At 65.8% G+C, this 57,671-nt stretch carries 47 protein-coding genes (1 of these 47 running past the window's edge); 17 read left to right on the forward strand and 30 right to left on the reverse strand.

The genetic code is table 11. From position 1 onward, the window contains the following. The 6 genes from FRC96_RS04920 to FRC96_RS04945 all read right to left on the reverse strand — a co-directional run. The coding region (locus FRC96_RS04920) for a hypothetical protein (protein ID WP_230469893.1) at window positions 1–1,701 on the reverse strand (1,701 nt) is incomplete at its 3' end. 143 nt (window positions 1,702–1,844) lie between these two features. Continuing rightward, the gene (locus tag FRC96_RS04925) at window positions 1,845–2,378 is read right to left on the reverse strand and encodes a hypothetical protein (RefSeq protein ID WP_146973352.1); all 534 of its coding nucleotides are present in this window, start codon (window positions 2,376–2,378) and stop codon (window positions 1,845–1,847) included. Between the two features lie 198 nt (window positions 2,379–2,576). Further along, window positions 2,577–2,870 (reverse strand): 4Fe-4S dicluster domain-containing protein, encoded by a 294-nt coding sequence (locus tag FRC96_RS04930; RefSeq protein WP_146973353.1) that lies wholly within the window; start codon window positions 2,868–2,870, stop codon window positions 2,577–2,579. 189 nt (window positions 2,871–3,059) lie between these two features. Further along, on the reverse strand, window positions 3,060–4,532 hold the full coding sequence (locus tag FRC96_RS04935) for an MYXO-CTERM sorting domain-containing protein (protein WP_146973355.1): 1,473 nt from the start codon (window positions 4,530–4,532) through the stop codon (window positions 3,060–3,062). A gap of 67 nt (window positions 4,533–4,599) precedes the next feature. Beyond that, window positions 4,600–5,328, reverse strand: coding sequence for a uracil-DNA glycosylase family protein (locus FRC96_RS04940; RefSeq protein ID WP_146973356.1), 729 nt, complete (start codon window positions 5,326–5,328; stop codon window positions 4,600–4,602). Next, on the reverse strand, window positions 5,325–5,786 hold the full coding sequence (locus tag FRC96_RS04945) for an EVE domain-containing protein (RefSeq protein WP_146973358.1): 462 nt from the start codon (window positions 5,784–5,786) through the stop codon (window positions 5,325–5,327). Before FRC96_RS04945 ends, FRC96_RS04940 begins: the two co-directional genes overlap by 4 nt. A gap of 294 nt (window positions 5,787–6,080) precedes the next feature. On the opposite strand from FRC96_RS04945, the gene FRC96_RS04950 reads away from it, so the two are divergent. Both FRC96_RS04950 and FRC96_RS04955 read left to right on the forward strand, forming a co-directional pair. Beyond that, window positions 6,081–6,677: a response regulator gene (locus tag FRC96_RS04950; RefSeq protein WP_230469894.1), complete on the forward strand. Its 597-nt coding sequence runs from the start codon at window positions 6,081–6,083 to the stop codon at window positions 6,675–6,677. Between the two features lie 22 nt (window positions 6,678–6,699). After that, a complete protein-coding gene (locus FRC96_RS04955; protein ID WP_146973361.1) occupies window positions 6,700–7,176 on the forward strand; it encodes a GNAT family N-acetyltransferase in 477 nt (158 codons plus the stop codon). A 10-nt stretch (window positions 7,177–7,186) separates the two neighbouring features. Here FRC96_RS04955 and FRC96_RS04960 read toward each other — a convergent pair whose 3' ends face one another. Continuing rightward, entirely contained in the window at window positions 7,187–9,205 is a 2,019-nt protein-coding gene (locus FRC96_RS04960; protein WP_230469895.1) for an ATP-binding protein, read from the reverse strand. A 383-nt stretch (window positions 9,206–9,588) separates the two neighbouring features. Here FRC96_RS04960 and FRC96_RS04965 point away from each other — a divergent pair, with 383 nt between their 5' ends. Next, window positions 9,589–10,065, forward strand: coding sequence for an SRPBCC family protein (locus FRC96_RS04965; RefSeq protein ID WP_146973365.1), 477 nt, complete (start codon window positions 9,589–9,591; stop codon window positions 10,063–10,065). A 57-nt stretch (window positions 10,066–10,122) separates the two neighbouring features. Further along, window positions 10,123–10,797 carry a DNA mismatch repair endonuclease MutH gene (gene mutH, locus FRC96_RS04970; RefSeq protein WP_146973366.1) on the forward strand — a complete coding sequence of 225 codons (675 nt, stop codon included), beginning with the start codon at window positions 10,123–10,125 and terminating at the stop codon, window positions 10,795–10,797. An 11-nt stretch (window positions 10,798–10,808) separates the two neighbouring features. On the opposite strand, the gene FRC96_RS04975 is transcribed toward mutH, so the two are convergent. Next, entirely contained in the window at window positions 10,809–13,163 is a 2,355-nt protein-coding gene (locus FRC96_RS04975) for a hybrid sensor histidine kinase/response regulator (protein WP_146973368.1), read from the reverse strand. 156 nt (window positions 13,164–13,319) lie between these two features. Further along, window positions 13,320–14,153, reverse strand: coding sequence for a symmetrical bis(5'-nucleosyl)-tetraphosphatase (locus FRC96_RS04980; protein ID WP_146973369.1), 834 nt, complete (start codon window positions 14,151–14,153; stop codon window positions 13,320–13,322). A 211-nt stretch (window positions 14,154–14,364) separates the two neighbouring features. Between FRC96_RS04980 and FRC96_RS04985 the strand changes: the two genes are divergently transcribed. The 4 genes from FRC96_RS04985 to FRC96_RS05000 all read left to right on the forward strand — a co-directional run bounded on the left by FRC96_RS04985 (window position 14,365) and on the right by FRC96_RS05000 (window position 19,255). Continuing rightward, window positions 14,365–15,729 carry a cystathionine beta-synthase gene (locus FRC96_RS04985; protein ID WP_146973371.1) on the forward strand — a complete coding sequence of 455 codons (1,365 nt, stop codon included), beginning with the start codon at window positions 14,365–14,367 and terminating at the stop codon, window positions 15,727–15,729. 40 nt (window positions 15,730–15,769) lie between these two features. Continuing rightward, window positions 15,770–16,702: a hypothetical protein gene (locus tag FRC96_RS04990; protein WP_146973373.1), complete on the forward strand. Its 933-nt coding sequence runs from the start codon at window positions 15,770–15,772 to the stop codon at window positions 16,700–16,702. Further along, on the forward strand, window positions 16,702–17,373 hold the full coding sequence (locus tag FRC96_RS04995) for a hypothetical protein (RefSeq protein ID WP_146973374.1): 672 nt from the start codon (window positions 16,702–16,704) through the stop codon (window positions 17,371–17,373). Before FRC96_RS04990 ends, FRC96_RS04995 begins: the two co-directional genes overlap by 1 nt. 154 nt (window positions 17,374–17,527) lie before the next feature. Continuing rightward, on the forward strand, window positions 17,528–19,255 hold the full coding sequence (locus FRC96_RS05000) for a sensor histidine kinase (protein WP_146973376.1): 1,728 nt from the start codon (window positions 17,528–17,530) through the stop codon (window positions 19,253–19,255). 27 nt (window positions 19,256–19,282) lie between these two features. Here FRC96_RS05000 and FRC96_RS05005 read toward each other — a convergent pair whose 3' ends face one another. The 3 genes from FRC96_RS05005 to FRC96_RS05015 form a co-directional block, all read right to left on the reverse strand. After that, window positions 19,283–20,185, reverse strand: coding sequence for a hypothetical protein (locus FRC96_RS05005; RefSeq protein WP_146973378.1), 903 nt, complete (start codon window positions 20,183–20,185; stop codon window positions 19,283–19,285). Window positions 20,186–20,430: 245 nt separating this feature from the next. Beyond that, on the reverse strand, window positions 20,431–21,786 hold the full coding sequence (locus FRC96_RS05010) for a serpin family protein (RefSeq protein ID WP_146973380.1): 1,356 nt from the start codon (window positions 21,784–21,786) through the stop codon (window positions 20,431–20,433). Between the two features lie 194 nt (window positions 21,787–21,980). Next, a complete protein-coding gene (locus tag FRC96_RS05015) occupies window positions 21,981–24,365 on the reverse strand; it encodes a hypothetical protein (RefSeq protein WP_146973381.1) in 2,385 nt (794 codons plus the stop codon). Window positions 24,366–25,009: 644 nt separating this feature from the next. On the opposite strand from FRC96_RS05015, the gene dbpA reads away from it, so the two are divergent. Continuing rightward, on the forward strand, window positions 25,010–26,422 hold the full coding sequence (gene dbpA, locus FRC96_RS05020) for an ATP-dependent RNA helicase DbpA (protein ID WP_146973383.1): 1,413 nt from the start codon (window positions 25,010–25,012) through the stop codon (window positions 26,420–26,422). A 10-nt stretch (window positions 26,423–26,432) separates the two neighbouring features. Here the strand turns inward: dbpA and FRC96_RS05025 are convergent, their stop codons facing one another. The 8 genes from FRC96_RS05025 to FRC96_RS05060 form a co-directional block, all read right to left on the reverse strand. Beyond that, a complete protein-coding gene (locus FRC96_RS05025; RefSeq protein ID WP_146973384.1) occupies window positions 26,433–26,642 on the reverse strand; it encodes a TIGR02450 family Trp-rich protein in 210 nt (69 codons plus the stop codon). Window positions 26,643–26,928: 286 nt separating this feature from the next. Then, a complete protein-coding gene (locus FRC96_RS05030) occupies window positions 26,929–27,486 on the reverse strand; it encodes a 3-hydroxyacyl-ACP dehydratase FabZ family protein (protein ID WP_230469896.1) in 558 nt (185 codons plus the stop codon). Window positions 27,487–27,583: 97 nt separating this feature from the next. Then, window positions 27,584–28,858, reverse strand: a complete 1,275-nt coding sequence (locus FRC96_RS05035; RefSeq protein WP_146973388.1) for an aminotransferase class I/II-fold pyridoxal phosphate-dependent enzyme — start codon at window positions 28,856–28,858, stop codon at window positions 27,584–27,586. A gap of 99 nt (window positions 28,859–28,957) precedes the next feature. Beyond that, window positions 28,958–29,200: a phosphopantetheine-binding protein gene (locus FRC96_RS05040; RefSeq protein WP_146973390.1), complete on the reverse strand. Its 243-nt coding sequence runs from the start codon at window positions 29,198–29,200 to the stop codon at window positions 28,958–28,960. Between the two features lie 73 nt (window positions 29,201–29,273). Beyond that, on the reverse strand, window positions 29,274–30,083 hold the full coding sequence (locus FRC96_RS05045) for an SDR family oxidoreductase (protein WP_230469897.1): 810 nt from the start codon (window positions 30,081–30,083) through the stop codon (window positions 29,274–29,276). Window positions 30,084–30,219: 136 nt separating this feature from the next. Then, complete coding sequence (gene fabG, locus FRC96_RS05050) at window positions 30,220–30,972, reverse strand: 3-oxoacyl-ACP reductase FabG (RefSeq protein WP_146973393.1); 753 nt, start codon at window positions 30,970–30,972, stop codon at window positions 30,220–30,222. 3 nt (window positions 30,973–30,975) lie between these two features. Then, entirely contained in the window at window positions 30,976–34,464 is a 3,489-nt protein-coding gene (locus FRC96_RS05055) for a beta-ketoacyl synthase N-terminal-like domain-containing protein (RefSeq protein ID WP_146973395.1), read from the reverse strand. 190 nt (window positions 34,465–34,654) lie between these two features. Then, on the reverse strand, window positions 34,655–35,377 hold the full coding sequence (locus tag FRC96_RS05060; protein WP_146973397.1) for a TrmH family RNA methyltransferase: 723 nt from the start codon (window positions 35,375–35,377) through the stop codon (window positions 34,655–34,657). A 383-nt stretch (window positions 35,378–35,760) separates the two neighbouring features. Between FRC96_RS05060 and rplU the strand changes: the two genes are divergently transcribed. The 6 genes from rplU (at window position 35,761) to FRC96_RS05090 (ending at window position 39,186) form a co-directional block, all read left to right on the forward strand. Then, entirely contained in the window at window positions 35,761–36,081 is a 321-nt protein-coding gene (gene rplU / locus FRC96_RS05065; protein ID WP_115607989.1) for a 50S ribosomal protein L21, read from the forward strand. A gap of 59 nt (window positions 36,082–36,140) precedes the next feature. Further along, window positions 36,141–36,413 (forward strand): 50S ribosomal protein L27, encoded by a 273-nt coding sequence (gene rpmA / locus FRC96_RS05070; RefSeq protein ID WP_115607987.1) that lies wholly within the window; start codon window positions 36,141–36,143, stop codon window positions 36,411–36,413. Window positions 36,414–36,524: 111 nt separating this feature from the next. Next, entirely contained in the window at window positions 36,525–37,574 is a 1,050-nt protein-coding gene (gene obgE / locus FRC96_RS05075) for a GTPase ObgE (protein WP_146973399.1), read from the forward strand. Continuing rightward, window positions 37,571–37,774: a hypothetical protein gene (locus tag FRC96_RS05080; RefSeq protein ID WP_146973400.1), complete on the forward strand. Its 204-nt coding sequence runs from the start codon at window positions 37,571–37,573 to the stop codon at window positions 37,772–37,774. Before obgE ends, FRC96_RS05080 begins: the two co-directional genes overlap by 4 nt. A 108-nt stretch (window positions 37,775–37,882) precedes the next feature. Continuing rightward, window positions 37,883–38,416 carry a c-type cytochrome domain-containing protein gene (locus FRC96_RS05085; RefSeq protein ID WP_146973402.1) on the forward strand — a complete coding sequence of 178 codons (534 nt, stop codon included), beginning with the start codon at window positions 37,883–37,885 and terminating at the stop codon, window positions 38,414–38,416. Window positions 38,417–38,478: 62 nt separating this feature from the next. Then, complete coding sequence (locus tag FRC96_RS05090; protein WP_146973404.1) at window positions 38,479–39,186, forward strand: hypothetical protein; 708 nt, start codon at window positions 38,479–38,481, stop codon at window positions 39,184–39,186. 6 nt (window positions 39,187–39,192) lie between these two features. Here FRC96_RS05090 and FRC96_RS05095 read toward each other — a convergent pair whose 3' ends face one another. From FRC96_RS05095 to FRC96_RS05115, 5 genes are all read right to left on the reverse strand, one after another. Beyond that, window positions 39,193–41,454 carry a WD40/YVTN/BNR-like repeat-containing protein gene (locus FRC96_RS05095; protein WP_146973405.1) on the reverse strand — a complete coding sequence of 754 codons (2,262 nt, stop codon included), beginning with the start codon at window positions 41,452–41,454 and terminating at the stop codon, window positions 39,193–39,195. A 56-nt stretch (window positions 41,455–41,510) separates the two neighbouring features. Continuing rightward, the gene (locus tag FRC96_RS05100; RefSeq protein WP_146973407.1) at window positions 41,511–43,070 is read right to left on the reverse strand and encodes an OmpA family protein; all 1,560 of its coding nucleotides are present in this window, start codon (window positions 43,068–43,070) and stop codon (window positions 41,511–41,513) included. Window positions 43,071–43,136: 66 nt separating this feature from the next. Beyond that, window positions 43,137–47,534 carry a hypothetical protein gene (locus tag FRC96_RS05105; protein WP_146973409.1) on the reverse strand — a complete coding sequence of 1,466 codons (4,398 nt, stop codon included), beginning with the start codon at window positions 47,532–47,534 and terminating at the stop codon, window positions 43,137–43,139. Window positions 47,535–47,551: 17 nt separating this feature from the next. Next, window positions 47,552–47,992 carry a hypothetical protein gene (locus tag FRC96_RS05110; protein ID WP_146973411.1) on the reverse strand — a complete coding sequence of 147 codons (441 nt, stop codon included), beginning with the start codon at window positions 47,990–47,992 and terminating at the stop codon, window positions 47,552–47,554. Between the two features lie 224 nt (window positions 47,993–48,216). Further along, on the reverse strand, window positions 48,217–48,657 hold the full coding sequence (locus tag FRC96_RS05115) for a single-stranded DNA-binding protein (RefSeq protein ID WP_146973413.1): 441 nt from the start codon (window positions 48,655–48,657) through the stop codon (window positions 48,217–48,219). 312 nt (window positions 48,658–48,969) lie between these two features. Here FRC96_RS05115 and FRC96_RS05120 point away from each other — a divergent pair, with 312 nt between their 5' ends. Continuing rightward, on the forward strand, window positions 48,970–51,897 hold the full coding sequence (locus FRC96_RS05120; RefSeq protein ID WP_146973415.1) for a tetratricopeptide repeat protein: 2,928 nt from the start codon (window positions 48,970–48,972) through the stop codon (window positions 51,895–51,897). Further along, window positions 51,894–52,550, forward strand: coding sequence for a hypothetical protein (locus FRC96_RS05125; RefSeq protein ID WP_146973417.1), 657 nt, complete (start codon window positions 51,894–51,896; stop codon window positions 52,548–52,550). The genes FRC96_RS05120 and FRC96_RS05125 overlap by 4 nt, the downstream gene beginning before the upstream one ends. Before the next feature lie 43 nt (window positions 52,551–52,593). On the opposite strand, the gene FRC96_RS05130 is transcribed toward FRC96_RS05125, so the two are convergent. The 5 genes from FRC96_RS05130 to FRC96_RS05150 form a co-directional block, all read right to left on the reverse strand. Further along, entirely contained in the window at window positions 52,594–53,538 is a 945-nt protein-coding gene (locus FRC96_RS05130) for an alpha/beta fold hydrolase (RefSeq protein ID WP_230469898.1), read from the reverse strand. A 182-nt stretch (window positions 53,539–53,720) separates the two neighbouring features. Beyond that, window positions 53,721–55,085 (reverse strand): hydroxymethylglutaryl-CoA reductase, degradative, encoded by a 1,365-nt coding sequence (locus FRC96_RS05135; RefSeq protein ID WP_146973421.1) that lies wholly within the window; start codon window positions 55,083–55,085, stop codon window positions 53,721–53,723. Between the two features lie 174 nt (window positions 55,086–55,259). Continuing rightward, window positions 55,260–55,586: a Rieske (2Fe-2S) protein gene (locus FRC96_RS05140; RefSeq protein WP_146973422.1), complete on the reverse strand. Its 327-nt coding sequence runs from the start codon at window positions 55,584–55,586 to the stop codon at window positions 55,260–55,262. Between the two features lie 167 nt (window positions 55,587–55,753). Then, window positions 55,754–57,451: a SpoIID/LytB domain-containing protein gene (locus FRC96_RS05145; protein WP_146973424.1), complete on the reverse strand. Its 1,698-nt coding sequence runs from the start codon at window positions 57,449–57,451 to the stop codon at window positions 55,754–55,756. 168 nt (window positions 57,452–57,619) lie between these two features. Then, window positions 57,620–57,671, reverse strand: partial view of an MYXO-CTERM sorting domain-containing protein gene (locus FRC96_RS05150; RefSeq protein WP_146973426.1) — the 3' portion only. 4,073 nt of this gene lie beyond the right edge of the window; the window shows 52 of its 4,125 coding nt (coding positions 4,074–4,125); its start codon lies beyond the right edge, outside the window; its stop codon occupies window positions 57,620–57,622.

The following is a 57,671-nucleotide window of genomic DNA, read 5'->3' on the forward strand; positions in this document are numbered from 1 at the left end:
CCGCGCCGCCCAGCGCCTCTCGGCGCGGTGGCGCGCCCCCAGGCTGGGCATCGCCTGTCGCGCACACTGCCGGGCGCGCCGCGCCGCCAGCTCTTCGTTGCCCAGGCATAACGCCTCACACCCCGCGCGCCGCACAAACCACGCCGGCGCGCGTAGCAGCGCCCCCAGCCAGGCCTCATCCAGCAGGTAGGCCGGCAGGGCCTCCACCAGCAGGTGACGCGCCAGGGGGTTGCTCTTAAGCAGCATCCCCGCCCGCCAGGGCCTCTCGGAGCTCAGCCCGACAAGCATCGGCACGACCCGCTCGCCAAAGCGACGCGGCTCCGAGAGCAGGGCGCGGTAGTACTGCGTCAGCGTCGCCGTCACCTCCGCCACCTCCGCCACCCCGAAGCGCGGCACCTCCATGATGAGCGCGCTCGCCATCTGATCGATCAGCTGCTCATCCCCTGCCTCCAGGGCACGATCCATCAATCGCGGGTACCCCTGCACCGCGCTCGGCATCACCCGGCGCGCGAACACGCCGCGCACAAGCTGCGGGTAGCGCGCGTAGAGCGCCACCGCACTCACATCGCCCAGACGCGTCACCTCAGCCTCATCGCCCACTCGCCCCAGCAGCCAGAGACGGCGTCGACGCTCGCGATCCGGCAGGTCATCGGCATGGAGCAACCCCATCACCTCCCGCTCATAAAAGCGCTGTGGAGCCCACGTCTTGAGCACCCGAGCCCACAACCCCCACCAGCGCCGCGCGGCCACCTCCCTGAGAACCTCCCGCAGAAGCGCCCCCCCTCCCGGCGCCTCAAACGCCTCGCCAAGATGCCGGCGCACATAGGGCAACACCTCGCCACCACGCGCGCGCAAGAGCGTCAGAACCACCACCCCCTTCTCCTCGAAACTTCCCCGGGGATGATGCTCCTCCAGCCAGCTGATGAGCTCGGCCGGGTCGTGTACATGCTCGATGATCGCCTCGACATCGCGCCGCCACTGGCCCGGCGGCACCTGAAGCCGGTAGAGCTCTCGGGCAAAGGGCCAGTCGCCGCGCCGCCGCGCCGCGCTCCGCAACCCCTCCCAGATGCGCCGGCGGTAGACCGGCACCCGGGAGAGCTTCATCGCAATGTAGTCCCGCGCCGCCTCCGGATCGCAGCGGTAGAGCGTGAGCGCCTGAAGCTCACGCAGCTCAAAGGGCTGATCGTAGCGCTCCAACACCCGGCGGCGCGCCGCGCTGCCGCCGCGCACCTGCTCAACCTGCGCACAGAGATCCTCGCGCCAGCGCCCCACATCTCTGGGTCCGGCAGGCTGCCCCTCGGTCAAACGCCAGCGGTAGAGGCGCCGGAACACCTCGGCATCCTCCAGACTCTCGGCCAGCTGCAACCAGCGCTCCAGCTCCTCCTGATAGGGCCCCGACCAGGGCGCCACCCGCCAGGCGCCTCGCCCCGGGTCGTAACCCGCGCTGCGAAAACGCCGCAGAATAAACCCCCGATAGAGCGCGCGATGACGGCGGTACAGCGCCGGCCCCCACAGCCCGGTCAGGAGCGCAAACGCCGGCTGACGCGCGGCCAGCTCCTCCAACACCCCCAGGAGCGCGGCGTCATCAAGCGACTCCGCCTCAAGCAGCTTCGCCACCACCCGGGCCAACTTCCCCGCGTCCAGGCGCGTGCCATCCAGCGCCGACGCTCCCGCTGCCTCCTTCGACTCCCTGGCCATCATCGCTCTGACCTCCGCACAATCCGCATCGGCAACGCACACGGCCCGAAGCCCCCCGGGGCGCCTCCCACAAAAAAGCGGGGCGGCCCTTTTAGGCCGCCCCGCTCTCGCTGGCGTCGTGCTAACTCTCGCCAGGATCGCCCGGCTTACTGGTCGGCCAGGTATCGCTCCAGACCGCGGTTTGCCTGGGTGAGGTTCGGCGTGATCAGCCGAACCACAAAGCTCTCAACCGCGCTCCCGATCGCGCCGGCCCCCAGCCGCGGCACCCCGGGGATCTTTTTCGCATCGACGGTCAGCTCACCGTCGATCACAACCTCGGTGCGGCCCTCGCCCTTCTGCACATAGCTGGTGGTCCCCTTGCAGGTGACCGCCTCACTCAAAAAGCCGACCTCCATGACCCAGTCCACCTTAAAGCTGTCCATGTGCCAGGTGGCGTAATCAGTCCACTCGAGCATCTCCGGCTTAATAAACTTCTGCGCCAGTTTCGGCACCTCATCGGCGTTGGCTTTCCAGAAGTTAACCACCTTGAGCGTGCTGGCGTCGATCTCCTGACGATCGCGCACCTCGATCTTCTGAATATCCGGAAGATAGGGCACCAGCTCCACCATATGATCGCGGAAGGTCTCGTAGACTTTGTCCCGGTCGTAGGCGACCTCATCAACAATATGAATCTTCGACATCAGCTCATCTCCCGAAGCACCAGCCCGCGCGAGCAGGCGGCGCTTTCACGTGTTGGCCTATCAGCACCGTCGGGCGTCGCGCGCGCTACCTCAAATGTCAGCAGGGGCGCATCCCGACAAAAAAACCCGTCACCTCGCCACGGTCACGCATTGTGGCCAGGGGCGAAGCGGCGGGCTCTCACCTATCGGACTCAGGACTTAGCCCTGAAAGAACTCGGCGTTCTTCTCGGCGAACTCCGCCCACTTCGAGGGGAGCTCATCTTCTTCAAAGATCGCCTCCACCGGACACTCCGGCTCACAGGCCCCGCAGTCAATGCAGATGTCCGGATCGATATAGAGCTGGATCTTGGCCAGCTGAGCTTCCTCACCGGCCGCCTTAAGCTCCTGAATCTCTTCGACCGGCATCGGCCCGTGGATGCAATCCACCGGGCAGACCTCCACACACGAGGTGTCGCAGTAGCCGACGCAAGGTTCGGCGATAATAAACGCCATAAGTGTACTCCTTATACAGCCATGATGATGGTAGGGCGACGCCGTCATGCGCCGACATCGTGCCTATGATGACCACTCTCAACTGAAGGTCAACCCCATTTTACGCGCGAATCCTGCGTCCGGACGCGGCATATCGACTCCCACGCCCGGCCTGCCGGGGCTGGCGGCCCCTCACGCGGGCCGAACGGCTCAGGCCGCCCGCACACGCCGACGCACCCGCGCCAGCAGCACGCCCACTCCGAGGACAACGAGCGCGCCGAAGTTGCCTCCGGCGCCGGCGCTTGAGCAGCCGCAGCCCTCGTCGCCGCTCTCCCCTTCGTCGCCGCGCGGGCTCTCGCCATCGCCGGGGTCGGGCGAGCCGCTGCCCAGATCGGTGCAGCGCTCGGTGGCATCAGGGGTCGACTCCCCGTCGCATTCCCCGCTCCACCAGCCGCCCACGCAACGCTCCACACCCGCCTGGCAGGCATCGCCCTGGCGCGTCGCCTCCCGCCCCGAATAACACACCCGTTCATCGCCTTCGCTGCAGTTCTGCGCCGACGGAAGGCACGTCATCAAGGGCCGCTCGGCGCTCCACACCGGGCAGGCCTCGGAGTTGGCCAACACCTGCCCATTCGCACCGATCTCGGCGCCCAGCGAGCCGTAGCTCGGGTAGGTGTGCCCCACCCCGAACGCATCCACCGCCGCGAACACATAGCGGTGGCACCCGGGCTCAAGCGCCACATCCAGGCGCGCCTGGCCGCCGACAAAGGGGTTCTCTTCGCTGCGGTTAGCCCAGTCCGCCGCGCTCGGCGCGTCCATCGCCTCGCAGCCCTCCTCGAAGACGACCGTCGCCTGCGTCGGCGGCCCGTTCGGCTCCACATAGAGCATTGAGAAGCTCACCTGCCCCTCCGGCGTGTTTCCAAACGCCGAGTCCGCGCCCTCCCCGAAGACCAGGTGCACGCCGTCGGGGATCACCGGCAGCGCCCGCGCCGACTGACCACCCACCCAGCCCACATAGTTCTGCAGCCCGCGGCGCACCACCGCCGTACCCATCACCTGATGGGTCCCCGAGAGCATCTGCGGGTTGGCGTTGACCACACCCAGCGCCACCGTCTCCAGCTCTGCCGCCGGCGAGGGCTCGGCGCTCTCCGAGACCACACCGAGCTCATCGGTGGGCACACCGCCGGCCAGGGTGAACGTGCTCCAGCGTTCCTGTGGCGAGGTCGTGCCCGCGCCCGCATCACAGGCCACCACCTCACTCACGCAGCTGAGCTCCCCGTCGACCATACCGAGCTCGCAGCAGCTGCGCCCGCGCTCCTCCTCATCCTCCGGATCGCACGCGCAGGAGCTCTCGAGCACGTGCTCCCCCTGCCAGCGCGCCATCTCCACAAAGTAGGGGTCCACCACCGCCGGAAGCTCCGGAAGCGGCCCCGTAATCCCGGCCGCCTCCGGCTGGCGACGCGCCAGGTTCCACACATGCGCCATCGCCCGCTCGGCGTAGTCGGGCATCGCCTCACTGCCCTCCCCGCTCCAGTAATACGCCGGAGTCGACTCCCCCAGCGTCTGCTGGCGAGCCTCGGCGGCGGGCTCCTCGGCCGACCCACACCCGGCGGCCAGCAGCATCAGCCCCGCACTCCACATCGCCTTCGCTGCGACCGTCCCACCGCGCATCAGCATCGTCATCATCTCTGCCTGTCTGAAGTTCGCCACGTCGCCATCGCACCCGCTGCGCGGCGATGTTCGACTCGTATCAGGGCGCGTCAAGCGGCACGCCCAGCGCCTCGAGCTGCGCCTGAGCCTGGGCAGCCCACCCCCGATTGGCCGCAGGGCTGGCCGGGCTCGGGTGCAGCACTCGCCCGATCGTTCCTTGAAAACCACTCTTCTTGAGCGCGCGCTGCACACTCTTCTCGGCAAACGCGCCCACCCCGATGACCCACTGCGGCTCAAAATACGCCACGAGCTCGCGCAACGCCCGGTCGCAGGGCGGCAAGACCTGCGCCTTCTCGCCCTTCCGAAGTTGAGGCGGGGTGCGGTTTTTACCGTCTTCGTCGAGGATCAAAAGCGGGCAATAATTATGCACAAAAAAGGTCTCAAAGAAGCGCTCCGCCGTACCGAAGTGCTCCTGCGCCCAGCCCCAGAGACGCGAGCCGCTGACCTCACTGCGCGAGCACGCAAACCCGTCGACCGGCCGCTTCGGATGAAGCTCATCGGGCTGGCCCACCGGCGCCTCCACCCCCATCCAGTCCCGCACCATCTCGATGGTGCCAAACGGCACCCCGTTCTGCGCCATGCCCCAGGGCCCCGGGTTCATCCCCACCAGCATCACCGGCCGCGGGCGCTTCTGCCCGTAGCGCTCCAGGTAGAGCTTATGCGACTCCCAGGCGTACTCCAGCGGCTGGTAGGCGTGGCTGATCGGCGGCTCAAACGCCACCCCTTTAAGTTCTTCTACCAGGCGCTCACTGATCGCGATCGGATTCATAGGGCCTCCCCGGCCATCGTCAAAATAAGTTCCGCGTGCGCCTGCTCCACCGGCATCACCGAGAGACGCGAGCGCTTGACCAACATCATCTCCTCAAGCGCCTCGGTGGCCTTGATCTGCTCCAGACTCACCGTCTTCGAGAAGTGGCGCACATAGCCCAGATCCACAAGCCACCACCGCGGCTTGCTCTCGGTGGCTCTGGGATCAAAATAGTCGCTGGCAGGATCGAACTGCGTCGGGTCCGGGTAGGGCTCGCTGACCACCTCCGCCAGCCCCACGACCGCGGGAGGACGCTCCCGGGAGTGGTAAAATAACACCGCATCGCCCACGCCCATCTCATCGCGCATGAAGTTGCGCGCCTGATAGTTTCGCACCCCGTCCCAGGGTGATGTTTTCAGACGTTTTAAGTCGTCGAGTGAAAAGACATCCGGTTCACTTTTAACCAGCCAGTAGCGCATACACTCTCCACGGGTTTGCCCCTCGCCCGACACCTGCTCTGCCCCCGGGCTATAACACGGCCCGAGGCACGCTTCCACCGCATCATGGCGCGCTCAATTGACATCGTAGCTGCTCCCCCACTACACTTCGGGCGCTGGTCTGAGGGGCTGCCTTCGTCGCGATCCTTGACCACACCGCAATGGCTCCGGCGCAAAGCCGTCCCCTGCCCTCACGCCCATTGCTTGATCTCGTCAACCCCGTCTCATCATACCTCGCTTTGTCGAGGCCCCGCCCCTGGACCTAAGGAGGGCGTCTTGCGCACCATTAAGATTCTTATCATCGACGATGATAAAGACATCTGTGAATACATGCACCTCTTGCTCAGCCAGAGCGGCTACCACGTCGAAACCGAGACCAGCCCCTCGCGGGCGCTGGAGCTCTTGCGCGACGAGCAGTTTCACGTGGTCGTGCTCGACATCATGATGCCCGAGCTCAACGGCATGGAGGTGCTTGAGGAGATCCGCAAGTTCGACAGCGACATCGCCATCATCATCTTCACCGGCTACCCCTCGGTCGACACCGCCGTCACGTCGATGAAGTACAACGTGAGCGACTACATCAAAAAACCCTTTGATGTGGATGAGTTCAACCAGACCCTCGAGAACATCCTGCGCGATAAGGGCCTGCTCATCGACCCGGAGGAGCAGCTTCTTGTGACCATCGGCCAGAACATCCGCGCAGCCAGAAAAGATCGCAGCCTGACCTTAAAGCAGATGTCGCGCCGCACCGGCCTCTCAGTGAGCCTGCTCTCGCAGATCGAGCGCGCCGAATCGAGCGCCTCGGTCTCCAGCCTCTTTAAGCTGGCGCGCGCGCTGGACTGCTCCCTGACCGAGTTTTTCGGAAACTACTAACCCCCGCAGCGTCGAGCCTCCCGTGGCCTCTACCCCCGAGACGTTGCGCCTGGACACCGCCCCCACCGCCGCCATCCTGCCTCTGCGCACCCGGGTGCTCCGGCCGCACTTTCCCGCAGACCAGCTCGCGCATTTTGAGGGCGATGACCTCCCGCACACCCATCACTTCGCCGCCTGGGCCGGCGATGAGGTCGTCGCGGTGCTCTCCCTCTTTTTAATCCCGATGCCGGACACCACGCAGGACGCCTGGCAACTCCGGGGCATGGCCGTAGCTCCCGAGGTGCAGAGCCAGGGAGTGGGCACACGACTCCTGGAGCACGCCCTGATCCGACAGGCACTCGTCGATCCGACCATCACCCTGGTCTGGTGCAACGCACGCGAGCGCGCGGTGCCCTTCTATGAGCGCCACGGCTTTACGATCGTCTCCCCTATCTTTGAGATCGAGGGCGTCGGCCCCCACTACCGCATGGCCCGCGCCATGCCGGCACTCTTAGCCTGACACGGTGCCCTCAGCGCGCCAGAACCGCGCTCAACGCCTCGCGCAACGCCGCAAGATCAAAGGGTTTATACAGCACCACATTGTTGCTGGCTGCCACGAGCTGGCGGGCCTCCTCGCTGTAGAGCCCACCCGTCATAAAGACCACCCGCGGGGCCAGCTCGGGGCGGTTTTGCTCAAGCTCACGGTAGAAGGCCGCGCCGCTGATCACGGGCAGATGCAGATCACAGAAGATCGCATCGAAGTCCCCACCGCCCAGCACCGCGCGGGCTTGCTCCACACTCTCCACGCTGACCACCTCGGCCTGATCGCGCAGAAGACGCGCAAACATCTTGCCCAGCCGCACTTCGTCGTCGATCACCAGCACGCGACGTAACCTCGTCTCCTGCGCTCTCCCGGCATCTGCACCATCGGAAGGTGCGGCGAGTGCCGGCAACGAAACGCGCACCAGCGTCCCTTCTCCCTCCTCGCTGCTCAACTCCAGCTTGCCCCCGAAATGCTCGACCAGCCGCTGGGAGGTCGACAAGCCCAGGCCCGTCCCCTCATCCGGCCCCTTGGTGGTAAAGAAGGGGTCAAAGACCCGCGAGAGGTTCTCGCGGGAGATGCCCACGCCGTTATCCTCGATCTCAACGACGACCTGATCGCCCTCATCGAAGGTGCGCACGCTCACCCGCCCTGCCCCGTTGACGTGCTCCCTCTGGGCGACGGCATGCACCGCGTTGAGCAGGATGTTGAGCAGCACCTGGGTGAGCCCGGAGCGGGTCGCCATCACCTCGCGGCTGCTCCCCCGCTGCAGCTCCATATGCCCTTTGCCGCGCAGGTGAATCCGAACCATGCGCAACGCCAGGTTGAGGCTTTCATCAACCGCAAGCGGCTCGGCCGGCTGGCTCTGCTGCGGGTCGCGCGCCAGCACGCGCAACTCCCGCACGATGTCGCGCATGCGCAGCGCCCCTTCATGGGCGTCGTTGATCGCCGAGAGCGCCTCCGCGGCGTCATCCCGCGCCAGGCTCACCTGCCCACCCTCGCCCTGAAGCCGCGGCGCGAGCATGCCCTGTACAAACTCCATGCTGGCCAGGATGTAGGCCAGCGGGTTGTTGATCTCGTGGCCCACCCCGGCGGCCATCGTGCCCACGGCCGCCAGGCGCTCGAGCTTCTCCATCTCCAGCTGGCTGGTGCGCGCCTCGGTGATGTCCTGAAGGGTGCCGATGATGCGTCCGCTCTCGGCGCTGCGCGCCGCGTAGACCACAACCCAGCGAAGATCGCAGTGCGTCTCATCCCCGCGATCCACCTGCAAAATTCCCAGACGGGCGCAGGGCTCCTCCCGGAGCTGCGTGTCAAAGATCCGCGTCAGCTCCCCACGCGCGCTCTCCACGAAACGGTCGCAGAAGACCTGCACATCCAGCACGCCGTGCTCCACCCCGAGCTGCTCGGCGCCGCGCGCATCCATACGAATCGAACCCTCGCCGGGCGTCCACTCCCACAACCCCAGGTTGGATGCCTGCAGGGCAAGATCGAGGCGCTCTTGCCTCGCGATCAACCGCTCCTTAAGCGTCTTCTCCCGCTCGACCTGCTCCTCAAGCTCTCGCCGCGCCCTGCGCAGCTCCAGCTCATCGACCACCACCCGGGCAAGGTCGCGAAGTGCAACACGCTGCTCCTGACTGAGCTCAGCGTGCGGCTCGCTATCGAACACGCAGATCGTGCCCAGCCGGTGCCCATCCGGGGTCACCAGGGGCGCGCCGGCGTAGTAGCGGATCTTCGGGCCGCCGAGCACGTTGGGGAAGTCTTCAAAGCGCGCACCCTCGCGGGCGTCGGGCACCTCCATCAACTCGGTGCCGCAGATGGCGAACTTGCAGAACGACTCCTCCAGACTGGTCTCCACAACGTCGACGCCGAGACGCGCCTTAAACCACTGCCGCGCTTCGTCTACCAACGTGATGGTCGATGAGGGGGCATCGCAGATCTGGGCGGCGAGACGCACCAGACGCTCGAAGGCTTCTTCTGGCTCGGTGTCGAGCACTCTGTAGCGTCGCAACGCCTCCAGTCGTGCCCCTCCCCTGGCATATGCGTCTGCTTCCTTATGTCCCACATCAACCCCTTCAACCGCTACGGTGCCCCCCGCGAACCTCCTTAAAGCTTAACGTCAAACAACCTGTCAACCTCGCAATCTCGCACCGGGCGCGTTCCCTGCGAGACATCGACCGGGAGGTGTCTATCTTCGGCCCGAAACGCACTGTAAGGCCTTCACCGCAGGTACCTTCGCCCGCTTCAGGTCGTGCAGACATCACCGATCAACCGGGCCAACGCGCTGTGCAGGTAGTTACCTTCCGGCAAGTCTAACCCCGGCGGCCCGGATGTGAATAGCGCGCCGGCGATCTTTCGCGCAGATCTTTCGTTTGTCCGTACACGGAGTACCCCATGCTCTCCTTCGACCGCAGCATCGACACTCGACTCAGCCCGGAGGTCCTCTGGGAGCTTCTGGTCGAAGCCTTTGAAGATCCCGCCCACAGCCGCATCTGGCCCATCGACCTCGACGAGGTCTCCCCCATCACGCTGCGCCCCGGCGCCACGCTGGAGGCCACCTACAAGCTCGGCCCGCTGCACACCCACCAGCGCTACGTCATCGGCGAGGTGGTCGAAGGCCAGAGCTTGAGCTACAGCGCGCTGGGCTCCCACCCCTTGAAAGGGGGCGCCACCGTCAGCGTGCTCGAGAGCCTGCAGGGAAGCCAACTTCGCTGGGTCGGGAACTACACTCCGCGCCTTCACCCCCTGGCGCCGGGGGCGCTGCTCTTCGTCAAACTCTACTTTCTCAACGCCTTCTTCTCGAGCCTGGAGCATAAGATCCGCCTGCAGGAGGCGATGCTCGATGAGGCCCCGCGCGCGCACCGGGGCTAAGACACATTCCAGCGGCGCCGCTTGCCCACGCCCGCCCCCCGGCAGTAGGCTCGCCGCATGAGACGTACGCCCGCAAGCCCCATAGAACTTATCGAGCGCGCCCGCAGCCTGGCCGGCCTCACCCTGGCCGAGCTGGCCGGCGAGCTCCACATCGAGGTGCCCGCCACCCTGCGCCGCCACAAAGGCTGGGTCGGGCGCCTGCTCGAAGACGCCCTGGGCGCCGACGCCTCCACCGCCCAGGCGCCCGACTTCGCCGCCCTGGGCATCGAGCTCAAAACCCTGCCGGTCGACGCCTCCGGAAAGCCTCGCGAGTCCACCTTCGTGACCTGCGTGGAGCTCGCCCACCCCGACGACATCCGCTGGGAGACCAGCCACGTGCGTCAAAAACTCGCCAGTGTGCTCTTTATCCCCGTGCTCAGCGAGAAAGGCATACCCCCGGGCGATCGCCTCGTGGGTCAACCGCTGCTCTGGCAACCCACGCCGGCCGAAGAGGCCCTGCTGCGGGCCGACTGGGAGGGGCATATGCGCACCATCCGCCAGGGCTATGCCCACGCCATCACCGCCCGCGATGGCGAGGTGCTGCAGATCCGCCCCAAAGGCGCCCGCGCATCCAGCCGTGTCTGGGGCGTCGGCCCCAGCGGCGACCTCGAACTGATTCAACCGCGAGCCTATTACCTGCGCACCGGATTCACCGCCCGCATCATCGCTCGCAGCTTCGCGCTCAGCACCTGAACCTCCAGGCCTCAGAGCGCCGGCGCATCCACCAGCCCTGCCATGCGCCTCACCAACGCCCGCAGCTCTCGCGGGCCAAAAGGCTTCAGCAGCAGACGATCGGGGCGCTCATCGACAAAGCGCTGGGCTTCATCGGTATAAATCCCCCCGCTGATAAAGCCCATCCGCCCGGCCTGATCCGGGTAGAGGCTGGCGATCCTGGCATAGAGCTCCATCCCGTTCATCCGCGGCATCATCAAGTCGCTGATGATCGCGTCGTAGCGCTCCCCGTCGAGCAATCGCTCCAGCGCCTCCTCGGCGCTGGTGGCCAGAAACACGTCGAAGTCCTGCTTGAGCAGGCGCGCCACAACTTCCACGATCGCCAGCTCATCGTCGATCACCAGCACCGAGGGCCTCCGCGTCGTCGCCGCCACGTCGTCCTCCGGCTGACTGACAAGGTTCGCCGGCAGCACGATCGTCACCCGGGTGCCCACACCCTCCTCGCTCTCCAGGGTCAGCCCACCGCCCATCGCCTCCACAATGGCGTGGCTGGAGTAGAGCCCAAGGCCGCTCCCCTCCCCGACTTCGTGCGTCGTAAAGAAGGGTTCCATCGCCCTGCGACACACCTCCTCACTCATGCCGTAACCGCGATCGCGAACCTCCACACGCGCCTTCGCCGCGACCGGATCGTAGCCAAGCTCCACCTCGATCACCTGCCGTTCGCTCGGCAACCCCTCCACAGCCTCGGCGCTGTTGATCAGCACATTCACCAGCGACTGCACCAGCCCGCCGGCCGCCCCGCTCACCCAGATCGTCTCCTCGGCATGGCTGCGAACGCGCACCTCCACCTCGAAGTCCTGGCGCACCACCCGCACCGCCGTCTCCACCATCGCCCGCAGATCCACCGAGCCCGGCTCGCCCTCCCCCGAAGTCGCCACCCCGCGCAACCTCTCGACGATCGAGCCGATACGCTGCGCGCCCTCCCGCGCCGCGCTGAGCATCTCCTGCACCACCTCCGCGTCGGCCATATTTTTCGAGGGACGAAGCAGCACATCGAGATTGCTCGTAATGACGGTGAGCGGATTGTTGATCTCATGGGCCAACCCGCTGGAGAGCGTCCCCAGTGAAGCCAGGCGGTCGGCCATCGCCAGTCGCTCTTCCATCAGCTGACGCTCGGTCATGTCCGAGATCACCCCAAACCAGCGAATCCCCCCTTCTACGCGCTCGGCCGCCGTGGCGTGACCCGACATCCAGCGCACCCTCCCCTCATCATCGATCATCCGAAACTGCCCCCGCCATACATCGCCCGGCCGGGCCACCTCACCGTCCTGAACTTTCGCCAGATCCTCGGGGACGATCCGGCCCAACGCATCCTCTCCCCGCACACCCGGCTCCCGCAGCGCCTGAAATCCCGGCAACATCCCGACATTGAGGTAGGGCAGACGAAAGTTACCTTTAGCATCTTCCTCAAGTTGGAAGAGAATCGCCGGCATATGCTCGTTGATCTGCGCCAGCACCTGATCGCGCTCGCTGATCTGCTCGGCCAGGCTGCGCACATGGGTCACGTCACTGGCCAGCCCCACCACATAGCGCCGCCCGTCGGTGCCCTCAATACGCACACGCGTCACCTGAAACCACCGCGAGACGCCATCGGCCCGCACCCACTCTTCTTCCCTCGCGAGCGACTTGCCGCTCTTGAGCACCTGCTCGAAGCCCTGCTGCTGAAAATGATGATCCCCCGGACCGATCACCACCTCCGTCACACCGGAGCCGATCAGCTCGTGCTCCGGGAGCCCGATAAACTCGCAGATGTAGCGGTTGCAAAAGACCAGCTGCGCGCTCGCATCGCGGATGAAGACCGCGTGCGGCAGCACATCAATGGTCGCCCGCACAAGCTCCAGCGCGTGATCGATCTCGGTGCGCACCCCCAGCCGCTTGGCCAGCGCGCGCAACCGCAACTTCAGGCGCTCCGTGGCATCGTGAAGCCGCCACGAGAAGACATCATCGGCGCCGGCCTCATACACCGAACGCCAGAAGTGCTCGGCGAGCACCTCCTGGCTGGCCCCGTACAGCCAGATCCGCGTGGGAAGACCACCCAGCATCTCGCGCAGGCGCTTGACCGCGTCAGCGGCCAGCTCGGCATCATCAGCTCGAACCAGCACCACATCGGGGACTCGCCCCGAAGCGATCACCGCCAGCAACCCCTCCACACTCTCGAAGGTGCGGTGGCGTAACCAGTGCTCCTCCCCCTCCCCGACGCGGCTCTCCACCACCTTGAACTGCAGAAAGAGCTCGGCCACGTTGAGAAAGAAGTTGGGCTGGGTCAGCGCAAAACTCTTCGAGCTCAGCGGACGACGCTTCCATTCACGCTGATGTGCAGAACTCATGACGGTGTCTCAAAACTCGGGAAGATTCCGAAGTTCGGTCGCGCACGACGTCGCACGCCGACGATCGTGGAGGCCAACAACTTCTCGGGGGGCGGCATTCTGGGAGAGACACCGTCGATGAGTCAAATCCTCATTGAGGAGCCCCGGCCGACGCCATCAAAGATCCAACCCGCCGCGCATCACCTGAAAGAGATGCCCGTCGTCCAGGCGCACCGCGCTGAGCGCGCGCCCCCATACGCACCCCGTATCAAGCGCAAGAAGGCGAGTCGTCTTCATATAACCCAGCGCCGACCAATGCCCGCAGATCACGCGCACCCCGCCCGGCTCCGGCCCGTCGATCGCCCAGCGCGCCGGCTCGGCGTCAAACCAGGCATGCCGGGGCGCCTCAATGCTCTCGTAGGTCGACTTATAGTCAAACTCCAGCGAGCCGTCGGCCTCCAGCACCCGCATACGCGTCATGATGTTGATCGCCACACGCAGACGCGCCTCCACCTCGAGATCATCCCGCCACTGGCGCGGCGCATTGCCGTACATCGCCTCAAACACCTGGCGGAAGTCCTCGCCGCGCAGCGCCGCCTCCACCTCCCGGGCCACCGCCTCGGCCTGCGTCGCGGTCCACTGCGGCCACAACCCGGCGTGCACCACCAGATTGTCGCCGTGACGCACGATCATCGGCCGGTGGCGCAGCCAGTCGAGCAGCTCGCCGGCGTCCGGCGCGCTGAGCACATCCCCAAACGTATCCTTCTCTCGGGCGTCTCGCCCGCCCAGCCCCACCGCCAGCATATGCAGGTCGTGGTTTCCCAGCACCACCTCGGCCGCATCCCCCAGCCCCCGTACAAAACGCATCACCCCGAGCGAGTCCGGCCCACCGTTGACCAGATCGCCCACAAAGATCGCCCGGTCGCGCCCCGCATCAAAGGCCGCCCGCGCCAGCACCTGCTCCAGCTCACGAAGACATCCGTGCACATCTCCCACCACGATCGTGGCCATCACCGCACTCCCGTCCTGAATCCTCTGCGCACTCGGCCGGCGGAATCATCGCCCGCTTCGGCCTGTTCTTTAGCCCGCGATCCGACGCTTCGCCACCGGCCATCCCAACGCGTCTGCCAACTTCCCTTGTCCGCCCGGCGGCGGTGGTGCTACCACTTGGGGCGTCTTTTACGCCCAATTTTCGCACCGGCCACCTCCACGGGAGAACGCTATGAAAGCCGCAAATCACATCCTGGAAGTCATCGGTAACACGCCGCTGGTCAAGAGCCACACCATCGCCAGCCATGTCAAGGCAGACATCTTCCTGAAGCTGGAGTACCTCAACCCGGGCTCCAGCGTAAAAGATCGCCCCGCCCTGCAGATCATCGAAGACGCCGAAGCCTCCGGCGCGCTGCGCCCCGGCGGCACCATCGTCGAGGCCACCAGCGGCAACACGGGCATGGGCCTGGCGATGGCCGCCGCCATCAAGGGTTATAAGTGCATCTTCGTGATGCCCGACAAGATGAGCGACGAGAAGATCAAAACGCTGCGCGCCTTCGGCGCTCGCGTTGTGGTCTGCCCCACCGCGGTCGAGCCCGATGACCCCCGCTCCTACTACTCGGTGGCCATCCGCCTGGCCCAGGAGACCCCCAACGCCTTCCACGCCAACCAGTACCACAACCCGTCGAACCCCCGGGCCCACTACATCAAGACCGGCCCCGAGATCTGGGAGCAGACCGAGGGCAAGATCGACGTGTTTGTGGCCACGATGGGCACCGGCGGCACCATCAGCGGCACCGCCAAATACCTCAAAGAGCAAAACCCCAACATCCAGGTCGTCGGCGTCGACCCCATCGGCTCGATCTACTACGACTACTTCAAGACCGGCAAAATGACCGAGGCCAACTCGTATCTGGTCGAGGGCTTTGGCGAAGACATCATCCCCTCGACGATGGACTTCGACTTCGTCGATGAGGTCGTGCGCGTCAGCGACAAAGAGTGCTTCATCACCACCCGTCGCCTGGTGCGCGAGGAAGGCGTCTTCGCCGGCGGCTCCTCCGGGGGCTGCCTGGCCGGCGCGGTCAAATACGCCGAGCGCATCGACCGCCACGCCAACATCGTCACCATTATGTGCGACACCGCCGGGCGCTACCTCACCAAGATCTTCGACGACGAGTGGATGCGCGAGAACGGCTTCCTCGACGAAGACCGTGGCGTGGGCACCGTCGCCGACATGCTCAAGGGCCAGGAGCAGACCGTCTACACCACCGAGAAGGGCGCCAGCGTGGCCGAGGTCGTCGGTCTGATGAAGACTCACGGCATCAGCCAGCTCCCGGTCATCGAGGGCGATCGCATCGTGGGCATCGTCAATGAATCCGACGTGCTCAATCACCTCCTGAGCGAAGGCGGCAAGGGCGACGACCTCGTCGACGGCCTCATCGAATCGCACTTCGCGATCGTCGAGCCCTCCAACCGCGTCAGCCTCATCGGCCAGTTCTTCCGCCAGAACAAGGTCGTGCTGGTGCTCGATGGTAAAAAACTCGTCGGCATCATCACCAAGATTGATTTTATCGACTACGTCAGCCGTCAGATCTGACGGTGACGCGTTGGTTTGTTTTTCACTCAGGGACTCCACCATGAACGCTCGCATATCTTCCGGTCTTAAAGGCGCAGCGCTCGCGCTGGTCGCGCTCCTCGGCACCTCCGCGCTTCTGGCCGGCCCGATGGCCTCAAGCGCCGAGGCTCAGCGCGTTCAACGCAGCTCTGACCGCACCGTGCGCCTGACGCTTGTGGTGGAGTCCCCCGAGATCGAAGCCGAGCCCGACCAGAACCAGCGCACCCGCGCCCGCCGGCTGCTCGCCGAAGAAGCCGCCGAGCGCATCATCACCCGCCTCAAGGCCATCGGCGTCAAAGATCCACGCGCGATCGTCACCCCCCAGAACCGCATCCAGGTCGTCGCCCCCGGCGCCCTCTCTGCCCAGGTGGTGCGCGGCGCGCTGCTCGCCCCCGGCAAACTCGAGATTCGCCCCGTCAACGAACGCAGCCCCCACTGGACCGAGCTCGCCGGGCAGCTGCCCGCCGGCGTCGAGATCCGCCAGAACCCCGGCCAGGTCAGCCCCGACCGCGTGCACCTCTGGAGCGCCGACTTCGCCACACTGCATCGCTTTACCCGCCGCCTGGCCCTGGGTGAGACGCGCGTCGAGGTCTTTCCGACCCGCGACGGCTGGCGCACCCTCGACCTGGGAGAGGTCCTGGCCACCGAGGACGACCTGGCCTCCAGCGATCTTCGCTCCAGCCCGGCCGGCATCCCCTTTGTGCAGATCGAGCTTGATGCTGGCAGCGCCGAGAAGATCCGCAGCGCCACCGCCTCCAGCACCACCCCGATGCTGGCGGTGATGATCGATGGCGAGGTCGTCAGCCTGATTCGCCGCGCCGGCAGCCAGGCCCTCGAGATCCCCTGCCCCGACCACCTGCGCTCGCATCAGTCCCGACAGGCCTGGGCCGCCCAGGTCGCAGGTCGCCTGGCCACCCCCATCCCCCTGACCATCGCCGAACTCACGGAGCCCTGATGTCGTCTCGATTCTTGCCCGAAGCCATCCGCGGGGTCTGGTTCTACGTACCCGAAGACTTTGACCTGGAGCGCGGCCACGAGCGCACCCGTCAGCAGCTCGCGTTTCGCATCGACGGCAGCTTCACCCGCTACCAGATTAAAAACGACTCGCGCCGCGCCATTGAGACCGGCGATTACACCTACGATGGCAACTTTTTGATCCTGCGCGGGCGTAACACCGACACCTTCCGCGTACGCCAGAAGGGCCACTGGCGCTGGGACCTTGAGGGCAAGAAGAAAGAGCAGCGCCTGCTGCGTGCGCTCATTGATCTGGATGCTCCCGAAGAGCTCAGCACCTCGGCCGCCCGCGACATCCGCATCCTCCCGCTGCGCGTGCAGATCAAGGGCCGCTACAAAGGCGATGACACCATCTTCGAGGCCATCTACCACCCCGCCGAAGGCGACGCGCGCCTGGTCGCGACCTTCTTCGTCGAAGAGCACCCCGGCCAGAAGCGCTGGGTGGGCATTACACCGCTCGTCCAGGGCATTGAGCCCGCCACCTGGGAGCGCATCATCGAAGACAGCTTCCTGGATCTCTTCCTGGGCAAGCCCGACGACGTCGGCGTGGTCACCCTGCGCCTGCTCGACAGCGGGGAGTCGCGGGTCTTCAATTACAAGGTCAACGACTGACTCAGACGCTCCCTCCTGAGCGTCGCCCCCCGTTGCGTTGGTCGCCTCATAGGGGTATACAGAGGCCTCCTATCGCATCTTGACGTGGAGTTCGGCCCGTTCACCCTCATGCACTGAACGTGAGCGCGGTCGAGACCGCTGTACGGGGGCTCTTATGGCCGGTTTGGTCGACTATTTTGTACCTGCGCATTTTCCCGCTGAGGGCCTGCAACGACGTCAGGCGCGCATCGCCGTTCAGTCGGTCTTCGCGCTGCTGGGCTGGGGTCCGGTCGCCTGCACGCTCTACTACGTCGGCGGCTCGCCAGCGGCGATGTGGGCGGTGGCCGCAGCCACTGTGACCTCCGCGCTCACCCCGTTTTTGCTGAAGTGGACCGGCAGCCTCAACATCGCCGGCAACTTTTTGATCTTTACCCTCTACGCCCTCTTCACCGGGCTGAGCACCCTTTTTGGGGGCCTGCACGCCCCGCCGGTCAACTGGCTCCTGCTGATGCCGGTCTACTCGCTGCTCTTTTTTAACGCCCGCACCGCCATCGTCTGGATGGTCGTGGCGTTCTTGACCTGGGGCGGCTTCATCGGCGCCGAGCTCTTCGGGCACACCTTCCCCTACCAGCTCGACCCTCGCCTGGACCTGGCCCACCGCGCTGTGGGCGTGCTCGGGCTGAGCTCGATGGTCTTTGCCGTCATCCTCCTCAAAGACCACCTTCAGGGCTGGCTTGTCGACACCGTGCGGGCTACGGCCGCCGAGACCCGGGCGGTGCTTGAGACGGCCCCCGACGGCATCCTCACCCTCGACCTGGAGGGGCGCGTACTCAACGCCAACAACGCCGCGGCCCGCATCCTGGGCCGAGACCGCGAAGCCTTGCTGGGAAAACCCATCGACGAGCTGGTCATCTCGCTCGATGCCGCCCGCGCTCTGGAGAGCGCCGCCGGCGCCTTCGGCCTCACCGAAGAGCACAGCGCGCTGAGCGCCGATGATCGCGTCTTCCCGGCCGAGATCGCCTTCGGCGCCCTCGAGGGCAGCGCCCGCGACGGGGTGGTGCTCGTGATGCGCGACATCACCGAGCGCAAAGAGGCCGACCTTCAGCTGCGTCAGGCCCGCGACGAGGCCATTGAGGCCAGCCTCGCCAAGAGCACCTTCCTGGCCAACATGAGCCACGAGCTGCGCACCCCGCTCAACGCGGTGATCGGCTACTCCGAGATGCTCATGGAAGAGATCCAGCTGATGAGCCGGGAGCCCGACGATGCCCCCCAGCAGCGCGTGGAGGGCTTTCTGCCCGACCTGCGCCGCATCCGCACCGCCGGCAAGCACCTGCTCATGATCATCAGCGACATCCTCGACCTCTCCAAGATCGAGGCCGGCAAGATGACCACCCACGTCGAGCCCTTTGAGACCCGCACGCTGCTCGACGAGATCTGCGACACCGTGCGTCCCCTGGCCGAAAAAAACGCCAACCGATTGCTCCTCGACATCGATGGCGAGCTCGGGCAGATGCGCTCCGACGCCACCAAAGTCCGACAGGTGCTCTTCAACCTCTTGAGCAACGCCTGCAAGTTCACCCACGAGGGCCAGATCAGCCTGCACGCGCGCCGCTGCGTGGCGAGCGATCAGATGCGCTTTGAGGTCCGCGACACCGGCATCGGCATGAGCCCCGAGCAGCTCGAGCGGGTCTTCGACGCCTTCACCCAGGCCGACACCTCCACCACCCGCCAGTTCGGCGGCACGGGACTGGGCCTGACGATCACCCGCCATTTCTGTGATCTTCTCGGCGGTGACATCCAGGTCAGCTCCGCCCCCGGCGAGGGCACCCGGGTCTCAGTGCGCATGGCGACGTCGCTGGAGAGCACACCGAGCGACGCCCCCTCCGAGACCCTCCCTGCCTGACGCGCCCCCCGGATTTAGCCGGGACTCTCAGCGCCCGGCATCCCGGTGCACCCGGCCAAAAAACTCGCGACATGGCGTGGGCATCGCCTCCTGCGCATCAAACCAGCAGGAGAGATGCACCGAGCGCTCCCCACGCTCCACGTGCGCCGAGTAGAGCCAGTACGACGCGCTCTGCGTCACCCCGTTCCACCCCACCGCGTGGCAGGTCGTCGGCTGCCCCAAAAGCGTGCAGGCATGCTCGGTGTGCGGGTTATGGATGCCTCCCTTCCCGTTATGACGCGTCATCGCCTCAATCGCCTCGCGCTGTGCGCTGGCCGTTGTGGACGTGTCTCCCTGACTCCAATTGAGCTCCCCGCCATCGCAGACCACCCGCGTGGTAGAGGCCACATCACAGTCCGGACTCAGCCTCAGCGCTTGACCTCCCACGCTCAACGCGCCGCCCGCACCGCCCCCCTCGCGACGAGGAGCATCGACCCCCTCAGCGCGCAGCCGACCCAGAATCGCCTCACAACGCCTCGCCACGAACGACGACGCCTCCATCACACAGCTCGCCCTCACCCTTCCGTGGGTGGGCGTTTCTATCATCGCCGAGAGGCCACGGTGACGCACCTCGCCATCAGGATCGATCATCGGGTAACCCAGCAGACTGGTTTTATCCGCACGCACCACAAAAGCGATCGCGTCTTGAGCTTGCCCGCCGATCTGCGCGCGGACATCCTCCCCGCTCACCCCGCCGCCGATCTCCGCCCGAATGCGATCCGACACGTAGGCAAACTGGCGGGCCGCCGACCCGCTCAGCGCCGGCCCGCTCTGGACCATCACCCGGGCCTCACCACAGCTCAGGTCCATCCATCCCGATGCCTCACCGACCACCTGGCACCACTCCGGGGGCTGCGCCTGCGAGGTCTGCGGAACCAACGCCATCAGCATCAACGCTCCCCACACTCCGACCCGCTGCCGTGCTCGCATCACCTTCGACGATTCTGCCACAGACCACCTCCCGATACGCGCGTACCGCCCGGTCGCGCTCACATATCATCCACGCTCCAGCGGCGCCGCTCCCTCCCCCACGCAAACAAAAACCCGCTGTGCTCCGGTCAGACGCCGGAGCACAGCGGGCTATTCACACACCCGGCTCCCCCTTGTGAGGAGCCAACTTCACCTGACGCGAGCGCTCAGCTCGGATCGAGCATCCGCCCCATGAAGAGGATCGTCTCGGTGCCGTGGTCATAGACCGCGTAGTAGAAGGGGCGATCAAAACGCACGCTCGGCGGATCGACGGGCACCGAGGTCTCGGTGTCCATCACCACCGCCGTGGCCGCAGCCGCCTCGGTGCCCTCCTCATCGACGCTCACAAAGCTCTTATGCAGGATCTCCGAGATGTAGAGCGACTGCCCCGTGACGCAGGGCTCGGAGCCGGTGATGCCACCAAAGTCCGCCGCGCAGAAGTCGAAGGCATCCTCCATTCCCAGCGATTTAAACGTATCGACCAGGGCGTAGTCGCCCTCGCTCTCAAAGCGCGGCAGGAAGACTTCGCCATCGGTCGCACCGCGCACTTCCGCCGCGATCGCATCAAAGTCCTCGCGGGTCATCGCCTGCTCCCACGCCCCGAAGTCGGCCTCGGCGTCGGCGGGCATCCACAGAATCATCGACGCCTCATCGCCCACATAGGGAAGCGAGGCAGCCACCGTGCTCTCATCCTCATAAAAGCCGAACTCAGCCTCCTGACGCATCATCGGCACGTTGACCTGGCTTGCGTCGAGCAGCGTGAAGGGCGCCTCTTCGGTCAGATCTTCGTCAAACGCGTTCAACCAGCTGCCGTAAAAGTAGATCGCGTTGACCAGCACCAGGCGAGTGTCGGAGCTGAGAACGCCCTCGGGCAGAAGGTCTTTGATGCGCTCGTTGGTCTGATCTTCGACCCACTGGTTGATCTCCAGACGGATGGCCTCTGCAGCACTCATAAAGTCCACGAGACGCATCTCGGCGCCGTAGTGAAGCGCGAGCAGATCGAGGAAGTCCGACTCAAACGAAAAGCCCTGCTGGCCCCAGGTCTGGTTGATCACGTTGAGCACCAGGGGCTCCCCGCCGGTCTCCTCAGAGGGCACATACTCCGAGCGGCTGGCCAGCTCCTGATCGAGCAGATTGAACGCCGGGTGAAGCTCCTCATCCGGGAGCGTAAAGCGCAGCGCCTCGGCCATTTCGGTCTTCGTGTTGGCCTCGGCCCCGCCGTAGGTCATCGCCAGCGCCAGCGAGATGGAGTGTGGCGAGACAAAGATGTTCTCACCGGGCTCCCCATCTTCGCGCAGCTGAGCGAAGAGGTTGAACGCGAAGTCGCGGTTGTCGGCAGCGAGCTGTTCTTGAACCGGTGCCTCAACCTCCGGGGCGATGATACGGTTGAGCTCACTGCGCGCCACATCGCCCGGCCCCTGCGGGTCGGGCTCGGTGTTGGGCTGTTCATCGACTTGCGAGCAGGCCGCAAGGCTCATCACCAGCGCGGCGCTCAGGAGGTGTCGGGGGAGATGTCGAAGCATACGTAGTCCTCATCGTTAGGGCGCATCAGGCGCGTCATCGTGTATCAGCCCTTACGTTTGCAACGCCCGTACCACAACGCAAAAAGCGCCCCGAAGGGCGCCTCTCGAAGCAATTTAAGCGAATTTTAACCCCTCTACGATCAAAAACCTTAAACCTGCGCAAAGACGGTTTCAAAATTCTGAGACGTTCTTCCTCAGAACGTCATGTTTTTACGAGAATCCATCACCACCTCCCGCACCTCCTCGCCGACCTGCACGCGGTGGGGGGTGTGCAAGATCGTCTGATGGTCGCGCACCTGCCCCACCGCCCCGCCGGCGCCCTCCTCCCACTCCGCCGGACGAATCGTCATCTGCATCAAGGGCACCTCCAGCCGCCCTGCTTCATCAAGGCTCCCCTCAAAGACACGCTCCCCGCCGACATCGTCGATCTGCACTGTGGCGCCGGCCTCCCCTTCCACGATCAGCGTGTAGGCCACGCTGTAATAGCTGCGCTTGCTGGTGCGACGCCACCACACATCATCGACGGCCGCGCCCCCTTCAAAGATCGGGTCGATGAGCAGATGGTCGTAGCTCTCATACCCCCCGTCGAAGATGAAGGTCGCAAAGTCGGGGTGGTCGCCTACCTTCTCAAAACGCGGGTTGATGAAGGTGTGGCGGTTGCCCCGGCCGTAGGAGTCGCCAAAACGCACCAGCGCCACATTCGAGCGCAGGTGGTTGTCGACGTAATACGTCGGCTCATGGTCGGGCCGGGTATCGTGCACCCCCTGGGTGACGACGGGGGCGGCGTCGAGCGTGACCTCGTCCACCGCGCGAATGTCGATGAGGTTCCCCTCGCAGTGGGTCTCGGTGATCGTGGCGTCGCTAAAGAGCTCGGTGCCCCGCATGATGCCGCCGCTCCGTGCGCGCCCCACGATCAGGTTGTCGCGGTAAGCCAGGTTATGGCGCACCTGACCGCCGCCTCCGTAGTTGGTGATGCGAAAGCCGTTGAGCGAGTCCATATCGCCCCAGCTCTCGAAGTAGCGCCGACTCTCGGTGCTCACGCCCTCCATCTGCACCAGGTTCCGGGCCACCTCCAGATCCAGATGCGCCCAGCTCACGGCGATAGAGTGGTAGCCGCTCATGAAGATCTTGTTTCGCAGCACCTCCCCGGCCACCGTATCAGGCGCCGAGTGCGGCTGAATGGCAAAGGAGTTCGTCGACCAGCTGTCGACGTAGATCTCGTTGTCCGTAATGGCGTTGGCCTGGCGAAGCCCGTTCTGCCGGGTGCGAAGCACCAGGTTGCGGTGGAGCCGGTAGGCGTTGGGCCGGGCGTGGTTCTGGCTGGTGTCCGTGATCTGCACCGGGCGCCCGCCGCCGGAGCCATGCCGGTTGGTGATCACGTAGCCCCGATCTTTAAAGCGGTTGTGGTGAACCTCCACCTCCCCCTCGGGGTAGCGAAGATGCACGGCGTGAATCTGTGCGGCCTGGTAGGTGATCTCCAGCCCGGCGAGTTCCACATCGCTCACCCCGGAGAGGTAGACGGCATGAAGCCCCCCGCTGGACGAGGCGCCGGAGTTACCCACACCGCCCTCGATGATGCGCCCGTTGAACACACGCAGCCCGCTGACCTCGTTGCTGCGCGCCCACACGCCGCTGGCCGCCTGCTCGGCATGCCCGGCGTCGGTGGAAGGGATGCTCCCCTCACCATAGGTGATGGTATGCCCGCCCAGATCGAGGGTGATGTCGCTGGCCACGATCTGCACCACCGCGCTCTGCGTACCACTCAAATCTTCGGTGAGCAGGTAGGTCGCGCCGCTCTGATCAAGGCGGTAGGGCGGGCCCTCAAGCGTGCCGGGAAGCTCGATAAGATCTTCGGCCGGCGCCGGATCCGACGTCTGAAGTTCATGCACCACCGAGGCGATCGTTTCGCCGGTGACGTCGCGTCCCACCCAGCGGTAGTAGATCGTGGTGTCGGTCGGCAGCTCCCGAAGATGGTGGATCTGCAAAAAGGTGGGGCGCTCGGACGCCTCGCTTTGCGCGTTTAATGCCTCTGGCGAGGTGCCCCACTCCACCCAGCCGATGACCGGGCGCGTGGTCTCAAAGGCGACGGTCGCCGACGAGCGCGAGGCATAATGCCAGGCACCGCTCGCCAGAAAGTCCACCGTCTGACCGGTATGCACTTCGAGCAGCGGCTGGTTGAACGGCCCGAAATGCGTGAGCGCGAACTCGTTAAAGACCTCATAAAACGCGTCCGGATCGAAGCCATCGGCCAGGGTGTCTTTATCGAGCGCCTGATAGGCCTGGCGCGCCGCATCGCGCCGGGCGTCATCGATCGCCAGCGGCGCCTCCGACCACACCTCGGCCACAAGCCCACCGGGGCGCTGCGGATCGTTGCCGCTCGCGTCAACGTCTCCCCCATCACCGCCGGCGTCATTTCCACCGCCATCCGACACACCGCCATCCGGCGCTCCTGAGACATCCTCTTCGACGCCGACATCGCCCTGGCCTCGGCGCGCGTCATCGGTGCTCTCGCTTCCACACCCGCTCACCAGAGACACCAGCACCACCACCCTCACCGCACATCGTTTCCACGCACGCATACATCCTCCTCCACGTCGTCCGACATCCCCGTTCACAAGGTCTTGAACAGCCCTCATCCTAGAGACGAAAAAACTCCCCGCCAAGGAATCGATTGCAACACTTCGTGTCGTGATGAGCCGCAGTCTGCAAAGACTTCCACCGACCCACGGTCACACACCCCACTCGTTCAAAGGTTCTTGAACATGTTGTGAAGGATGAAGACAAAACACATGCAAAGAGAAGATATCGCCAACACCTCATGCCACGATCACCCGCATGCCACAAAGACTTCCACCGACCCACGGTCACTTTGCTCGCGGTCACTTTGCTCGACGTTCACGGGTACTTGAACTCATCCATCGTCTGACGAATTTTCACGCAATCAGCATGATACTCACACCCCTGATTGCCGCGATCAACCGCTCTACACAACGACTTTGCCCATCCCACTTCCCCCAACACTCGCCCCGTAGTCCCCTCTTTTTGCCCCTCGTGTAACAAACTGTTTGCGACCTTCTCCTCAACCCATCCACACCACCTTCCACCAACCCGAAAACGACACGTCTGAGCGCGCACGCACCCCGCTGCGTTTGACCCCGCTCGCCAAAACCTTCATGGTGCGCCCAGGTTAGCCCTCTTTTCTCTTCCACCCCGGACCCATCCTTTGAGCACCTCCCGCTCGACCTCTTCCGCCGCGCCCGACATTGCGCCCTTCTCCAGCCTCTCCATCGAAAAGCACTGGTTGGAGATCCTCGATCAGCTCGGCTACCAGCAGATGACCGCGATTCAGGCGGCCACCCTGCCGCTGACTCTGCGCGCTCAGGACGTCGTGGGTCTGGGGAGCACGGGCACCGGCAAGACCGCGGCCTTCGGGCTGGCGCTCCTGCACCGCGTCACCCCCGCCCAACCTCTGCCGCAGGCTCTGGTGCTCTGTCCCACGCGCGAACTGGCGAGCCAGGTCACCGACGAGCTGCGCCGCCTGGCCCGCGCGCTGCCCAACACCCAGATCCTCACCGTGACCGGCGGCGCCCCCTTCTCCCGTCAGCGCGTCGCGCTGGAGCACGGCGTCGACGTGGTCGTGGCCACCCCGGGCCGACTTCTCGACCATATGGACCGCCAGACCATCGACCTCTCGCGCGTCAAAACGCTCGTCTTCGATGAGGCCGACCGCCTCCTCGACATGGGCTTTCTCGACGATGTGGCGACCATCGCCGAAGCCTGCCCGTCAAAGCGCCAGACGCTCTTGTTTTCGGCGACCTTTCCACAGGCCATCCGTGAGCTCAGCGAGCGCTTTCAGCATCAGGCCCGGCAGATCTCGGTGGTCGGTCAGGCCGATGCTCCCGACATCGATCACGTCGTCGTAGAGCTCGGCACCACCGAGCGCCTCGACGCCCTGGAGGCCGTGCTGGAGAACTTCGTCCCGGCCTCCTCGGTGATCTTCTGCAACCAGCGCGACACCTGTGAGGCGGTCGTGGAACGCCTGCAGCAGGCCGGCTACAGCGCCGAAACCCTGCACGGGGGCATGGAGCAGCGCGACCGCGAGACCACGCTCTTGCGCCTGAGCAACGGCAGCCTGCGCCACCTCGTCGCCACCAACGTGGCCGCGCGAGGGCTGGACATCGACGCCCTCGACGCCGTCATCAACTATGAGCTCCCCCGCGAGTCTGAAGCCTTTGTGCACCGCGTCGGCCGCACCGGTCGCGCCGGCGAACAAGGCCTGGCCATCACGCTCGTGGGCCCCGAAGACAGCCGAAAACTCCCCCACTTCAAAGACCACCTTGCCGGCGCGCGCACCATCGCAGCCTCCTCGCCCTCCCCCTCCACTCCACCGCCGCCTGCAGCCGACATGATGACCGTGGCCATCAAAGGCGGACGCAAAGACAAGCTGCGCCCGGGCGACATCGTCGGCGCTCTGACTCGCGACTTCGGGTTTGAGGCCGACGCCATCGGCGACATTCACATCCAGAACCACATCGCCTTTGTCGCCCTGCGACGCGACATCGCCCGCGAGGCGCTGCAAATGATTCAGGACGGCCAGATCAAAGGGCGGCGCTTTCGCGCCTTTATGCAGCGCTAAAACGCATCGCCTACCCCCACCCGGGCAACCACGTCTCCCGATCCCGAAGGTCGCGCCAGGGCATCCTCACCTCCTCGCCAGTGAGCACGCCGCGCAGCACCACGTCGCCCGTGCGCCGATCATATCGCACCACCTCCCAGTGCTTGCCTCGATCTTCGGGATTCACGCGACTCCAGTGGCTCCCCAACAACTTCGACGGGTTATGCGGCGCAAGGGGCATCGGCGTCCTCTTCGAGTGCAACAGGGGTTGGTGTGGCCAACGGCCTCTCCATCATCGTCACGGCCGAGGGCCCAACAACCTCCGAGTTGGCTGAATCCTCCCCCGAGTCTGGCGCGACTACCCGTTATGTAACAAACTGTTTGAAGCGCCAATCACCCGCTCCCCACAACGACTTCCGCCGTCCCCCGGTCGGACCCAATGCGACCCACGGTCACCTCAGATCGCGACGTCTCCGATCGACGATCGCCCCGCCCGCCCCCTCCGAAGCCCCCCCCTCATTAAAACATTAAAATACGGTGACTTCGCCGGCCATCACTCCCACCACCTCGCCGCCGACCAGCGCCTGGGCCACGCATTCGCCGAGCATCGTGTCGAAGCGCGCAGCCTGAACGAGCAAGTCCACCCTGTCGCCCGGCCGCACCTCTCGCACAAAATGCGCGCCGAGAATCTTTGTGGCGCGCACCTGCAGCTCGGCGGCCTCCTCGGCCAACTCCTCACGCAGGAGTAAGGTGTAGAGACACAACCCCACCTGCCCCATCATCTCGATGAGCAACACCCCGGGCAGCACCGGATGTTTTGGGAAATGCCCCTGTAAGCCCACATGATCGTCGCCAATCAGACGCCGCCCGAGCACAACGCGCCGCTCGAGATCGACGCCCACCAGCTCGTCGACCAACAGCATCGGGCCGCGTTGCGGCAAAAGCTCTTCCACCAGCGCGCGGCCCTCAAGCTCCCCCCCCACTCCGAGAGGCCACCCTGCCGGGTCCACAAGCGGGCGGCGACGCAGACGCCTCAAGGTCTTGGAGATCCCCGCATCGCTCAGATCGATCGTCGCATCGCTCATCATCGATTCTCTCTCAACCCCTGAAGCGCCAGCCTCCGGGAACACCTCGCCAGCGCCCCGTGCACCGGGGGCCAAACTGAGTGACCTCACCGAACCCTTACGCCGCGCCCACAAGCCCCAGGGGTCGCGCGATCACGTCTTCGATGATGTTAGAGGCCTCATCGATATCCGCCGCGCTCAGCTGCGCGGAGACCGAGATGCGGAAGCGGCGGCTATGCGCCTCCACCGCCGGAAAGTCGATCGGCTGCAGGTAGAGCCCTCGCTCCTGAGCCGCCATCGCAAGCTCAATGAGCTGCTCCCCCGACGAGCCCACGATGATCGGGATCACCTGCGAGGTGGACTCGCCAATATCAAGCCCCATCGCGATCAAATTGGAGCGGAAGTGGCGCACGTTGGCCCAGAGCTTCTCACGCAGGGTGTTGTCGCGCGTGGCCACCTCCAGGCTCTTGCGCATCGCGGCCACGATCGCCGGCGGCAGCGCGCACGAGAACTGGAACGACGCCGCGTAGCACTTGAGATAACGCATGATCGAGGCTTCCCCGCACACGAAGCCGCCCACTCCGCCGAAGGCTTTGCTCAGAGTGCCAAAATGCACCCCGATGCGATCTTCGACGCCAAAATGCTCACCCAGCCCGCGCCCGGTCTCACCGTAGACCAGCGAGGAGTGGGCCTCGTCCAGATAAAGCGGCACATCGTGGGCGTCGCACACATCGAGCAACGCCGGCAGGTTGGCCACGTCGCCGTCCATCGAATAGACGCCCTCGACCACCACCATGCGGCGCTTGCCGGCGTGGCGCGCCAGCGTCTCATCGAGCGAGGCGGCGTCGTTATGCGCAAAGCTCACCATCTTCGCCCCCGAGAGCGTCGCGCCGTCGACCACGCTGCGGTGGCATTTGCTGTCGACCACCAGCACGTCGCCCTTCTGCAACAACCCCTGGATCGCGCCCAGGTTCCCGCCGTAACCGCTCGAGAAGAGCATGCAGGCGTCCTGACCTTTGAACGCAGCGAGCTCCTGAGCCAGGAGCACATGCTGATCAAAGGTGCCCGAGAGCATCGCCGCGCCGGAGGCGCCCACGCCGTAATGCATCAACGCCTGGGCGGCGGCCTGCACCACCTCCGGATGCGTCGAGAGCCCCAGGTAATTGTAGGACGTCAGGTTGATCACCGGCCGACGCTTACCCAGATGCCCGCCGCTGAGCTCCGTACGGGGTTTGGGGGAGTTGTGCAGCGGCTGCTCAAAGAAGCTCATGGCCGTGGCGACGCGCGGATCTTGAATCCAGGCATTAAAATCCTCGGGAGGATTCAGCACCCCATCGCTGTCGTTGTAGGTAAAATCGGCCAGGCTAAACTTCAATACGTCTTCAGGCTTCATACGAGCTCCCGCCGCACCCTCAAAGGGCGCGCGACTTTGCGCGCCTAAGAGGGCGCCACTTCAAAAAAACGCCTCGGTCCTCCGAGCGCGATCGTTCACTTACTCCACGTGCTCCAGAAACTTCGCCGCCAGCGCGTCGATCGTCTGCACGTCGGCCAGCTCCGAGCGGGGCACGCGAATCTTCAGCTCGCGCATCGTCGCGCTGACCACCTCGATCATGTCCAGGCTGTTGGCGCCGTAGTCGCGCATCGAGCTGTCCGCCGACACGGTATCAATGTCGATGTCGTCCAGGTTATCTTTCAGGTGCTTTTTGATGATCTCGATGATCTCTTCTTTCGTCATGACTGCTCCTTTATATGCTCGTCAAACCGTCTTTAAAATCAACACGTTAGGCGCGAACGTCGTGAAACAACTTTCAGCCCTGCGCGCCCTTCCAGCGCTCAAATCGGCGCATCAGGTTATCTTCAAAGGCCATGCCGCGGTCGAGCGTGATGACCTGACTCTGCATCGCGTCAAAAAGTCCGCTGCACATCGCCAGCACCGCCTTCCCGCACTCTTCGGGGCTGAGCAAGTCCTCCCGTGCAATCCCCTCCCCGCGCAGAAACTCCCAGAAGGACTCGCCGAACATCGCCTCAAAGCTCTCGGTGGCGACCATGCCGAAACGCAGCACGTTGACCTTTGTTCCGTACTCCCCCAGATGCGAGCCCATATAGCGCGCAAAGACCTCCAGCACACTCTTGGAGGCGGCCACAAAATCATACGCCGGATACGAGCGGTCGGCCCCGTCGCTGGAGATGGCCAACACGTGTCCAGGGTAGCGCCCAAAGCGCTCGAAGATCGCCTGCACGTGGCTCACCAGCGGCCAGGTGCTGTAGTCGAGGCTCTTGTAAAAAGAGCGCTTTTTGTAGTCGCTCAAGCTCGGGGTGCGCGCGGCAAAGGCCACGTTGCTGATGAAGATGTCGACCCCCTCGTGCTCTGCGGCGATGGCGTCCATCAGCGCCGCGATGTCCTCATCGTTGGCCACATCGGCGGCCACCAGCATGGGGCGAGGCGCGCCAAGAGCGTCGAACTTCGCCAGAAGCTCGGACTCGTCGGCCGAGCCCCAGCGGTAGGTCAGCACGCAGCGTACGCCTGCCTGTCCCAACGCCAGCGCACTCCCGAGGCCGATGCCACGGGTGCCGCCGGTGATCAGGGCGACCTTCTCTTTCAACTCAATCGGGTACATCCAGACTGCTCCCTCGACGCCCGCAGGCGTCGTTTGCTGCCTCATAAAACACGTTCAACGAAGTACGATGCCAACCCACAGTGACGCTAAACGCGTTCAGCCATTCGGCACGCCACCGCTTCGGCGGCATCTGGCCTCAAGGCGCGACGTCCAGCCCGCCGCTGACATGCAGCACCGCGCCGTTGATAAAGCCCGCTTCGCGCCGACTCAAAAACCACACCGCTTCCGCCACCTCGGCCGGTGAGCCGGTACGACCCACGGGGCAATGCTGCTGCCAGTGTTCGCCGACGCGCGCGTCCAGATCCTCGGTCATCTCCGTCTCCAGCAGGCCCGGCACCACCACGTTGGCGGTGATGCCCCGCGGCCCGTACTCCTTCGCGAGACTTTTGGTCAGCGCCACAAGCCCTGCCTTACTCGCTGCGTAGTTGGCCTGCCCGCTGGCGCCCTCCTGCGCCACCGAGGAGATGGTGACGATGCGACCGTAGCGCTGCCCCATAAAGTGCATCAGGGCGGCGCGCGCCACATAAAAGCTGCCGCTTAAGTTGGTGTCGATGACCTCGGTCCAGGCCTCATCACTCATCATGGCGGCGGCCTGGTTGCGCATCACCCCGGCGTTGTTCACCACCACGTCGAGCCCGTCGAGGGCGTCGATGATGTCGTAGAGCGCGTCTTCGACCTCCCCGCTGACCCGCACATCGAGCTTACGAATGACGATAGGGCCGGCGCCCTCAATGGCCTCCAGCTCGGCGCGCGCGGCCTCGGCGGCCTCCTCGTTGCTGCGGTAGGTCAGCGCCAGCGACCACCCCTCGGCGGCCAGCCGACGCGCAATCGCCAGCCCCAGCCCGCGGGTTCCGCCGGTGATCAGCGCCCGTTGCGACGTCTCACTCATCGCTCACTCCTCATCCTTAAGATCGGCCAGCCGGTCCAACATCTGGTCGGCGTTAGGCCAGAAACGACGGCGCTCATACGCGCTCAACGCCGGCTGCGCAACATCGGCACGTGCCGCCGAGACCGGCGCCTCCTCCAGCACCACGTGTACGTTGGTGCCGCCGAAGCCAAATCCACTTAAGCCCGAAAGACGGGTCTGCTCCTCAGCCAACTCCCACTGGCGAGCCTCAGTCACGACCTCCAGCGTGCTGCCTTCGAGCTCGCAGGCCGGGTTCGCGCGCTCAAAGTTCAGGTGCGGGGCGATCGTCTTCTGCGAGAGCATCAGCGCGCTCTTCATAAGACCCGCCATCCCGGCGGCGGCCTCAAGGTGGCCGACGTTGGTCTTGACCGAGCCCAGCGCGATCGTTGGCGCCTGAGTCGAACGCCCGGCCCCGAAGACCGTCTGCAGGCTCCGGGCCTCAATCGCATCGCCGAGCTCGGTGCCGGTGCCGTGCGCCTCCACATAACCCGCACGCTGCGGATCGACGCCGGCGTCCTGCCAGGCCTCACGGATCACCGCCTGCTGGGCGTGGCCGTTGGGCGCGGTCAGACCGTTGGTCTGGCCGTCCTGATTGACCGCCACCCCGCGCACCACCGCCCAGATCGCGTCGCCGGCCGCCAGCGCATCCTCCAGGCGCTTGAGCACCACAACCCCACAGCCTTCGCCGCGCACATAGCCGTTGGCCCCGGCGTCAAAGGTCTTGCAAAGCCCGTCTGGTGAGAGCATCCCGGCCTGCGAGAAGGCCACCGACACCTGCGGATCAAAGATCGCGTTGACCCCGCCCACCACCGCCTGATCGCAGCGGCCGGCGCGCAGGTTGAGCACCGCTTGATCCAGGGCTACCAGGCTCGACGAACACGCGGTGTCCACCGTCTGGCTCGGTCCCCGCAAGTCCCAGGCGTAGGAGAGACGGTTGGCCGTGATGCTGGCCGAGAGCCCCGTACCGGCCCGCACCGCCGCGCCCTGATAGAGGCGCGCAAAGTCGCTGCCGCTCTGCCCGATAAAGACCCCGGTGCGACTTCCCGCCAGCGCCTCGCCATCAAATCCAGCATCTTCCAGCGCGTGCCAGGCCACCTCCATCACCAGGCGCTGCTGCGGGTCCATCGCCCGCGCCTCCCGCGGCGAGATGCCGAAGAAGGAGGCGTCAAACGCCTCGATGCCTTCGACAAAACCCGCCCGCGGCGTGACCATCACGTCGAAGCCGCGCGCGGTGGGCTCCAGATAATCGTCTTTCTTCCAGCGCCAGGCGGGAACTTCGCTGATACCGCTCTTGCCCTCACTGAGAAGTTGCCAGAACGCCTCCACGCCCTCGGCGCCGGGGAAGCGACACGCCATCCCCACGATGGCCACCGCGCCCTCCTGCGGCGTGGCAGCGGCGCGACGCGCAGGCTGCGAGGTCGGTGTGGCGGCAGGAGTGGCGCTCGCGTCCGCGCGCAACATCTCCACGTGCCGCGCAAGCTGCGCAATCGTCGGAAAGTCATAAAGTGTGGTCGCCGCAAGGCTCACCCCGAACGCCTCTTCGAGCTCTCCGACAAGCCCCACCGCCTCGGCCGAGCCCAGGCCGTAGTTGGCAAATGGCGAGCGCAGGCTCACAGCCACCTCCGAGACACCGGCCTCTTCGGCGACTCGCCGGCGAAGCCAGCGCGAAACCTCACCGACCGCACGCGAAACCCTGGAATCACCAATCTTTTCAAGACCTTGCACACCGACAAGCTCAGGAGCAGCGTCGTCACGATCTGCCGCTGTGGCGGTCGAACTCACGCCTTCGGAGGTGCGGGCCGACGCCACCACCTCCAGCTCTCCGGCCTCATAGGCGTTGCGCGTGGCGCGCCGCTGAATCTTGCCGCTGGAGGTCTTCTCGATGCTGCGCGCCTTGATCAGCACCACATCAAAGGGGTTGACCTCATGGGTGGCCACAAGCGCCGCGCGCACCGCCTCAATGAGCTCCGGTGCGCGCTCAGCGGCGTCTTTATCGACCTCATGCACCACCACCAGGCGCTCTTCACCCTCGACCGTCCACGCAAAGGCCGCGCCACAGCCGGGGCGAAGCGCCGCGTCCACTCCCTCGACGGTCGCCTCCAGGTCCTGGGGGTAATGATTTGCGCCGCGGATCACGATCAGATCTTTGAGACGCCCCGTCACCACAAGCTCTTCGCCTACCAGCGCACCCAGATCGCCGGTGCGCAGGAAGGTCTGATCGCTGCCGTCGAGCCGCGCGCCAAAGATCTCCCGGTTCACCTCCGGGCGCTCCCAGTATCCCCGGGCCACGCTGCCGCCCGCCAGCCAGATCTCGCCAACCTCGCCATCGCCACAGACCTTAAGGGTATCGGGATCGACGATGCGCACCTCGAAGTCGCCCACCGGCTGGCCGCAGCTCGGCCACATCGCCCCCTCAACCTCCAGCGCCACCGGCTCGACCATCCGCTCCGGCGTCGAGACCAGAAGCCCCACCTCGGCCAACCCGTACGATGGGGAGAACGCCCCGGGCCGAAAGCCCGCAGGCGCAAAGTATTCGGCAAAGCGCGCCTGGGTGGCCATCCGCACAGGCTCCGCCCCGTTGCACGCAACCTCCCAGCTCGACAGATCCAGCCGGTCGCGCACATCCTCGGGCACGCGACGCGCGCAGAGGTCAAACGCGAAGTTCGGCGCCGCCGAGAGCGTCCCCTTATAGGTCGAAAACGCCTCCAGCCAGCGCTGCGGCTTCTTCAAAAAGTCCAGCGGCGACATCAGCACGCTGGAGCAGCCGTTGAACACCGGCAGCAGCACCCCGCCAATCAGCCCCATATCATGGTAAAGCGGAAGCCAGCTGACGATCACGTCGTCGGGTTGAGCGCGGTAGCCCAGCTCGATCAACGCTTCATTCTTCAAGAGCGTCCGATGATCAAGCATCACCCCTTTGGGGTTGCCGGTGGAGCCGGAGGTGTACTGCAAGAAGGCCAGCGACTCCCCATCGATCTGCGGCTCTTGCCAGGCGTTGAGCGCGGCCTCATCGGCCTCGATCACGTCGGTGGCGATCCAGCTCAGCGAGCCCAGCCCCGGCGACTGCATCGCCAGGAAGTCGGCCATCTGCGCGATCATCTCCGTAGTCAGCGCCACGGTGGCGCGGGCGTCATCGACGATCGCCTGCAGGCGCGGCAGCGTGCGCTGCAAGCGCGAGGGATCCGGCGGATAGGCCGGCACCGCGATCACCCCGGCATAAAGGCAGCCAAAAAACGAGGCGATATAATCGAGCGAGGGCGGATAAAGGATCAGCGCTCGCTCCCCGGGCTCGGTGGTCTCTTGAAGTCGCGCGGCGATGGCGCGGGCGCGGCGGTCCAGCTCCCCAAAGGTCAGCCGCGCGCCCTCCTTCTCCCCGTCGTCCAGAAAGATATACGCCGTCGCGTCGCCTTCGTTTGCCGCGCGCCAGCGCAACATCTCGACCAGCGTCTTCTTGTCGTCTCGACTCACCACCATCTACTCCTCAACACCCTGCATCCACGCAACCCCGCACTCGCCCCCGTTGGGGGGACGCCCTCGGGCAAGCGCCCCCCTTTAGCGAAAGAGTCCCCCTGCTTTCAAGGAAAGAAAAAGACCGACCGACCGGTCGGAAAGCCTTATAATCCCTTCACTTACACGATCACGCGACGGGATTCAGGCGCTGGACTCAGGCGCCGGCGGCCAGCAGGCGCTTCACCAGACGGTCCCCCTGATTGACCGCTCGCAGGTAATACACGGCCTTGAGGATGCGCTGCTCCTCTTCGCTTAAGTCCCCCACCCTCCCCAACTTCTCCTGACGCTGGCGCATCGCCTCATACATCGACAGCGCCCCGGCCACCGAGATGTTGAAGCTCTGCACAAAGCCGCGCATCGGGATGATGCAGCGGTAGTCCGCCGCCTGCGCGACCTCCTCGCAGACCCCGTCACGCTCGTTTCCAAGAACAATCGCCGTCGGCCGCGTAAAATCGATCGTCTCCAGCGGCACCGCCGCCTCCAGATGCGTGGCCACCACCTGGTAGCCCTGCCCCTGGAGCGCGCTCACACACGCCCCCGGATCGGTCCAGGTCGTCATATCTACCCACTTATCGGCCCCCTGGGTCACCCGCGCCGAGACCTTCTTGACCGGCTGGGTGTCGATCATATGCGCGCTCATCGCTCCCAGCCCCTCGGCGGTGCGCAGCACCGCGGCGATGTTGCCCGTATCAAAGATGCCGTCGAGCACCGGCACGATCGACTTGCAGCGCGATGCCACCACCTCATCGATGCGATCGCGGCGGCGCTCGGAGATATGCCCCTCCAAGAGCGCCACCACCTCGGCGGCGCTCATGGTGAGTTCCTCCTCCATCCCCAACAAACGCCCCACCTCGATCGGATCCGAATACGCAAACACTGCTCGCCTCGCCGCTTTAACCTTGCCGCCTTCTCATTGCACGTGAGTGGGGCCCAACGCCCGCCGGCGGCACCTTAGATCAGGGTGTGCCCCCTGCCAAACCTCGGCACCGCGATCGCCCGAGGCGGCTTTTCGGCCCGGATCGTGGTGTGGACTTGACGCGCCCTGTGCGCATGTGTATGCCTTGCAGTCCCTCTGCGTCCCCATTTTTTGATGGGCTCGCACATCGGCGCGCCTGACCAACCTTATCGCTTCACCAGGTGCTCCACGCTGTAACGACGAAGAGAATGCCATCAGGAGCCGCCCGTCTATCGCGCATGAATGCCCATGAGTGGACTTCAGCGGGCCTCCATTGAAAAAAATACACCATGCAGGAGCGAATCATGCACGCTGTGATCCGTACGGGCGGTAAGCAGTACCGCGTCAAGCCGGGCGACGAATTCAACATCGAAAAGATCGCCGACGCCGAAAAGGGCGGCACGATCACCTTTGACGAAGTTCTGGCCGTGGGCGAAGGCGACGATATCACCATCGGCGCCCCCCTGGTTGAAGGCGCCTCGGTGGTGGCTTCGGTGGTCGTCGGCGAAGGCCGCGCCCGCAAAGTCATCATCTTCAAGAAGAAGCGTCGTAAAGGCTACCGCGTCAAGCGCGGGCATCGTCAGCCTTTCACTCGCATCAAGATCAAAGAAGTCAACGCCGGCTGAGGTTGCCTCTTAAGGCGCCCCTAATCCCCCGGCCCTTCAAGGCTTAAAAGGAGTTCGTCATGGCTCATAAAAAAGGTCAAGGTAGTTCGCGTAACGGTCGCGACTCCAACGCGCAACGGCGCGGCGTTAAGAAGTTCGGTGGTGAGCAGGTCATCGCCGGCAACATCATCGTGCGCCAGCTGGGCACGAAGTTCCACCCGGGGCGCAACGTCGCGCTGGGCCGCGACTACACCCTCTTCGCCACCGCCGACGGCGTGGTGAAGTTCGAGACCCGCGCCGGCAAGCGCAAGTTCGTCTCGGTCTACCCGATCGATGAAGCCGCTGCCGAATAAGGCCGGCTCCATCTCGGAAGCTCTTTGAAGCGCCCCCGACCGCCTGGCATCGCCGGGATGCCGGGGGCGTTTTGATTTTAGCACTCTGGCAACTCTTGCACGGGAAGACGCATGTTCGTCGATGAAGCAAAGGTCGAAGTCCGCGCCGGACGCGGGGGCGACGGCGCCCTGGCGTTCCGCCGCGAAAAGTTTGTTCCGCGTGGCGGCCCCGCCGGCGGCGACGGCGGCCGCGGGGGCTCGGTGATCGTGCGCGCCACGCATAACGCCAACACCCTGGCCGACTACCGCCACCGCCGCACCGTGCGCGCCGAAGACGGCCGCCCCGGCGGCGGCGATAACAAGACCGGCCGCAATGGCGAGGACGCCTGGATCGAAGTCCCCGTCGGCACGCTCATCCACGACGCGAAGACCGGCGAGCTCCTGGCCGACCTGATGGAGGACGGCGAGGAGTTTGTGGTGGCAAAAGGGGGCGACGGGGGCCAGGGCAACGCCCGCTTTGCCACCAGCACCAACCGCGCCCCGCGCCGCCACACCCCGGGTTTTGCCGGAGAAGAGCGCCTGCTGCGTCTGGAGCTCAAGCTGATCGCCGACATCGGGCTTGTGGGCTTTCCCTCGGTGGGCAAGTCCACGATCATCTCGGTGATCTCGTCGGCCCGCCCCAAGATCGCCGATTACCCCTTCACCACCATCGTGCCCAACCTGGGCGTGGTGAAGTGGAAGAACCTGCGCGAGTTCGTCGTCGCCGACATCCCCGGGCTTATCGAGGGCGCGCACAGCGGCCAGGGCCTGGGCATCCAGTTTTTGCGCCACGTCGAGCGCACCAACCTCCTGGTGCACGTCCTGGAGGTCACCCCGCAGCTCGAAGATCAGCCCGACGGGCGCGATCCCATCGGCGACTACGAAGTGATCGTGGGCGAGCTTAAGAAGTTCAACCCGGAGCTTCTGGAGCGCCCGCAAATGGTCGTGCTCAACAAGATCGATCTTCCCTACGTGGCTGAGCGCGAGGAGGAGCTTCGCGCCCACTTTGAAGACGAGCTCGGGCTCCCCTTCATCGCCATCTCGGCGGCGGCGGCCATCAACCTCGACGAGCTCAAAGATCGCCTGGGTGAGGCCATCGCCCAGGGCGACTTTGGCGAAGAGCTGGAGCACTGGGAACGATGACCACCGCGCACATCTTCTACATCCCGGTGATGATCGCCGTCGGCATGCTGGCGGGCTTCTTTCTGGGGCGGCGCTCCGCCGAGCTTGAGGCGCAGGAGCGACGCAAACGCCTCAAGCGCCGAAAGGCGATGGAGGCGCGCCGCAAAGGAGCTGCCTCAAGCGCCGAGGCACCCTCGCAAACGCCCGCCGAGGACGCCTGAAGAAAGATGCCTCGCGCCGATCGCGGGCTTGAAGTATCGTATGCGGGTTCCACCATTAGCGAACCCGTTTAGCGACGCTCTCGCAGCCCAACCTTCGGAGCCCAAGGCATGATCGCAACGCTTCTTCGCACGCCGGTGCCCGCGCGCACCCTCTCGCTGCTCCTGATCGCCCTCTTCTCGCTCGCCCTCACCGGCTGTCTGCCCGACCCGGTCGACGACGAGAACGACACCGACATCGAAGAGGACACCGGCGGTGAGCCCGATGTCGAAGAAGACACCGAGCCCGATACCGATCCGGCCGATAACTTCGATCCGCAGTTTGTGGAGATCGCCGAGATCGTGCGCACGACCTGCGCCGTGGCTACCTGCCACGGCTCAAGCCCCGGCGACACCGAGCTGCTCTTTGGCGCCAGCGAGTCCAACTTAAGCTACGAGCGTATCGCCGAGGTCTTTGCCGAGTATGAGGCGACGACCGGCGACATGTTGATCGTGCCGGGAGACGCCGAGGCCAGCTACCTGCACACGGTGGTCACCAGCGACGACATCGACATCGTGATGCCCTCGCCGCCCCTGCCTCCGTTGACCGAGGAGCAGGTCACGCTGATCACCGACTGGATCAATGACGGAGCCAACTACCAATGATCGGATCGGGGGCGAAGGCCGGGCGTAGAGCGTTGGTGGGGATGGCGTGTGGGTGGGGCGTTATGATGCTCAGCGCTCAGGCGTTAGCCGGGCCGCCTGATGTTCAGGGAACCTCGGTGGGTGTGGGGCTGGCCGTTGGCCAGCGCGCTATGGCGCTGAGCGTGCCCGGCCTCGACCACCGCGTCGGCGCCTGGCCCGGCGCTTCGCTCGATCTTCGCCAGGTCCTCTTTCAACCCGAGAGCCTCCCCGCAACCCTGGAGCTTCGGCTCCAGGGGAGCTTCTTCCGCGGCACCTCCGCCGGGAACTCCTTCGACGCCCCCGACGGTCTTGTCAGCCAGCGCTACACCGCCCGGGGCCTCATCGGGCTCACCCGCCCGATGGGTAGCGTGGAGCTCACCCTGAGCTCCGGCTTCGGCGTCGACGCCACCATGGTCACCCCGAACGCCGACTACACCGGCCAGCAATACATGCACGTGCCGGTGCAGATCGCGCTGCGGCGCCCTTTCGGCGAGTCGATCTTCGCCGGCGTCGAACTCACGGCGATGCCGGTGGTGGCCTACAACCAGTCCTCCTCCTTCCCGGACCACAACGCCTTCGGCGCCCGCGCGCACGTCAGCGCCGGCTGGCGTCCCTCCCCCGATGGTTTTTTTGTGGAGCTGGGCTACGCCTACCAGCGCTTCTTAACCTACCTGCCTCTAAGCACCGGAGAGCGCGCCACCTCGGTCGACGTCGCTCAGAACCTGGGTGTGACGGTGGGCTGGGCTCGCTGAACCCTTTCAGCGGTAACGCCGTGTCTTCAAAAACGCAAAACTCAGCGACGTCAGGATGATGACCAGGGTCACCGTCACCAGCACCCCCATGCTCTCCGGCAGGCTGGTACGGCGCCTGGGGACCTCACCGGCAAACACCCGCCCGGCCTCATTCAACGCCATCCCTCGCTGACGCACCTGAAGGTCCAACGCCCGATCGGCCCGCAGCCCGGCGTTGCCCGGCCAGACCAGCGGATGGCGCACAATCGCGGCCCCGGGCTCCTCGGGCCGTCGCACCCGAATCAGCTCACTGGCGTGCGGAAGATCGCTGATGAGCAGCATCTCCTCCCCATCAAACCCCAGCCCGGTGATCTCGCCACCGGACCAGGGGCCGCTGACCGTCACCCAACTCTGCGCCTGGTCACGACTCAACGCCACACGGCCGCCGTGGACCATCACCAGGGTCGTCGTCTCCCGCCAGGGGATCTGGGCCAGCCTCAAGGGCGCCTCCGCCTCATTCTCCATAAAGGAGTAGAGCGACTGCCAGGTCTCCCCACCATCGCCCGAGCGCCAGAGCTGCGTGGGTCGGTTGGGGTTGAGCGGGCGCGAGACCATGTAGGTGCGACCGTCGCGATCCAGCACCACAGCGCTGACCACCGAGCCCTCCAGCGCGCTTCGGAACGCCTCGCCCAGCCGGGCCCGACGCCAGGACTCCCCGCCGTCGTTGGAGAGCAGCGGGCCGTGCTGGTGCGACCACGCATGAAGTTGTTGCCCGCCCGGGCGCGCGGCCAGCGCCACAATGGCCGCCGCCGGAAGCTCCACCCCGTCCAGGTGCACCGGCCGAAAGATCACATCATCGGCGCGTCCCAGAGGCGCGGCTTCGGAGCTGCGCACCTGCCCGTTGAGATCGTGCACCAGCACGCTGCCGCCGAGCGTCCCGCTGATAAGCTGGTCGCTGCGCGGGTTGACCATCACCGCGCTGGTCGCCCGGTCGTGAACCTGCTGCCAGCGCTCCTCGCCAGCGCTTACCAGCCGGCGAAACAAACCGGCGTCGGTCCCCACCAGCATCTGCCCACGCGCGTCAAACCCCACCGCGTACGTGCGCGCGCCGTTGAGCCCTTCGTTGATCGGATCCCAGCTCTTGCCACCATCCTCGCTGCGCAGCACCCCCTGGCCCCGGGTGGCCGCCCAGATCACATCCTCACTGGCGCCGGCGCTCAGGTGGGTGATGCCGCGTCCGTCCGGATCGCGTTCCCGGGTCTCCTCCCAGGTCACGCCGGCGTCTTCACTGCGCCAGATGGTGCCGCGATCACCGGCGATCAGGAGCACATAGCCCGCTGCGGCGTCTTCGTCGGGTCGAAGGAGCATCGCGCTGTTGCCCTGGGGCTCCAGCGAGTGCCGCACGACTTCGACCGGCTCCCACAACTCCCCGACGCTGCTGTTACGGTACAGTCGGGCGCGGTCCAGCAGATAGATCTCCTGCTGATCGGGGCTGCTCACCAGCGCCCGGTCAATCGCCGCCACACTGCTGGTGAGCATCCAGGCATCAGCACCCGCTTCGCGTCGGTAGATCAGCAAACGGTCGCGCAGCACTGTTAGCAGCTCGTAGGGTCGATCTTCGGTCGCCGGCAGGTAGTTGCGTAACGTCGCCGGCAAGAGCTCCACTCGCCCCTCTTCCCCTTCAAAATCAACACCGCCCAGGCTGATGCGCTGCCAGCCCCGGGCGCTGACCTCGCCATCGGACTCCGGCGACCAGCGCCACAGCCCACGCCCATCGGTCAGGTAGACCTGACCATCATCTGGCGAGAGCAGCCGAAGAAGGGGCGCGGTATCGGCGCGCATAACCCGAAGCGTCTCATTGAGAGCCTCCGGCACCGGCGCGTTGAGCCAACTTCTCCCCAGATCCCTGCTGTAAAGTAGACGCGTGGGCTGATTGGCTGCGGGCACCGCCACCAGCCACACCAACCCGCCCGATGAGGCCACATAATCGGAGGCCTGGTATTGCCCGCGCCGCATCCCCGCCCAGACCCCGTCAAAGAGGTCGAGCCCCGCACTGTTAACACGCCGGGGCCAGCGCCCCTCAAAACGGCTCCACCCCGGATCGTCGAGGCCGCGGACAAAGAGCGCATCATCACCCACCGCCGCGATCGTCGCCTCATCACCTTCGCCCACGCGCACCACCGCCGCCACCGCGCCCCCGGGTGGCACCCCGACCTCACTGAGCCCCACCCGGGTCTGCTCGGTGGTACACGCCGGCGCCATCAGCGCCAGCGCGACCGCGCTCAACATCCACGCGAGCCCCCACCCGGGGCGCCCACGCGACTTACGCTCCGAACCGCCGACGGTCATTCGTCTCCCATCTCCAGGATATTGAACTCCACGCGTCGGTTCAGCGCGCGCCCTTCGGCGGTGCCGTTGTCGGCCACCGGCCGCGCCTGGCCGTAGCCCACCGCTTCCAGCCGATCTGCAGCCACACCACGCTCCACCAGGTAGGCTTTGACCGAGTCGGCGCGATCCTGACTCAACGCCAGGTTGCGATCGGCGCGCCCCACGCTGTCGGTGTGGCCCTCGACCCGCACGAGCTCGATGGCGGGGATGCGCACCATCAAATCGGCCACGTCATCGAGGATGCCAAAGCTCTCCTGTGCGATGTTGGCGCTGCCCGTCTCAAAGTTGACCTGCTCGGTGATGATGATCGCGCCCTGGCGCACCATCGCGCGCTCCGGGTTGATACGCGGCGGCTCGGGCTCGGGCACAGGCGGCGGCACCGGGCGCTTACGCTCAATCACCGGCTCGTCGAGCAACGCCGTTTGCTCCTCCAGATCGGGCTCCGGCTCAAGTTCCGGGCAGTCTTCACGCTCCAACCTCAGGCGGCGACCACGCTGATCGAGGTATTGCGGATCGCAGGGGTCGATCTCCGCGCGGAAGTTGGGGCTGGCGTAATCCACGCCCCACCAGCCGCCGGTGACCCACTGCCCACCGATGCCAAAGAAGACACGCCAGTCCGGCGAGCCGATGCCTTCGCTGAGCCCCGCGCCCAGACCGCCGGTGGCCGTCCACCCCTCGGCGACACGGTAGCGAAGTGCCCCCATGATCTCGGCCGGCACTTCCCCGGGCGCGATGCCACGCAGAGGCTCCTCTTTGCTGGCCACGCCCACCGCCCCGCTGATCTCCGCCAGCACGTCGAGTCGGTCCGTCAAAAAAGGCGCATGCGCCGCAAGGCCCCACAGGATCTCATTGCCAATCACGTTCTGCCGAATGATGCGCTGGCCGGGGCGATAACGAAACCCCAGGTTGGCGCCCAGCCGAACGCTGTCGAAGACCACGTAATCCGCCGCCACGAGAGCTTCGGCTCCCACACCGCCGTCGCCGGCCAACGCGTCGTCGTTGCCCACCGGGATCGAGAGGCCACCGATCACCGCCAGGCCCACCTGCGACTCATCCAGCCCCAGCACCTGATACTTCGCCGTGAGCCGCCAGTCGTTGAGCGCGCTGCGCGTGAGGTTGTCGGTGCTCGAGGCGCCGGGCGGAAGCAGCGGCTGCAGCTCTTCGCTACGCTGGAGCACCGTCCAGGGCAGTAAAAGTCCGACCTCGGCGCGATCCCACAGACCCACACTCCCCATGATGTCGAGCTGGGTCTGGTAAGCCAGCGTGCGCTGCTCCGGCGAGTCGATCGCGGCGATCTGCACCGGATCATCGGCGTAGTTAAAGAACCCGCCCACCTGCCATTGCAAATGGGGCGCGACGGCGCTGCCAAACACGCTCAGGTAGTCTCCCACGCCCGGCGCAGGCCGAAAGCGCTGCACCTGAAGCTCAGGCAACTCCGTGACCTCCTGGGCCCCGACCGGCGCCGCAGCGCCCATCGCCCCCACCAAAAGCATCCACCCTACCCAGCGCTTGTTCATGCGCGAACCTCCCACATTGACACACATCGAAGAGAAAACGCCACGCTACCACGAGTCTGCTCAGATCTACACATCATCGCCACCGGCCTGCAGGGCCTTGAGCGCACGCCGAACCTCATCGAGGTTCTCCGGCACAGGGTCGCGCCCTTCGACCAGCGCGACCGCCTCGGCGTAGAGCGCCCGGGCGGTGGCATCATCTTGAAGATGGTGCTGATGCAGCCCGGCGGCCTCCACCAGCGCCTCAAAACGTTGGCCGGCGTCGAGCAGCATCACCGCGTAAGCCTCGAGATCGGCGGCCAGATCGGCCCACTGCTCCGCGGCGCGGTTCAGCGCGATGCGCCGCTCGAGCGCCTCCACATGCTCGGGCCACAACCCGAACGCCAGGCCCCAGAGGCGGCGCGCGGCCTCGGGACGCTCGATATGCGTCTCGACGATATGCGCCGCATCCGCCACGATCTGACTGGCGGGCACGCGCAGCGCCACCGCCACCTCGTCGGCTTTCAGCCGCATCATCTCCTTGATGCTCAAGCCCTGAGGCTTGCCAAGCAAGAGCCCCAGCTCGCGGGCCAGGCTCTCCACATAGCCCTTCCAGTCGTCCAGCGCGGCCTGACAGGATTTGACACCCTCCAGCGCCATCGCGTCACCAGGCGCGGCCTTGAGCACGCGCTCATAATGGGTGCGGGCGTCTTTGGGGTTGTCGAGCTTATGCAGGAGAAGTTCGGCGAGCTCCCGCTCGGTCTCCACGGCGTCAATGCCGCCGCCGGCGACCTGCACGACGACCTCAAGGTGGCGCGCCGCCTGGGTCCACGACTGGGCGTCGAGCGCCATATCGGCCAGCAGGCGATGCGCGGCCTCATGGCGCGGATCGCCCTCCAGGACCTGATGCAGCCACACGCTGGCGGCCTCGGCGTCGGCGCGCTCATCCCAGATCAGCTGAGCGATAAGCAGCCGGTAGGTCGTGGCCATCTCGCTCGACTCGGCAGCCTCCAGGCGCGTCTCCAGCAGGCGCAGGCGCGCGCCGACGTCGCCCTCCTCTTCGTAGATGGCCTCCAGCGCGTTGACCACGCCCACCGACTTGCCCAGGCCTTGCGGGTCGGCATCCCGCACCGCCTCGAGATGACGTCGCGCCCCCACCGGATCTTCGAGTTCATAGTAGAGCAGCTCGCCAAGCTCCCGCTGCAGGCCCAGCCGACGCGCGCTCCCCAACAGCTCGCCACCATCGGCCTGCGTCAGCTCCAGCACGATCTCCAGTGCGCCGGCGACCCGCGACGGGTCATCGCTGAGACGCGCCTCCTCCAGCTCATTGAGCGCGAGCTGCGCCGGATGCACATGCGGCGAGGTCGTCGGGGCCAGATCCGGCGCGGTCTTCCGCAGATCGTCGGAGGGGAACATCTCCGAGGGGGCCTCCGGCGCGGGCGCCTCCTCCCCCCGGGCGGCTTGCGACGCCGGCGCTCCGTCCGATCGCGGCTGCGCCGGCGGCGGCACGACCACCTTGCGGGTATCGCCCTCACCCGACGCCTCCCGGCGCACGCCCTTGAGCACCTTGCCCAGCGCGCTCCCGTCGTCGACCTGATCGGCCCTGGGGAGCTTCGCCGGACGCTTGAGCATCGACTCAAAGCGCTGGCGAAAACGCCCAACCTCATCCTCACCGCGCGCCGCGGGCCCTGGCGTAGGCGCCGCAGCTTCTGGCGAGGGCGCGGCGCGCTCGGGCGCTTCAGTCGACCTCTCGGGTTCATTGAGCGCTCCGGCCCCCAAGACCTCCTCAAAGCCCGGTCCGGTGAGGCTGTCGAGCATCGCGTCGAGTCGACGATCAACGCCCTCGGAGACCGCGCCGTCCTCGTCGTCGCTTTGGAGCGCGCGCGCGCGCTCCCGGGCCTCGGCCGCCGCGGCGCGATCACCACGCTCCTCAGCCAGCATCGCGATGCGCAGCAAGATCTCTCGCCGCGCCCCCTGGGCGGTCTCAATCTCGGCCAGGCGAATGAGCACATTCTCCAGCAACCGCCCGACCTTCTGCGCGCCGATCGGCGCCGGCGCTTCGCTGCCCTCGGCGTCGACCAGCGCCGCCAGCGCTTCGGCCGCCCCCTGAAGGCTGACGCGCTCGGCCGGCATCAGCTGCACCGCCTGCAGATATGCCCTGGCGGCGGCGTCCCACTGCTCGGCCATGGCGCAGGCCTGGCCCAGAGCCACACCCAACTCCCAGCGGGTCTGGCGCTCGGTGGCCTGCGACAAGAGCTCATCGAGCGCCTCACGCAGCGTCTCGTAGCGCCGATGGCGCGTAAGCAGCTCAATAAGGGTCGCCCGGAGCTCGGGATCCTCGGGTTGAAGCGCCAGGGCCGCCCGGAGCTGCTCCTGGGCATCTTCCACAAGCCCCAGCGAGCTGTAGAGCTGCGCGAGCTCTTCCAAAAGCGTCACCGACTGCTCCGCGCTCCCCGCCCCGGCGATCAGCTGCCGGTAGAGCGCAATGAGCTCTTCGGGCTGCCCGGCCTGACGCAAATAGTCGATCATCCAGTGACGCGCGCCTTCATCCTGCGCGTCGATCTCCAGCACCCGCCGCATATGGCTGGCGGCCGCCTCCAGGCGCCGCCGACGCTCATAAATCTCACCCAGGCGTCGATGCGTTCCCAGCAGCGCCCGCGCGCGCTCCGCCTCATCGTCGGTGCCCCGCGCCAGCTCATACGCCCGCTCGCGCATCGGCAAAAGCTCGGTCAGGTAATCGGTGGCCTCCTCGTCGCGCTCCAGCACCTCACACATCGCGCCGGCCCACTCCAGTTGCTCGGCGCGCTCCTGCGGAAGATCCCCGTCGGCGCTGGCCGAAAGACTCAACGCGCGCCGCATGCTCAAGAGCGCCTGGCTGGCGTCCTCCAGCTCCTCAAACCAGATCTGCCCCACCCGCTGGTAGAGCCGGCTGGCGCGCGCGTGCTCCCCATCGGCCTGCGCCGCCCGCGCCGCCGACCCAAAGGCCTTGAGCGCCCGCAGCGGCTCCCCTCCCAGCACGTAGCTCTCGCCAAGGGTGTGCAGCGCGTCGAGCTCGGTGGGATCCAGGCGCAACACCCGCTCCAGATACATGCGCGACTCGGCCAGGTCCCCCTGCCGATCCATCAGATGCCGCGCCAACTTCAGGTAGGTCGCCTTCAACGTCTGGCGATCGCTGTAGACGCCGGTCAAGCGCTTGAGCGCCTCCTCCAGTCCGGCGCGCTCACCGGTGCGCTCATACACCTGACTCAAGAGCTCCAGCGCCGGGCGGTTGCGCGGATCCAGGCGCAGCACCTCCCGCAGACGCTGCGCGCAGCGCTCCGGCTCATCGGCCGCCAGGCGACGGGCGATCGCGAGCTCGCAGAGCACCCAGTCGCGCGTGTCCTGCCGCTGACGCAACACCTTCGAGAGCGCCTCATAGGCCTCCATCACCCGCGCATCATCTCGGCCCGCAGCAATCGCCAGCGAAGGCGCCACCAGCGCTGCCGCCAGATTCTGGTCATCCTCCTGAACCAGCTCGCGACGCAGCGACTCCGCCTCGGCCAGGTGCGCCGGTGTCGGATCGGCCACCAGGCAATCGAGCTGACGGGTCACAAGTTCGGGATGCAGCCCGTACAGATCCCGATAACTCCCCAGGAGCGCGATGGCCTGGCGCACCTGCCCGTCAAAGAGCGCCTGATCGGCATGCGAGAAGAGCTCCTTGGCCTCATACGACGCCAACGCCCGCGCCCCCTCCCCGCTGGCGACAAGCCCTCCCTTCCCGCGCGACCCCACCGGCGCGTCCTCCGAGACCGCCCGCACCGTCAGCACGCCCGGCCGAATCCGTGCGCTCTCCAGCACCACCCCGGAGAGGTTGGGCAACTTCCACCCTACCCTGGGAAACACGTGCAAAAACAACAACTTAAGCGGCCTGAAAATCACAATATCGCCCGCCAGCCCCACCCTGAAGCTCTTCCCTCGCCCTGGCGCGCGCAACCCCGGCGCGTTGAGCAGGCTCGAGATCAACTCGTAGGCCACCAGGCGCGCCGGATAGGGCAGCGCCCCGTAGGCCCGGTAGTCGTAGAGCGAGAGGTGCACCTCATCGGCCCGCGCCGGCTCCGGCGGAATCAACGCCGCCCGAAAACTCAGGTAGCTGTCCGCCCCGAACGCTTTGAGCCGAAGGCTGACGTGCGCCGCATCCTCCAGAAAACGCACCTGCAGCTCTTCAAACCCCTCCAGCGTGGCGGCCGCCTCGCTCAAGAGATCGCCCAGCCCCACCTCCGAGATCGCAAACTCCGCCTCCCGCACCCAGGCCCGCGTGTGCCGAAAACGATCCAGCCCCGAGCGCGCGTCGAAGGGAAACTTCAGATCCGGGATCTCCATGCGCAGCGACTCCAGCGTGATCCAGTCGCTGATCGGCTGACGCTCCGCCCACAGGTAGCCACGCCCGAACATAAAGTCGAGCGCCAGCCCCAGCGGGTTATGTGCGTCCTGTGGCGTGGAGGGTTCCATCCAGATCGTATCCCAATCTACGTCGTGCCGGCGGGCCCCGGCTCAAGCTGGCTATCGAGCTGCTCCAGCGCCTCGCGCGCCTTGCGGCGAGTGAGGCGATCATCGCGCGTTATCGCCAGCGCCTCAACCTCCAACCAGGCCAAGCGCCGGATTTCAGCCGGCGCATCACCGGTGGCGAGCTTCTTAAACACGCGCATCGCCACACCACTTCGCCCGCGCATCACCTCACAACGCGCCAGCCCGTAGCTGGCCATCGGCCCAAAAGGTGGCGGAACATGGCGCTGCGCGTGACGAAAGCGATCCGCAGCCCGATCCACATCACCATGCATCAGGGCGGCCACGGCCTCAAAAAATTCGCCACGATCGCCGCACTCCCCCCCGGCGATACCTCGTTCCAGGAGCTCCAGGTAGACGCGCGTCGAGCGCGCGTCCGCATCTTCTTGCACCGCCTTTGCCATCATGACCTCCCGATCCGCTGGACGTTGGGTGGCACAGACTGCGGTTCACGACCTGAAAACACGGCATCGAACGCCGGCCCTCGAACCCTGTGTCGAAGCGCGCGTCGCCTGCGCTTAAGACGACGCGCGATGAAAAAAGCGGCGGCGCGTCTCTTCAACGTCACCGCCGCTCCTCGTACCTTGCCCTCACCCCGAAGCCTCAAACCCCGGGGATCGCCGACCCCTTAGAAGGGAATGTCGTCGTCGTTGAAGGACTGATCAAAGCTCGACTCCGCCCCCGACGATCCGCGATCGCTGTCCCCGTAGGAGGAGGGGCCATCGGAGCGGCCCGCCGAGCTGCCGCCGCTCAAGAACTGCACGGTCTGCGCCACGATCTCGGTGGTGGAGCGCTTGTTGCCGTCGCGATCCTCCCAGTCACGCGTCTGCATCCGGCCCTCCACAAAGACCTGACGGCCCTTGCTCAGGTACTTGCCGCAGTTCTCGGCCTGCTTGCCGAAGACCACCACGCGGTGCCACTCGGTGCGCTCCTGCTTGACGCCGGACTTATCCGTCCAGACCTCGTTGGTGGCGATGTTGAAGTTCGCCACGGCCGCGCCGCTCTGGGTGTAACGAACCTCCGGATCCGAGCCCAGGTTCCCGATGATCATCGCCTTGTTCAAGCTCATAACGTGCCTCCTTAGATATCTGTCGTCGGCCCTTTCGGGCCTCGCGTTGGCCTGTCATATACCAGCACGCCCGGCTCTCCAAGCGCGCTGGCCCCTGATGCAACCACCAGCCTGGCTGCGACGCCTCCCCACCGAGGGGGCAAATGCCTCATAGCGCCGCGACTGGTTTCTCTATTATCGTCGTCTCGCTTCAACCTTTGCCTGCCGCGAGCATTTTTTTGATCGTTTCGACTCGCCAGACCGGCCAACGTGTCCAGCTTCACCACCTGAACAAATAATGGGTAATTCCGCAAGTGCGGGGGTCCAGCCACCATGAGCATTTTTGATAAAATAGGCGCCCGCGTGGGCGACTTCCTCGATGAGGTCTTGCTGCCCGAAGACGTGCGCCTGCTGCACGAGCGCGCCCGCGAGGCGATGGATCGCGGCGAATATGTGCGCGCCCGACATCTTCTCGATGAGGCGCTGCGGCGCCGCCCCGATATCGAGCGCACCCACCACCTGCTGGGCCTTTGCCTGGCCTTTCGCGAGGAGTTCGAGGAAGCGATCCAGGCCTTTGAGCGCGCGCTGGCCATTCGCGAAGAGCCCTCCACCCTCTTTCACCTCGGGCTGACCCTGGAGCGTATGGGTCGCAGCGCCGAGGCCCAGGCGCATCTTCAGCGCGCCCTGACCCTTGGCGACGAGGCGCCTTTTGACTTTGAGGTGCACCTCGCGCTCGGTCGCATCTACCTGGCGCAGGGTCGCGCCGACAAGGCAGCGCGCGAACTTCAGCGCGCTCTGCGCCTTCGCGCCGGGCACACCGAGGCCAGCGTGCTTCTGGCCCGCGCGCTGCTTGCCCGCGGCGACGAGGCCGGCGCCGCAGCGATCCTCAAGGATCTTCCCGCCGAACACCCCACCCTCGATCACCTGCTCACACTTGGCGAGATCGCCTCGCGTCAGGGCCACCCCGCCCGCGCCGCAGATGCCTACGAGCATGTGCTCGACCGAAAGCCCGATCACCTCGACGCGCTGGTGGGTGCGGCCCGTGCCCACGTGGCGATGCATCAGCCCGCGCGAGCAAACCCGCTACTTTTGCGCGCGCTCTCGGTCTGCGAGCCGGACTGCGACGAGGCGATCGCCGCCGACATCCACAGCCTCATCGGCCAGACCTACGCCCAGGTCGGCGAACATCGGCGCGCCTTGGAGAGCTTTCGAGCCGCGCTGGCCTTACGCCCCGAACACCTCGGCGCCCTGACCGGCGCCGGCCAAAGCGCGCTGGAGCTTGAGGACTTCGACCAGGCCCAGGCTTTCTTTGAAGACGCCCTCTCCCACAGCGCCCCCCCCCGCTCCGAGGAGCTCGAACGCGCCGGTATTCCTCGCCGCGCCGAGCTCCTCTACGGGCTGGGGAGATGCCGGCTTCACTCCGGCGACATGCTGGGTGCCCGCCATCTTCTGGACGAAGCGATCATGCTCGCTCCCGACCAACGCGCGCCTTACCTTCACGCGCTGGCCGAGGTCGCCCTGGCGCTGGGCGACGCCGCCGAAGCCCTCATCACCCTGGATGCCGCGAGCGAAGCGCACCCGACCTCGCGCCTGCAAGCCCGCATCGAGACGACCCGAGAACGCGCGCTGCACCGGCTGACATCGCACTGGCATCCTCCCGAAGATGCACAGAGCAGCGCCGAGCTTATCGCTGCGCTCGAGGCGCTCCTCGACCTCTACAGCGCCGACCCACACGCCGGCCCGCTCACAAGCCGGTTGCGCGAGCTCCTCGACGAGCTCAACGCGCCGCTCTCGGTGGCGATCGTCGGTGAGTTCAACGCGGGGAAGTCCACCCTGGTCAACGCGCTGCTGGGCGAAGCGGTGGTGCCCATGGGTGTACTCCCCACCACCGCGCATGCCTGCATCATGGGCTACGGCCCGCGCGCCGGCGCCCGCATCGTGTACGAAGACGGCCGCCAGCTTGACGTCGACTTCGCCGGTGCCCGTCAGCACATGCGCGAGGAGCCCGAGGCCATCGCGCGCCTCGACTACAGCTACCCTCACCCCCAGCTCCGCTCGATCAACTTCTGGGACACGCCCGGCTTCAACGCCCTGGACCCTCGCCATGAAGCTCTGGCCGAGCAGGCACTGGAGCGCGCCGAGGCCATCATCTGGCTGCTCGACGCCAACCAGGCCCTCAGCGACACCGAGTTTGAACGCCTCGACGCCATCCCCCGCGCCGAGGAGCGCCTGCTCATCGTCCTCAACAAAGTCGACCGCCTCGGCCCCCCCGAGACCAGGCAGGAGGCCGTCGACGAGATCATCGCCCACATCGAAGATCACGTCGGCCACACCGGCGCGGGCATCTTTGCCATCTCCGCGCTCGAGGCGCTCAACGCCCGTCGCGAAGACGCCCCGGCGCCGGCGGCCTTCGAGGCCCTGCTTGAGACGATCGACCTGAGCCTGATTCAGCGTTCCACCCGCATCAAGGTCTCCGCGGCACGCAGCGCGCTCGACCAGTGGCTGGGCGATCTTCATGGCCTTCGCGACCGGCTCGATCAGAGCTACGCCGACCACCTCGCCACTCTGGCTCGCCTTCGTTCGCATCTCGATCAGCAGTCGCCAGCGCCGGCGCCCCGGGCCGCCTCGGAGGCCGAGGCTCTCATCGACCAGCTCGACTTCGTCGTCATCGGCGTCGAGCGCGAGATCAGCGAGGCGCTCCGACCCCGCGGCCGCATCTTCACCCGCCAGCGCCTCGATGAGGAAGACCGCGACTTCATCGTCGAGCTCTTCGCCCGCCGCGTCGACGACCTCCTCGATCGCGCCATGCAACGCGTCCTTCAGGATATCGAAGCGCTCGAAGCCACACTCGCCACCGAGATCAGCCCGACGCTCGGCGCGCTCAACCTCAATGAGGCCCGCGCGCTACGCCGACGCCTCGACGGCTTCTTCGACGCCTCCCGCGCGCTCAAGAGCGCGCTCCGTGACCGCGTCTTCGGCCATTGGCGCGCCCGTGCCCAGGGCCAACTTCGCGCCGCAAGCGCCGCCGCCTTTGAAGAACTCCTCGCCATGCCCCCCGAAGATGTCGCCGGACGACGCGACCGTCTCCGTGCGCTTCTGCCTCGTGTCGACCAGAGTTTTACCGAGCCCCTGGCCGAGTGGCTGCGGGAATTTTCCCTTGCTGCGACGCGCTTTTGCGATAGGCTCCAGCGCGACCTCGAAGCACTCCGGCTGGAGGCGCATCACCGCTACAACCTGACCCCCTCGGCCCCCTCCTCATGAACTTTTCTGCCTTACTCGCACGCTCGCGTTTTCTGCTGGTTCTCTGTGCCTTTGCCGCGCTGGTGGCATGCGCCGATGACGCTGCAGAGGGGCCCAAGGCCGACGCCGGTCCCGACGTGACCGCCTCCTCCGAGGAGGCCGGTCAGGGCGACGTCGCCCCCGATTTTGAGAGCGCTCAGCCGGCTCAAGAACATGTCGCGACCTCCACCAAACGAGGCACCATCGCGGCGATGCCCCCCCTCTCGCTGGGCACCTTCCTCTCCCGCTCCGACGCCCAGGAGTTTATCCCCAACACCCCGCTCGATGAGGCGCCCTTTCCGGGGCAGCGAGTGAGCTCAAGCTATAACGCGGTGCGTTACACCCCGCGCGAAGGCGACAGTTTCGGCCTCGCTCTTCAGGTCTGGTCCCCCCCGACCAACGACGCCGCCGCAGAGCGCGTAGCCTCGTTGCGCGAGCAATTCCTCAACGTCGCAGACGCTCCGCAGAGTGCGCTCCCCGAGGGCGCGTTCACCTCGGAGCGCGCCGGAATTCGCACACTGGTCTTCCGCTCTACCGAGCGCTCCTACGCGTTCGCCCTGAGCTGCGGGCTCGATCACTGCCGCAACTGGCGGCCCCTGATTGAGCTCGGCGAGTCGATCGCAAAGAAACAATAAACCAAACAAAACCAACCACTTAGGCGATAGACGCGCGTCATCTTCACGAGCGATGCGCGTCCAGGTGTGCGAGCAGACATGCGTTGACCTCGTCGGTAGCGTCTCGCTGCACCCAGTGACTTGCGCCCTCAATGCGATGCACCCTGGCTGCCGCGCAACGCGCTACCGCGGGCTCAATCAGGCTGGTGTGCAGCGCGCTATCGGCCGTGCCCCAGATCACACACATCGGCAACTCAATCAGCGCGGGCTCTGGCGCGCGAAGGCTGTAGCGCGCCGCCCGGTACCACGAGAGCATGCCCCGCAACGCCTGCGGCTGGCGCCAGGCCTCCATGTAGCGCGTGATCTCCTCGCGTTGAAACGACCCCTTCTTAGCTTCACCCACCATCGCGCCCCGGAGCGCCCCGTAGTCACGGGCCGAGAGCATCTTTTCTGCCAGCCCCGGCACCTGAAAGAGCATCACGTACCAGCTTCGCCAGAACTGGTTAGGGTTCGACCACAACGCCCGGGCCAACACCTTGACCGGCGGGCAGTTAAGCACCGTCGCCGAGCTAAAACGATCCGGCCTGTGCGCCGCCAGCCACCAGGTGAGCGCGCCGCCCCAGTCATGCCCCACAAGCTGCGCCCGATCGATGTTGAGCGCATCCATGATCCCGATCACATCGCCGCCCAACACCTCCAGGCGATAATCCTCCACCGCCTCCGGCTTATCGCTGCGATCGTAGCCCCGCTGAATCGGCATGATCACGCGGTAGCCCGCCTCCACCAACGCCTCCACCTGCCTGGCCCACCCCATCCAGGAGTCTGGAAAACCGTGCAGCAAAAAGACCGCCGCCCCGTCCTCCGGTCCGGCAACCGCCACGTGCAGCTGCACCTCGGGTCCGGTGTACGCAAAAAATCGCACCGACTCGCCCAACCCCACCGCTTCGGCCTGCGCGCGGTAGTAGTCGCGGTTGGCATGAAGAATCAACGCCTCGAAGCTCGCTCCCATCACATCACTCCACATTGAACAGTATTCATCCCATCAACGAGCCCCACTCTATCGCGCCGCCGCCAGAAAAAAAGAGCCGCCCGCGCTTCGCGCGGACGGCTCCCTGACCTTCACACCTCTCGACTCACCCGACCGCCCCGGGCTCACGCCATCACCGGCGCAGGCAACCCGAGCGCGCGACATCAGCTGGCCGCCTCCAGCTCCCCGGAGGCGCGCATCGCCAGAAGAATCTCACGGGCGCGATGCACCTTGATCTCACCATCTTCGATGAGCCGCTCCACCACACGGTCCAACTCTTCAGGTTGTGCACCGGCGGTCGCCGCCACGCTGCGCGCGTGCAGCGACATATGCCCGCGCTGAATGCCCTCGGTCGCCAGCGCCTTAAGCGCCCCCATATTCTGGGCCAGCCCCACCGCGCCCATCACCTCGGCCAGTTCCGCGGCCGACTCGATACGCAGGATCTTGTGAGCGAGCTGCACGGTGGGGTGCAGACGAATCGGACCGCCGACGGTACCAACCTGAATCGGGATCTCCAGAATCCCCACCAGGGCCTCCCCCTCAATGCGCCAGATCGCCATCGGGCGGTAACGCCCGTCGCGCGCGCAGTAGGCATGCGCGCCGGCCTCCAGCGCGCGCCAGTCATTGCCGGTCGCGATGCACACCGCGCCGATCCCGTTCATGATGCCTTTATTATGCGTCGCCGCCCGGTAGGGATCGACCTCGGCAAACTCACTGGCCAGCACGATGCCCTCGGCAACCTCTTTGCCGCTGAAGGACTTCCACGCCAGATCGCTGAAAGGGATGCGGCAAGTCGCGCGCACTTTTCGACGATCCGCCAGGTTGCTCAAAATCCTCAAAAAGACCCGACCGCCGGTGAGCTCTTCGATGCGCGGCGCCATGCCCTCGGCCACCGAGTTGATGGCGTTGGCCCCCATCGCGTCGCAGCAGTCGATGAAGAGGTGCACCACCAGCATCCGCTGGTAGTTGCCCTCATCGATCAGCCGAACCTCCAGCCCGGTGACCCCGCCGCCACGCTCGACCATATTGGGCTGCAGCGCGTTGGCCGAAGCAATCAGCTCCTCGCGCTGCGCCTCAATCGCCTCGCGCGCCTTATCCCAATCCTGACACCCGACGACCTGCACCTGGCCGATCATCACGTTGCCCTCAGCGCGCGCTTCGAACCCGCCGCTGCCGCGCGCGATCTTGGCCACGTGGCTCACCGCCGCGATGATGCTCGGCTCTTCCACCGCCATCGGCACCAGATAGTCGCGCCCGTTGACCTTGAAGTTCAGCCCCAGCCCCAGCGGCAGCTCCAGCACCCCGATGGCGTTCTCCACCATCTGGTTGGCCATCTGCGCGTCCAGACCGCCGCCGTGGCTGCGCAACAAAGCGGCGTCCTGCGCGTCAATCACCCCGCGCTCCACCAGCAAGTCCACCCGCTCACGGGTGTTCATCCGGTAAAAGCCTCCGATACGGCTGCTGGGCCGTTCGTTATCGTCCTGACAACTCACTCGATCGTCACGTTGTGCTCTGCGAGTCTCCAACATCGCTCGCTCCCATACAAAAGGTCATCTGAGGGTCGTCCACAGCACCCTGCGGATCGCTGACCGATGAACCTTCGACGCCACCCCCGTCCAGGGCAAACCAGAATCGACGAATGGTCGCCTCCGCCGATAACCGGTCGCGTCACTCCGTAAATGGTCGCTCACTTCGGGCGCCCCTTAAGGCCGCACCCACACTCGCTCATCCTCAACCACCACCTCATAGACGTGCACCGGCGCTGAGCGGTGATCGCAGCGCCCCGTCTCCAGATCAAACGCGTACTGATGATGCGGGCAGATGATCTTCCCGTCGAAGATCACCCCGTAGGCCATCGACCGTGACTTATGCGGGCAGATCTCATCGACCGCCCGCACCCGCTCGCCATCCATGCAGAGCAGCACCGAGCGCTCGCCAACTTTGACGCGCGAAGGCAAAACCTTGCCCACCTCGTCCAGTCCGCAGACCTCTTCAAAACCCTGCGCCAGTAGCTCTTCTCGTGTCGCCATCGTTGCTCCAGAAGCGTCCGTCGAGGCCCACTGACCCCGCGTTTGTTCACGAACCCTTGAACACCGGCGCCCATTCCTCTCTACCGCCCCGGCGCGCCCTCTTCAACTCCCACCTCGTCCTCTCTCAGGAGGTCGCGCCCGTCGCCCGGCAACCTGCCGCGGCGAGCCTAGTACAATTTGGTCACGTCGATGCCGCGGTAGTAATGGGTCAGGATCTCGCGATGCGTCTTGCCCTGCGACGCCATCCCAATCGCCCCGGTCTGGCACATCCCCACCCCGTGACCAAAGCCGCCCCCGCGGAAGTTGAACGTGCGCACAAACCCATCTCGCCCCTTCTCCATCGACATCACAAAGAGCCCGCTGCGCAGCCCTCCGAAGAGCCTGCGCACGTTGAGTTCTCGCTCCACCACCGCCTCGCCACGCTCCCCCTCAAGGCGCAGCCGAATCACGCGCCCGCTCACCCCGCGGCTGATCACCTCAGCATGGCGAATCCGGCCGATATCTTCGCCGCGCTCCGCGAGCCAGCTCTGCGCCTGGGACGCCTCCACCTCTCGCGTCCACCGGTAGAGCCGCGCGCTGCTCACCGGCGCCGTCTTGCTGTAGGCCGGAAAATCGCTGGCGAGAAACGCCTCGATATTCGCCTCGGTAATGCCGTCTTTAAACGCCTCCGGCACATCGCCTGCCGGCGCATCCGGACGTCCCCGAAGATGCGGCCAGGGCTCAGCATCCCAAACTGTCTCGTTATTCTCGGTGAAGCCTGCGGCGTTGGAGCTGTACACCGCATCGACGATGCGATTGCCCGCCAACATCACCTCGCCATGGGTGGCGTCGACGGCCTCATTGGTGCGCGGGTCCTCATTGTCGATGCCCCCGTACACCTGATCGTACACATCGGCGCGCAGCATGTAGGGGTCTGCGAGATTGCGAACGCCGATGGCGGCAAAGATATTATTTCGCGCTGCGATCGCCTGCGCCCTGAGCGCCCCCTGGGGGGCCGAGGCGTAAATCTCAGACGGGACGGTGCCTTTCAGCACCCGCTCCGCCCCCAGGTTATTGATCACCGCGACCTTGCCGTTCTTGTCCGAGGCAAAGATCAGCTCTCCGGTGTAGCGCCGGGTCTCCTCCCCGGCGTCATACGATTTTTTGATCCCGGGCACCGAATAGCGAATCGACTCCTCTCGCCCCCGCCGCGAGCTCACCCAGAGCACGTCATCGTGGCGAATGCTCACATCGAGCCCCCGGCCACTCAGCGTCAGTGTGCCTCCCGGAAACTCCAGGCGCTCACTGTGCACGCTGCCGTTGATGCCGAACTGCGCCTCCAGCCGACGCCGCAACGACTGCGCCTCATCAAAGGTGTCCGCCCCGCCCACGCAAACAAGGATCACCCGCGAATCAAACACCTTGCCGCGCACCGCAAAGAGCCCCCCCACCTCAAAGGTGCGCGGCATCATCCCGCGTCCCTCCCACTGCCCGAGCACGCCGTCGACCCGCTCGCGCTGGTCCACTGCCACCCGGTCCACCACCACCCAGTGCTTGTAGCGCCCCGCCCTCCCGTTGCTCATCGTGACCGTGTACGTCGTATCCCCCGGAAGATCGATCTCCGGCCCCCCCGGCCCCTGCGGCATCACCCGTATCGGCTCGCTCGGCGTAAACTCAACCTGCTCCTCGCCCTCCAGAATCCCCAGCCGAATCAGCGGATCGCCGCGTCGCGTAAAGTTGAGCTGCGGCGCATACAACATCGCCACCCGATCCGCCGTCGAGAGCTCGCGCCCCTGCGCGCTGGCGTGATGCTGCGCTCCCATCACCATCAGGAGCGCCACCATCGCACCCCACCCGAACTTCCCAAACACCTGACTGCTCTGCATCGCCTACCTGTACGTCGTCTGCCGATTCCATGGCCTCTCCCCCACCATAACCCGAGCGTGCCCCGGATGCACCAACGCCGGCGCCCTTTTGAGACGCCGGCGTTGGTGCATGCCTTGCTCGATCGTGGGTTCACGCGCAGGCCCAGGCCGCGCGCTTTTCCTGCAAACTCACTGCACCAGGCGCAGCATAACCTCACCCACCGGCGGGTCCACCTGGGTG

The organism is Lujinxingia vulgaris (genome assembly GCF_007997005.1).
Taxonomy (GTDB): domain Bacteria; phylum Myxococcota_A; class Bradymonadia; order Bradymonadales; family Bradymonadaceae; genus Lujinxingia.

What these genes read in the sequence shown, in the direction of transcription:
- FRC96_RS04925 (WP_146973352.1), bottom strand. Translation starts at nt 2,378, where the DNA reads ATGTCGAAGATTCATATTGTTGATGAGGTCGCCTACGACCGGGACAAA.
- FRC96_RS04930 (WP_146973353.1), bottom strand. Translation starts at nt 2,870, where the DNA reads ATGGCGTTTATTATCGCCGAACCTTGCGTCGGCTACTGCGACACCTCG.
- FRC96_RS04935 (WP_146973355.1), bottom strand. Translation starts at nt 4,532, where the DNA reads ATGACGATGCTGATGCGCGGTGGGACGGTCGCAGCGAAGGCGATGTGG.
- FRC96_RS04940 (WP_146973356.1), bottom strand. Translation starts at nt 5,328, where the DNA reads ATGAATCCGATCGCGATCAGTGAGCGCCTGGTAGAAGAACTTAAAGGG.
- FRC96_RS04945 (WP_146973358.1), bottom strand. Translation starts at nt 5,786, where the DNA reads ATGCGCTACTGGCTGGTTAAAAGTGAACCGGATGTCTTTTCACTCGAC.
- FRC96_RS04965 (WP_146973365.1), top strand. Translation starts at nt 9,589, where the DNA reads ATGCTCTCCTTCGACCGCAGCATCGACACTCGACTCAGCCCGGAGGTC.
- mutH (WP_146973366.1), top strand. Translation starts at nt 10,123, where the DNA reads ATGAGACGTACGCCCGCAAGCCCCATAGAACTTATCGAGCGCGCCCGC.
- FRC96_RS04975 (WP_146973368.1), bottom strand. Translation starts at nt 13,163, where the DNA reads ATGAGTTCTGCACATCAGCGTGAATGGAAGCGTCGTCCGCTGAGCTCG.
- FRC96_RS04980 (WP_146973369.1), bottom strand. Translation starts at nt 14,153, where the DNA reads ATGGCCACGATCGTGGTGGGAGATGTGCACGGATGTCTTCGTGAGCTG.
- FRC96_RS04985 (WP_146973371.1), top strand. Translation starts at nt 14,365, where the DNA reads ATGAAAGCCGCAAATCACATCCTGGAAGTCATCGGTAACACGCCGCTG.
- FRC96_RS04990 (WP_146973373.1), top strand. Translation starts at nt 15,770, where the DNA reads ATGAACGCTCGCATATCTTCCGGTCTTAAAGGCGCAGCGCTCGCGCTG.
- FRC96_RS04995 (WP_146973374.1), top strand. Translation starts at nt 16,702, where the DNA reads ATGTCGTCTCGATTCTTGCCCGAAGCCATCCGCGGGGTCTGGTTCTAC.
- FRC96_RS05000 (WP_146973376.1), top strand. Translation starts at nt 17,528, where the DNA reads ATGGCCGGTTTGGTCGACTATTTTGTACCTGCGCATTTTCCCGCTGAG.
- FRC96_RS05005 (WP_146973378.1), bottom strand. Translation starts at nt 20,185, where the DNA reads ATGCTGATGGCGTTGGTTCCGCAGACCTCGCAGGCGCAGCCCCCGGAG.
- FRC96_RS05010 (WP_146973380.1), bottom strand. Translation starts at nt 21,786, where the DNA reads ATGCTTCGACATCTCCCCCGACACCTCCTGAGCGCCGCGCTGGTGATG.
- FRC96_RS05015 (WP_146973381.1), bottom strand. Translation starts at nt 24,365, where the DNA reads ATGCGTGCGTGGAAACGATGTGCGGTGAGGGTGGTGGTGCTGGTGTCT.
- FRC96_RS05025 (WP_146973384.1), bottom strand. Translation starts at nt 26,642, where the DNA reads ATGCCCCTTGCGCCGCATAACCCGTCGAAGTTGTTGGGGAGCCACTGG.
- FRC96_RS05030 (WP_230469896.1), bottom strand. Translation starts at nt 27,486, where the DNA reads ATGAGCGATGCGACGATCGATCTGAGCGATGCGGGGATCTCCAAGACC.
- FRC96_RS05035 (WP_146973388.1), bottom strand. Translation starts at nt 28,858, where the DNA reads ATGAAGCCTGAAGACGTATTGAAGTTTAGCCTGGCCGATTTTACCTAC.
- FRC96_RS05040 (WP_146973390.1), bottom strand. Translation starts at nt 29,200, where the DNA reads ATGACGAAAGAAGAGATCATCGAGATCATCAAAAAGCACCTGAAAGAT.
- FRC96_RS05045 (WP_230469897.1), bottom strand. Translation starts at nt 30,083, where the DNA reads ATGTACCCGATTGAGTTGAAAGAGAAGGTCGCCCTGATCACCGGCGGC.
- fabG (WP_146973393.1), bottom strand. Translation starts at nt 30,972, where the DNA reads ATGAGTGAGACGTCGCAACGGGCGCTGATCACCGGCGGAACCCGCGGG.
- FRC96_RS05055 (WP_146973395.1), bottom strand. Translation starts at nt 34,464, where the DNA reads ATGGTGGTGAGTCGAGACGACAAGAAGACGCTGGTCGAGATGTTGCGC.
- rplU (WP_115607989.1), top strand. Translation starts at nt 35,761, where the DNA reads ATGCACGCTGTGATCCGTACGGGCGGTAAGCAGTACCGCGTCAAGCCG.
- rpmA (WP_115607987.1), top strand. Translation starts at nt 36,141, where the DNA reads ATGGCTCATAAAAAAGGTCAAGGTAGTTCGCGTAACGGTCGCGACTCC.
- obgE (WP_146973399.1), top strand. Translation starts at nt 36,525, where the DNA reads ATGTTCGTCGATGAAGCAAAGGTCGAAGTCCGCGCCGGACGCGGGGGC.
- FRC96_RS05080 (WP_146973400.1), top strand. Translation starts at nt 37,571, where the DNA reads ATGACCACCGCGCACATCTTCTACATCCCGGTGATGATCGCCGTCGGC.
- FRC96_RS05085 (WP_146973402.1), top strand. Translation starts at nt 37,883, where the DNA reads ATGATCGCAACGCTTCTTCGCACGCCGGTGCCCGCGCGCACCCTCTCG.
- FRC96_RS05090 (WP_146973404.1), top strand. Translation starts at nt 38,479, where the DNA reads ATGATGCTCAGCGCTCAGGCGTTAGCCGGGCCGCCTGATGTTCAGGGA.
- FRC96_RS05095 (WP_146973405.1), bottom strand. Translation starts at nt 41,454, where the DNA reads ATGTTGAGCGCGGTCGCGCTGGCGCTGATGGCGCCGGCGTGTACCACC.
- FRC96_RS05100 (WP_146973407.1), bottom strand. Translation starts at nt 43,070, where the DNA reads ATGAACAAGCGCTGGGTAGGGTGGATGCTTTTGGTGGGGGCGATGGGC.
- FRC96_RS05105 (WP_146973409.1), bottom strand. Translation starts at nt 47,534, where the DNA reads ATGGAACCCTCCACGCCACAGGACGCACATAACCCGCTGGGGCTGGCG.
- FRC96_RS05110 (WP_146973411.1), bottom strand. Translation starts at nt 47,992, where the DNA reads ATGGCAAAGGCGGTGCAAGAAGATGCGGACGCGCGCTCGACGCGCGTC.
- FRC96_RS05115 (WP_146973413.1), bottom strand. Translation starts at nt 48,657, where the DNA reads ATGAGCTTGAACAAGGCGATGATCATCGGGAACCTGGGCTCGGATCCG.
- FRC96_RS05120 (WP_146973415.1), top strand. Translation starts at nt 48,970, where the DNA reads ATGAGCATTTTTGATAAAATAGGCGCCCGCGTGGGCGACTTCCTCGAT.
- FRC96_RS05125 (WP_146973417.1), top strand. Translation starts at nt 51,894, where the DNA reads ATGAACTTTTCTGCCTTACTCGCACGCTCGCGTTTTCTGCTGGTTCTC.
- FRC96_RS05130 (WP_230469898.1), bottom strand. Translation starts at nt 53,538, where the DNA reads ATGGGAGCGAGCTTCGAGGCGTTGATTCTTCATGCCAACCGCGACTAC.
- FRC96_RS05135 (WP_146973421.1), bottom strand. Translation starts at nt 55,085, where the DNA reads ATGTTGGAGACTCGCAGAGCACAACGTGACGATCGAGTGAGTTGTCAG.
- FRC96_RS05140 (WP_146973422.1), bottom strand. Translation starts at nt 55,586, where the DNA reads ATGGCGACACGAGAAGAGCTACTGGCGCAGGGTTTTGAAGAGGTCTGC.
- FRC96_RS05145 (WP_146973424.1), bottom strand. Translation starts at nt 57,451, where the DNA reads ATGCAGAGCAGTCAGGTGTTTGGGAAGTTCGGGTGGGGTGCGATGGTG.